Here is a 56135-nt window from a genome sequence, read left to right on the forward strand (position 1 = left end):
CCGCCGCCCCGTCAGGGCGAACGTCGACTCAGCGGTCGAGCCAGGCGTCCCTGAAGCCGTCGTTGACCCCCACACCGGAGGTGACCAGGTTCTGGACGTCGCAGCGGTAGATGGTCGGGAAGCCGAGCTCCAGCAGCCAGCCTACCGGTACGTCCTCGTGGATGATCTCCTGGGCTTCGCGATAGAGGGCTTCGCGCTCCTCGTCGGGGAAGGCCGTGGCCGCCTCGTCGAACAGCTCGTCGACCCGCTCGTTCTCGTAGCCGCCGACGTTGTTCCACGGGGAACCGCGCTCGATGTTGTCGGAGAGGTAGGAGCGGGTGATGCCCAGTGCCGGATCGCCGTACTGGAAGAGGAAGGTGAAGGCGAGGTCGTAGTCCCACTCTGAGAGGCGCTGGTTCCAGCCACCCACGTCGGTGGACTGGGTGCGCACGTTGATGCCCACTTCGCGCAGGTTCTGCTGCACGGCCTCGGCCCAGCGGGTCCAGGTTTCGCCGTAGGGCAGCGGCAACAGGCGTACCTCCTCGTTGTCGTAGCCCATCTCCTCGAGCAGCTCGCGGGCGCGATCCGGATCGTGGTCGTAGGGATCGAGGCCGTCGTGGCGGAAGCGCGCATTGGAGCCGAAGGAGGAGAGCGGCACCTCGCCGAGGCCGTTCCACAGCACGTCGCGGGCGAACTCACGGTCCATGGCATACATCACCGCCTGGCGGAAACGCTTGTCTGCCGTGGGCCCTTCGCGGTTGTTCATCCACAGCATGGCGAAGGGGCTGAAGTACTCATGGCCCTCCTCCGTCACGCAGGTGTTGTCCATGGCGGTCAGGCGCGGGATGTCGAAGTTCTCCACGGTGCCGTTGGGCAGCACGTCGACGGTGCCGTTCTCGTAGGCCACGGAGCGGGAGGCGCCATCCGGGATGACATGCCAGTTGATGCCGTCCAGGTAGGGCAGGTCTTCCTCGTAGTAGTCGTCGAAGCGTACCAGCTCGATGACGGTGCCGCGGTCCCAGTTCTCGAACTTGAACGGGCCGGTGCCGATGGGATGGCTATTGTGCTCATTGTCGCGGAAGTCAGTGCCCTCGTAGAGATGCTTGGGCACCATGGTGAAGGTGCCGGCCTCGAAGGAGAGCAGGAAGGGGCCGAAGGGCTCGGAGAGAGTGAAGACCACGGTGTGATCGTCCTCCGCCTCGATGCTTTCCACGTGCTGCAGCACGGCGCGGGCGCTGGGGTTCAGCTCGCGGTGGAATTCATCGGCGGAGAACACCACGTCGGCGGCGGTGAAGGGCTCGCCGTCATGCCACAGCACGCCCTCGCGCAGGTGGAAGGTGTAGACCAGACCGTCGTCGCTCACTTCCCAGGATTCGGCCAGCTGAGGTTGCGGTTCCAGGTCGGTGGTGTAGCGCAGCAACCCTTCATAGATGTTGCCGGCGACCTTGCGGGTGGGGTCGTTCTGGATCATGCCGAGCACCAAGCCGGGTGGCTCGGGCTGGATGATGGTGTTGATGGTGCCCCCGGAGCGGGGTTCATCGGCAAAGGCAGAAGTGAAGGCCAGGGCGGCAACGGCCGCGGCCAGAGGGGTCAGTCTCATCATCGAATTCCTTCTTGTTGTCTCGGGTGTTTGTTGTGCTTCTTCCCTCTGATGATAGGTAGTGACTATCAGCCCTTTTGACCATAGCAGTGACATTTGAAACTGTCGACAGTCGTCAATCGACGGTCGACAGGTCGTGTCAATCGTCTTACTGTAGCTACAAAAGCGACAAGAGCCAGGTGCATGACCCCTTCGAGTGCTTTCGGTAGCGGTGCGATCATCCAGCAGCGCAATCTGGTGGAGCAGGTCGCCGACTACCTGACCCAGGCCATCATCAGTCAGCGTTATGCGCCCGGTGAGCGGCTTTCGGAAGTTCAGTTGGCTCGCGACCTCGGGGTGAGCCGAGCCCCCGTGCGTGAAGCGGCGCGGCTGCTGGAGAGCCGCGGGCTGCTGGTCTCCCAGCCTCGCCGTGGGTTCTTCGTGCGGGCGCTGGATGCCAGTGAGCTGATCGATGTCTTCGATCTTCGCCTCTGCCTCGAGCGGCATGCGATGGCGCGCCTGGTCGAAAGCTACGATGCACAGAAGGAACAGGCGCTGCGCCGTCAGGTCGAGCTGATGTGCGAGGTGGCGTTGCAGGACAGCGATAGCCGCAAGATCGAGGAGGACCTTGTCTTCCATCGCATGCTGATCGACTTCTCGGGCAATCGACGGCTGCTCAAGGCTTTCGACGACATCACTCACGAGCTGCGTCTCTGCATTGCCCTGATCGGCAAGACCCATGCCGAACCCGACACCATCGCCACCTGCCACTGGGAATTGCTGGATGCGCTGGCCAGCGGCGATCCGCGGCGTTGCCACGAGGCTATCGACTACCACATTGGCGTGGCGCGGGATTACGTGGTGAAGGGCATCGGCGAGTCTGCCTGAGTCACTCGCGCAGTATGGTGAACGGCGACCACTGCTGACACAGCGGCGTGACTTCCAGCCGGGTGATGTTCACGTGGGGTGGCAGTTCCGCGATGTGCAGCGCCTGAGCGGCCACGTCGGCGGGTTGCAGGGCGTGGGTGCCGGCGTAATAGCGGTCGGCGGCATCGCGATCGCCTTTCATGCGCACTTCGGTGAATTCGCTCATGGTCATGCCCGGTGCCAGATCGGTGACGCGCACGCCGGCGGCACTGACGTCGCAGCGCAGGTTGTAGCTGAACTGCTCGACGAAGGCCTTGGATGCACCGTAGACATGGCCGCCGGGGTAAGGGGTGTGAGCGGCAATGGAGCCGATGTTGATGACGCTCGCTCCTGCACCGTGAGCCACCAGTCGTGGCAGCAACAGCCGTGTGACCGTGACCAAGCCCTTGATGTTGGTCTCGATCATGGCGTGCCAGTCGTTGAGATCGGCTTCCTGGGACGGCCCCTTGCCCAGTGCCAGGCCGGCGTTGTTGAGCAGCACTCTGGGACGTTCGAAGGGCGGTGGAAGCGAGTCGACGACCTGCTGAACGGCATCGCGGTCGGTGACGTCCAGCACGGCGGTGTGAACCGGTACCTGGGCGAGACGCTGCTGCAGGGCGTCCAGGCGCTCCTGCCGGCGACCGGTGAGGACGAGCCCCCAGCCGGCATTGGCGAAGGCCTCGGCGCAGGCCCGGCCGATGCCCGAGGTGGCGCCGGTGATGAAAGCGATGGGCGTGGTTTCGTGCATGGTGAATGCTCCAGGAACGATACTTCCATTGAGATGCTGCCTGGCGCTGCATGATATTAGCCATTGGTCGCAGTTTATCCGCGGGGCAGCTGGAAAATGCCGCTGGGCGGGCGTTCCAGAGGCATCGCGATGCACGAAGCCTCCCTTCATCAAAGCCGATTTGAGCGCAGCCTGAGCATGTTTCAAGATCAGGACATCGTCATCACGATAACCAACATAACGATAACGATCAGGAGAGCACCTCATGCGCAAGTCCTTGCTTGCCACGCTGGCCACGCTCGGCATGCTGAGCGCCCCGCTCGCACTTGCCAGCACCATCGAAATCCAGGTCAACAACACCATGAGCGAGGGCGGCTCCGAAAGCGCCGCCGTGGAGCGTTTCGCCGAATATCTCGAAGAGCAGGCGCCGGGCCGTTTCAACGTTCGGCCTTTCCTCGCCGGCTCGCTGGGCAGTGAGGATGGGGTCCTCGAGCTGCTCAACCTGGGGCAGACCCAAATCTCCATCACCGGCGGCAACTGGCGCCAGCAGTATGCGCCGGAGTACGACGCCATCACCGTGCCGTTCCTCTTCTCCACCTGGGAGGAGGTCGACGCCTACATGGAGAGCCCCTCCGGCCAGCGCCTGGTGGAGATCGCCGAAGAGAAGGGCGGTCTCAAGTACTTCGGTACCCAGCATCGCGGCCCGCGTCACATGACCGCCAACAAGGCGATCCATACCCCCGAAGACCTGCAAGGGTTCCGTCTGCGTCTGCCGTCGCTGCCGGTCTGGCTGCAGGTCTGGGAGGGGATTGGTGCCCAGGTGGTCAACGTGCCGGCACCCGAGATCTATCTGGCCATGCAGACCCGCCAGGTGGACGGTCACGAGAACTCGCTGTCCTCCCCCTATACCCGCCGCCTGTGGGAAGTGCAGGATCACATCATCCTCACCAGCCACGTGCAGTTCCCATGGAACTGGGTGGCCAGTTCGCGCTGGTGGAACGGCCTCGATGAAGAGGATCAGGCGCTCATCACCGAGGCCATCCATGTCGCGCGGCAGCACGGCACCGAGGTGGAGCGGGAGCTGGACGAGTACTACCTCGAAGAACTCGAGAAGGCCGGCATGACCATCGTCGAGCCGGATATCGAAGCCTTTCGCGAGGCTGCCATGCCCTCCATCGAGCGCGTCATGGCCGACATGGCCGACGGCGTGCTGGAGGATGCCACGGGCGGGAACGGCAACGACTGATTGCCATGCACGCCAAGTGACCCTCAGCGGCGGCCTTCGGGGCGCCGCTGATGTTTTCCGTCTGGAGGATCGCTGTCTTGACGTTTTCATCAACGCCGCCACGGGGCGCCCTGGATCGGGTTGCCTTCTATCTGCTCAAAGGCGTCACGCTGATCTGTGATTTTCTCGGCGTACTGATGCTGGCCGGTGTGCTGCTGCTGATCGTGTCGGCTGTCATCGCCCGGGACTTCATCGGCCTGGGCATGCCCTGGACCGAAGAGGTCGCCTCGATACTGGCCATCTATGCGGTGGCCTTCGGCTCGCTGTCTGCCTGGGTGCGCTTCGAGCATCTGGTGGTGGATCTGTTCAGCCATCGTCTCGGTGATGTGGCGCGTGCGCTGCAGTACCGCCTGGTGGCGCTGCTGTCGTGTGGATTCTTCGTACTGGCGGCTTACGGGGCGCTGACGATGTCGGTAGCCAGTGCCAACAATCGCACCGTGTCGCTGGGGATCAGCTTCAGCTACCTCTATTACGGCATATTCATCGCCTTTGCCGGCATGGCCGTGCTGGCGCTGTGGCAGACGCTGCGGGGGCCGGTGGCCTGGCAGACCGAGCTGCAGGCCGAGCGGGAGACGAACTGATGCAGGAACTGATGGTTTTCGTCGGCGGTCTGCTGCTGCTCATGGCCATCGGCTTGCCGGTGGTGGTGGCCATCGGCATCACCTCCTTCATCGCCCTGGCGGTGACCGGCACCGGCGGCCTGCCGGTGGAGCTGATGTCGCTGCGCATGGTGCAGACGCTCAACAATTTCACCCTGCTGGCCATTCCGCTGTTCATTCTGGCTGCCAACATCATGAACACGGGCTCGACCACCACGCGGATCTTCGATTTCGCCACGGCGCTGGTGGGCTTCACCAAGGGCGGCCTGGGTCATGCCAACGTGGTGGCCAGCTCGATCTTCGCCACCATGTCCGGCACCGCGGTAGCCGACGCCGCCGGCCTCGGCAGCATCGAGATCAAGGCCATGAAGGAGCGCGGCTACGACCTCGGCTACTCGGCCGGTATCACTGCGGCTTCGAGTGTCATCGGGCCCATTCTGCCGCCGAGTATCGCGCTGGTAGTCTACGGCTGGCTGGCCAACGTCAGTATCGGCGCGCTGTTCATGGCTGGGCTGGTGCCCGGTATTCTCATGGCTCTGCTGTTCATGGGCATGACCGTGGTGCTGGGGGCGGGTAAGCGCGTGACCATGCCGCCGCCGGTGCCGTTCGATGGTAAGGAGGTGCTGCGCACCGGCAGACGCGCCGTGCTGCCGCTGTTCATGCCGGCCATCATCGTGGGCGGGATCTGGACCGGGCTGTTCACGCCTACCGAGGCGGGGGCGGTGGCCTCGGTCTATGCGCTCATTCTCGGCGGGCTGGTCTATCGCGATCTCTCCTTGCGCGATCTGTTCCAGGCTTTCCGCCGCACGCTGATGTTCAGCGCCGCGATCCTGCTGATCATCGCCGTATCGAGCTTCTACGGCTGGATCCTGGTGCGCATCGGCATTCCTCAGGCGCTGGCCGGTCAGGTCGCCGCCATCGACATGCCGACGATCCTGCTGCTGCTGGCCTTCGCGCTGTTCTTCCTGTTGATCGGCTGCTTCATGTCGGTGATCGAGAGCATCCTGATCTTCACACCGATCGTGGTGCCGGCTGCCCTGGCCGCTGGGCTCGATCCGATTCACTTCGGCATCGTCATGGTCATCACCCTGTCGGTGGGGGTCATCACTCCGCCATTCGGCACGGTGCTGTTTCTGATGGTGGGTATCACCCGGCTGCGCTATGCGCAGATCGTCATCTCGATCCTGCCGTTCCTGATCCCGATCCTGCTGACGATTCTCATCCTGATCGCGCTGCCGACGCTGACGACCTGGCTGCCGCGCACGATGGGCTATTGAAGGCGGCGGCAGCCTCGAACGGAACGCCCGAGGCTGCCGCCGGTCTGAAGCGATACCATCGCAGGGGATCCGCCATGCTCGACACCATTCAGCGCTTCTTCCAGCAAACCCTGGCCGAGCCCGAGCGCTCGGACGACCCCGCTCCGACCCTGGAGCGTGCCACCGCCGCGCTGCTGTGCGAGGTGATGCGCGCCGATTATCACACCGACGAGACCCAGCTCGCGGCGCTGCGTGAGCTGCTCATATCGCATTTTCAGCTTTCCGGTGCGGCGGTCGAGGAATTGATGGAGATGGCTCGCGACGAAGTGGAGAACTCCGTGGACCACTATCAGTTCGTCAGCCTGATCAAGCAGCACTACGACTACGACCAGCGTCGCGAGCTGGTGCGCATGATGTGGGTGCTGGCCAATGCCGACGCCAATCACAACGCTCTCGAGGAGCACCGTATCCGGCGTCTGGCCGATCTGCTTCACGTCAGCCATTCCGACTTCATCCGCACCAAATTGCAGGTTCAAGGCAAGGCGCAATAGCGACTTTCTTGATCCAGGCCGACAAGCGAGAGGTTGGCCCGCCATGCTCCGAGACGTACTGGTAGACTGGTGCGCTCGTTCCGGCAGGGGGCCGGTCGCGTCAGCGCATCGTGGAGGAGAGGCATGTCTCGTGAAACCGTCGTCCTGGGAGCCGGCATGGTCGGTGTTTCCATTGCCTGGCACCTGGCCCGTCGTGGGCGTTCGGTGCTGCTGGTGGATCGTCTCCCGCCCGGTCGCGAGACCTCCTATGGCAACGGCGGCCTGATCCAGCGCGAGGCGGTTCGCCCCTACACCTTTCCCCGCGAGCTGAGCAAGCTGCTGAGCTCGCTGCCCAACCGGCGGGTCGACATTCGCTATCGCTGGAGCGGGGTGCTGCAGTTCGCCGGGCCGCTGTTCGACTACTGGCGCTACTCGTCGCCTCGTCACTATGCACGCATCATCCCCGAGTACGCGTCGTTGATCGCGCTGTCGACCCAGGAGCATGCGCCGATGATCGAAGCCGCCGGCGCGAGGGAGCTGATCGGCAAGGAGGGCTGGCTCGAGGTGCACCGCAGCCAGACGGAGCTCGAGCGTCGGGCGCTCGAGGCCGAGGACTCTGCCCGGCGTTTCGGTGTGACTCACGATTTGCTCGATGGCCAGGGTCTGGCGCTGAAGGAGCCGGGCCTCGGCGGCGGGCTGGCCGGGGCGATTCACTGGACCAACTCCTGGAGCGTGGCCGATCCGGGTGAGCTGGTGGCCGCCTATGCCCGCAGCTTCGAGCAGTCGGGAGGAGAGTTTCTGCAGGCGGAAGTGAGGGGTGTGCGTCAGGCGGAGTCCGGCTGGCGCCTCGATACCGACCAGGGCGGTATCGATGCCCGTGATGTCGTGGTAGCCCTGGGCCCCTGGGCAGGCTCCTGGCTGAGAGATCTCGGCTACCACCTGCCGACCTTCGTCAAGCGCGGCTACCACATGCACTACGGTACGGCGGAAGGGCAGCGCATCGATCATTGGCTGGCCGATGCCGACATCGGCTACATCCTGGCGCCCATGCGGGCCGGTATCAGGCTGACCACCGGGGCCGAGCTGGCGCCGCTGGATGCGCCATCTTCCCACGATCAGCTGGCCGCGGCCGAGTGTAAGGCGCGGGAGCTCTTCCCCGGCTTGGGTGAGCGGCTGGAGGCACAGCCGTGGAAGGGTGCGCGCCCTTGTCTGCCGGACATGAAGCCGGTGATCGGGCCGGCACCGCGCCATGCGGGGCTGTGGTTCGCCTTCGGCCACGGGCACCAGGGCTTCACCATGGGACCGGCCACGGGGCGTGTACTGAGCGAAATGATGGAAGGTGAGCCGACGGCGGTGGATATGGCGCCGTTTCGCGCCGAGCGCTTTTGAGTGTCCTGGGCCAGGCGCCTACGGCTTGGCCCGATTGCGGCGACGGCGGAACAGATGGTGCACGAACTTGATCACCAGGGTCATGACGTAGACCACCCAGCCGGCGGTGGCGAGTACGTTGAACAGCAGCATCTTCTGTTCGCCGCTCATGGGCGCGAGCATGTTCTCGATGAAAACGCCGAAAAGCAATGCCAGGGCCATGGGCAAGGCCAGGATGTGCATCCACATCTCGGTGCGGCGCTTGCGCACGTGGTAGCGGCTCAGGTGGATCCGAAACGGTCGATGCACGGAGCTGACCAGAATCATGGCGCCGAGGGCGAGCAGGGCGGCAAGCGTCGGTTCGACACTCCCAATCTGCGCCGAGATACTGATCGACCAGAAGAACACGATCCACATCAGACCGGCCAGAATGGCGACGATATCGGCGTAGTGGCGAACCCGAGGCATTGGCGGCGACTCTCACGGCGAAAAACGGCGTCGATGATACGGCAAAACGGCGTCTGTTGCTGCCGCGAAAGCGATTTTCTCGATAGCTCCAGCGGGCGGGTGGTACGCGAGCGGTACGCCATTTTGGTCGGGCCTTCCGGTATACTCTGGCATCGACACTCATGTTGAACGACAGGACGCCCCGTGACCGCTATTACCCTGACCCGACCCGATGACTGGCATCTCCACCTGCGCGACGGCGAGGCGCTAGCAGCCGTGGTGCCCGCCACTGCGCGTCAGATGGGGCGGGCGATCATCATGCCCAATCTCAAGCCGCCGGTCACCACCACCGAGCAGGCGCAAGGCTATCGCGAGAGAATTCTGGCGGCTCGCCCCACGGGTTCCACCTTCGAGCCGCTAATGACGCTCTACCTCACCGACAATACCCCGGCGGAAGAGATCGAGCGGGCCGTGGCAAGCGGTCTGGTGCATGCAGTGAAGCTCTATCCCGCCGGAGCGACGACCAACTCCGACTCGGGCGTCACCGATCTGGCGCACTGCGATGCCGCCATCGGCGCCATGGCACGCCTCGGCTTGCCGCTGCTGGTGCATGGCGAAGTCACCGATGCCGAGATCGACATCTTCGACCGCGAAGCGGTGTTCATCGAGCGGGTGATGAAGCCGCTGCTCGAGCGTCATCCGGATCTCAATGTGGTATTCGAGCACATCACCACCGCCGATGCCGCCGAGTTCGTCGCTCAGGCTCCGGCCAACGTGGGTGCGACCATCACCGCTCACCACCTGCTGTTCAACCGCAACCACATGCTCGTGGGCGGCATTCGCCCGCACTACTACTGCTTGCCGATCCTCAAGCGCGAGCGCCATCGCGAGGCGTTGCTGGCGGCCGCCACCTCGGGCAGCGGCAAGTTCTTCCTCGGCACCGACAGCGCGCCCCACGCTCAGGGCGACAAGGAGTCGGCCTGCGGATGTGCCGGCGCCTATACCGCACCGGCGGCCATCGAGCTCTACGCAGCTGCCTTCGAGCAGGCCGGTGCTCTGGACCGGCTGGAGGGCTTCGCCAGCCACTTCGGGCCGGACTTCTACGGCCTGCCGCGCAACGCCGACACTATTACCCTGGTACGGGAGGAGTGGACGCTGCCCGACTCGCTGCCCTATGCCAACGGTCAGCGCATCGTGCCGCTCAAGGCGGGGGAAACGCTGATGTGGAAGCTGCGCGACTGACCGCTCGAGCGGAAGCGAGACGGCCGCCTTCGGGCGGCCGTTCTGCATTTGGTGATGGGTATCATGTTCGATGACATTCCTGCGGCGAAGCCGTGACGGCTAGTCTATCGTGTGAGTTGAGTACAGGGAGTACTCTCTCATCGCTACTTACGTTCCATCTGAGTGCCTGAGGCTTGGCCGCAGGGTGCCCGTAGGTATGCGTCGAGAACGATCCAGGATGACAAGGTCGACTCATAAGCAGGTTCGCAAGGGGCTTCGCAGCCTGCTCGAGTTTGCGTTGCTGCTGACCTTCGCCAGGGAGAGGATTCCGGTCGTATATTTCGACAAACGGCTGAACGTCGGAGATGCGATCACGCCTTACCTGGTACGGCGGCTCACCGGTAAGGATGCCTACCGCGTTCACTCGAACGTGGGCGCGCATCTGTTGGGTGTGGGAAGCATCCTTCACCAGGCGAAAAGTCGGAGTCTGGTGTGGGGTAGCGGTGTCATCGACCCGCGGTGGCTACCAGGACGAGAGGCTCTCGAGCATGCCCGCTTCCTGGCGCTCAGGGGTCGGCTTACCCAACAGCTGTTGGCTGCCAATGGCGCGGATGTCTCAAGAGCGATACTGGGCGATCCTGCTCTCCTCATGCCTCTGTTCTACCAGCCTGTGCGTTGCGATCGGCACTACCGTGTCGGGCTGGTGCCTCACTATATCGATCTGGATAACCCCGTGGTCCGCTATATGGCGGGTCTGCCCGACGTCAAGTTGATCGACGTGGGGCAGCAGCCTGAGCCGTTCATTGATGCCCTCGCCGAATGCGATGCGATCGTTTCTTCCTCGCTGCATGGGTTGATTCTTGCCGATTGCTACCGAATTCCCAATCGTTGGGTGCGGTTCTCCGATGCTCTGATCGGTGGCGAGTTCAAGTTTCGCGACTATTACAGTACGACGGACGCTCCCGATACCGGCGTCTTGACGCTAAGGGGGCGGGCTGAGGCCGACGATTGCATGGCGGCGTTGCCTGCACGGGGTGGGGTGGCGAAGTATCTGAATGAACCGGAGCGGTTGGTCGCCAGTTTTCCCTTCGACGAATTCAAGTGACGGTCATGGACATGCGCGAGCCGACCATCAGCATCATCGTCCCGGCCTACAACGTGGCCTCCTATATAGAGGCCGCGCTTGAGAGCCTGGCCAGCCAGACGTTACCGCCCCACGAGGTCATCATCGTTGACGATGGCAGCGAGGATGACACCTGGGAGCGTCTACGTGCATTTCCTCATCCCTATCGCGTCGAGCTGATAGCGACGGTCAACCAGGGGCAGGGTAGGGCCCGAAACCTTGGGATTGCCAGTGCGTCGGGCGATTACGTCTACTTCTTCGATGCCGATGACCTGCTGGAATCCGATTTCATCGAGCAGATGCATGCCCTCATCACATCCACCCACTACCCGGACATCATCTTCTTTTCGGGAGCTGCGTTCTTCGACGAAGGGGCGAAAGGGCTGGGTTTGGTGCGCTCCTACCGCCGCGGGTTCGAAGGCGAGTACACCAGTGCGGCTGACCTCCTGGCGGCGTTCGAACGGCATGGCGGCGGCTCCTGCAGCCCTTGTCTCTATCTGAGCAAGCGCATGCTGTGGGGGGATCGATTGGGCTTCAAGGCTTACTATCACGAGGATGAACAGGTCTTCTATCCCCTGATCTTTTCAGCCAGACGTCATGTGGTGACCGATCGTGTATTGTTCCGGCGCAGAATCCGTCATAACTCCACCATGACGATGGCCAAGTGCATGAAGCACGTGAAGGGCCTGCATGGCCTGCTCGGGTCGCTGTTGGAGCTTTATCGCGACCCCGCCTATCGCAGTTGCCGGCGTCATATCCGCAAGCGTGCTCTGCAGTATACCGGTCAGTACATGGGCGTATGCCGCAAGGTGCGGGCACCCTATGATCTCTCGCTTCTGCTGGCGCTGATGCTAGGATTCAGAAACCGCAGCATGTGCTTGAAAATCGTCTTTCATGCGCTCAGCGATTCGCTGCGTATCGCGATCAAGCGTCTGATGGGCCGGGGCAAGGTGTGTAGCCACTGAGGCAGGACGGCTTTGCTGGGGGCGCTGGGGAGCGGTGCGTTGGCAGGCAGGGAGCGGTCATGGTCTCGGCCATTGCCGCTCCCCTGTTTTTTCAGGCGAAGCCTGATGCCTAGCTGGCGGCGAGTTCGATGTCGGGTTGCGGCTCGGTCTTGCCCAGACGCAGGACCATGCGCTCCACCATGCGTGCCGAGTGCGCGGCGGCTTGCTCCAGGAACTGCTCGAACGAGAGGTGATTGTCGCCGCCGCCGGGGATGTCGGACAGCGCGCGGATGACCACGAACGGACAACCGTAGAGGTGGCAGGTCTGAGCGATGGCGGCGGCTTCCATCTCGGCCGCCAGCATGGTGGGGAAGCGTGTGCGGGTCTTGGTGACCAGCTCCGGGCAGGCCATGAAGACGTCGCCGGTAGCGATCAGGCCTTCCACCACCTTGACCTCGCCCAGCTCCTCGATGCACTCCCGGGCGAGCGTGACCAGACGGGCATCGGGCAGGTAGGCGGCGGGCATCTGCGGCACCTGGCCATGCTCGTAGCCGAACGCCACGGCATCCACATCGTGATGTCGCACCTCGCTGGATACCACGATGTCGCCGATCTCCAGCCCTTCACCGAAGCCGCCGGCCGAACCGGTGTTGATGATCGCTTCGGGCTGGTAGACGTCGAGCAGCAGGGTAGTACCGATGGCGGCATTGACCTTGCCGATGCCCGACTGCAGGATGACCACATCGACACCGTGCAGCTTGCCGTGATGGAAGGTGCAGCCCACATGGGTGCGGGTACGGCGGCCTTCCAGTTGCGAAGCCAGGTAGTCGACCTCCTGGGCCATGGCGCCGATGATACCGATGCGTTTCATCTCGAGTCGCTTGCTCCGCTAAGGCGGCCGGGCCGCCGTGTCGTGAGTAGGTATGTTCTGAGGAGGGGCGTATTCTAGCGGAGCGACGCTAGGTTGTCAGGTTCAGGCTGCCAAGTTCTATCAGAGCGTGGCGGATTCCTGTTCCATGGCATCGTGGCGCTCCGCGGCGTAGAGGGTGTTCTCCAGCAGCGAAGCGACGGTCATCGGGCCCACGCCACCCGGTACCGGCGTGATCCAGGCAGCGCGCTCGGCGGCCGAGGTGAATTCCACGTCGCCGACCAGTCTGCCGTCCTCCTCGCGGTTGATGCCCACATCGATGACGATGGCGCCGTCGCGTACCCACTCTCCCTTGACCAGGCCCGGCTTGCCGACCGCTACCACCAGCAGCTCAGCGCGACGCACATGCTCTTCGAGGTTGCGGGTGAAGCGGTGGCACACGGTAGTGGTGCAGCCGGCCAGCATGAGTTCCAGTGCCATGGGGCGGCCGACGATGTTGGAGGCACCGACCACGGTGGCGTCCATGCCGCGCACCTTGAGGCCGCTGGCCTGCAGCAAGGTCATGATGCCCTTGGGGGTGCAGGGGCGGAGTACCGGCAAACGCTGCGCCAGACGTCCCAGGTTGTAGGGGTGGAACCCATCGACGTCCTTGTGCGGCAGGATACGCTCGAGGATCGGGCGCGCGTCGAGGTGGGCCGGCAGAGGCAGCTGCAGCAGGATGCCGTCGATGCGCGGGTCGGCGTTGAGCTCGTCGATCAGCCGCTCGAGCCTCTGCTGGCTGGTATCGCTGGGCAGAGTGTGCCGAAAGGAGAGAATGCCGGCCTGCTCGCAGGCGCGGTGCTTGTTGCTGACGTAGACGTGGGAAGCCGGGTCTTCGCCCACCAGAACCACGGCGAGGCCCGGTATGCGCTTGCCCTCGGTGCGGCGCGTTTCGACCTGGCGTGCAACTTGCTCGCGGACCTGAGCGGCTATGGCCTTGCCGTCGATGAGTTGGGCGGTCATCGTTTCTCCCCTGTGGTGAATGAGTGAGCGGCGCTGCCAATGCCGACCGTAAGTTCTCGAAGGGGGCCGATTTTCGCATGCCGCGCCGTCCAGGCAAAGCGCAAAAGCCTCGCTGCTTCAGATAGCTATTGACCGCGAAGGATTCTCGCGTAGAATACGCAGCGCTCGACGAGGCCTGGTTGTTGGCTGTCGAGGGCCGTGCGAAGGCCGGCGGGGTGTAGCGCAGTCTGGTAGCGCGCCTGCTTTGGGAGCAGGATGTCGGGGGTTCGAATCCCTCCACCCCGACCACAACCTTTTGTTTACGCTGAGGAAATGGCGAATCAGGGTTGCGGTCAGACGCCATGGATCGTAGAATGCGCCCATAGCTCAACCGGATAGAGCAACGGCCTTCTAAGCCGTAGGTTGCAGGTTCGAGTCCTGCTGGGCGTGCCAATGCTGTTGCCCGCGGCGGGTCTCCGGTTCGAGTGGTGTAGTAGCGAGTGATGTAGTAGGTAGTAGTGTCGATATGGTGGATGTAGCTCAGTGGTAGAGCCCCGGATTGTGGCTCCGGTGGTCGTGGGTTCGATCCCCATCATCCACCCCAATCGACTCTTGTGACGCCTCATCTCTGCAATGGTGGATGTAGCTCAGTGGTAGAGCCCCGGATTGTGGCTCCGGTGGTCGTGGGTTCGATCCCCATCATCCACCCCATTGCACCTCTGTTATACTTTTCTGTACCTTTCCTTTCCTCTATCTTTTTTCGTTGCCGCGAGTCTTTCATTGCCGCTGGTGGCGCTGTCATCATGTTCGCTCTCTTGAGTGGATGCTCGCCGGGCACTGGTTGTCAAAGACCTGGTTGTCGAAGACCTGGTTGTCAAAGACAGGGTGGTCATGGCTTGCCGAGGCCGGGTTACAATGCCCGCATAATGAAGTGCCGGACGAAATGCCTTGCAAAACGCCCTTGTAAAGCGCCCGTCGCGCCCCAACCAATGGGTGTAATGCTTGCCAGCGTAGGGCGGGATTCTTAGAATCTCTCTTTTACATTCATGCTTCCCAAGAACGCCCCTAGTGGTAGAGGACCATTCATGCAAGTTTCCGTCGAAACGACCTCCCAGATCGAGCGCCGTGTCACGTTCCAGGTGCCGGCCGCCGAGGTCGACGAGGCCGTCGAGGCCCGCCTCAAGGACACGGCGAAGAACATTCGTCTCAATGGCTTCCGCAAGGGCCGGGTGCCCATGGCCGTGGTGCGTCAGCGTTACGGTCGCGGCGTGCGCGACGAGGTCGTGGGCGAGCTGATGCGTGAGCGCTATGTGCGTGCGATCACCGAGCAGAACCTCAACCCGGCGGGCTTCCCGAGCATCGAGCCCAAGGTCGACGAGACCGGCAAGGACCTGGAGTTCGTGGCCTCCCTCGAGGTCTACCCCGAAATCGAGCTGGCCTCGATCGAAGGTACCGAGGTCGAGCGTCCGCAGGTCGAAGTCAGCGATGCCGATCTCGAGGAGATGGTCGAGACTCTGCGCAAGCAGAATGCATCCTGGGAAGAGGTCGAGCGTGCCGCCGAGCAGGGCGATCAGGTCAAGATCGACTTCAAGGGCTTCCTGGGCGACGAGCCGTTCGAAGGCGGCAGCGCTGAAGGTCACGACCTGGTGCTGGGCTCCGGCAACTTCATTCCCGGCTTCGAGGACCAGCTCGTCGGCGCCAAGGCAGGTGAAGAGAAGGAGATCAAGGTCACCTTCCCCGAGGACTACCAGGCCGAGCATCTGGCCGGTCAGGAAGCCACCTTCAAGGTCAAGGTGCACGCGGTGAAGGGCCAGGCCCTGCCGGAAGTCGACGAAGAGTTCATCAAGCGCTTCGGCGTCGAGGATGGCAACGTCGAGAAGTTCCGTGAAGAGGTCAAGAAGAACATGGCGCGCGAGGCCAAGCAGGCCGTCGACAATCGCGTCAAGCAGCAGGTGCTCGGGGCGCTGAAGAAGGCCAACGACATTCCGGTGCCGCAGTCCCTGGTCCAGCAGGAAACTGATGCGCTCAAGCGCCAGGCGGCCCAGCAGTTCGGCCTGGGCGAAGACTTCGACGTGTCCCAGCTGCCCAACGAGCTGTTCTCCGAGCAGGCCAAGAGCCGCGTTCAGATCGGCCTGCTGCTGGCCGAGGTGATCAAGGCCAACGAGCTCGACGCCAGCGACGACGAAATTCGCGCCAAGGTCGAGGAGCTCGCTGAGCAGTACCAGGATCCGCAGCAGGTCGTTGACTACTACATGGGCAACGATCAACTCAAGACCCAGGTCAAGTCGGCTATCCTTGAGGAGAAAGCCGTCGACAAGCTGCTGGAGCAAGCGACCGTCAAGGACGTTGAGATGAGCTACCAGCAGGCTCTCGCAGCCGCTCAGCAGGGCGAGCAGGCCGAAGAGGGCGCAGATGAGGAAGGCGAGGAAGAGGCCAAGAGCTGATTCGGCGTCACGCCCCTCGACCTGCCGGCCGCGAGAGTGCGGCCGGCAGGTGCAGTCGCTTCCATTCATCGGATGCAAGGACATCACACTGATGAGCAACGAGTTCGAGACCCGGAACGCCGGCGGCCTGGTGCCGATGGTGGTTGAGCAGAGCGCACGCGGCGAGCGGGCCTACGACATCTACTCCAGGCTGTTGAAGGAGCGGGTGATCTTTCTGGTGGGGCCGGTGGAAGACCACATGGCCAACCTGATCGTGGCGCAGCTGCTGTTCCTCGAGTCCGAGAATCCGGACAAGGACATCCATCTCTACATCAACTCGCCGGGCGGCGCCGTGACGGCCGGGATGGCGATCTACGACACCATGCAGTTCATCAAGCCCGATGTCTCCACGGTCTGCATCGGTCAGGCAGCCAGTATGGGGGCGCTGCTGTTGGCTGGCGGCGCCTCAGGCAAGCGTTATTCACTGCCCCACTCGCGCATGATGATCCACCAGCCGCTGGGCGGTTATCAGGGGCAGGCGGCCGATATCGAGATCCATACCCGCGAGATCCTGGGCATCCGTGACAAGCTCAACCGTATCCTGGCGCATCACACCGGGCAGGATATCGAGACGATTGCCCGCGACACCGATCGTGACAACTTCATGAGCGGCACTCAGGCAACGGAGTACGGTCTCATAGATGCCGTACTGGATAAGCGGCCCACATCCTGATAGCGTGAATTCAGACACGCTTCATATACGTGATTAGCGGCGGCCGGTCGGGCCGCCGAAGTGACAGAGGTACGCGAATGGCCGACGGCAAAGGCAAGGACGAAGGCGGCAAGCTGCTTTACTGCTCGTTCTGTGGCAAGAATCAGAACGAGGTGCGCAAGCTGATTGCAGGCCCGTCCGTCTATATCTGCGACGAGTGTGTCGACCTGTGCAACGACATCATTCGCGAGGAAGTTCTCGATGCCGATGCCGAGAGCGATGAGGAGCGCCTGCCCGTTCCCCGCGAGATTCGTCGCACCCTGGACGAATACGTCATCGGTCAGGACCGCGCCAAGACGGTGCTGTCCGTGGCCGTGTACAACCACTACAAGCGTCTGCGCGCCGGCATCAAGGGCGACGACGTCGAGCTCGGCAAGTCCAATATCCTGCTGATCGGTCCTACCGGCAGCGGCAAGACGCTGCTGGCCGAGACCATGGCACGTCTGCTCAACGTGCCCTTCACCATCGCCGATGCCACCACCCTCACCGAGGCGGGCTATGTCGGCGAGGATGTCGAGAACATCATCCAGAAGCTGCTGCAGAAGTGCGACTACGATGTGGAGAAGGCCCAGCGCGGCATCGTCTACATCGACGAGATCGACAAGATCTCGCGCAAGTCGGACAACCCCTCGATCACCCGCGACGTGTCGGGCGAGGGCGTGCAGCAGGCGCTGCTGAAGCTGATCGAGGGTACCACGGCTTCCGTGCCGCCGCAGGGCGGGCGCAAGCATCCACAGCAGGAGTTCCTGCAGGTGGACACCGGCAACATACTGTTCATCGTGGGGGGCGCCTTTGCCGGCCTCGACAAGGTCATTCGAGACCGCGCCGAGAAGGGCGGCATCGGCTTCAGCGCGGTGGTGAAGAGCAAGGACGAGACCAAGGGCGTGGGCGACCTGCTCGCCGACGTCGAACCGGAGGATCTGGTCAAGTTCGGCCTGATCCCCGAGTTCGTCGGTCGTCTGCCGGTGATCGCCACGCTCACCGAGCTCAACGAAGACGCGCTGATTCAGATCCTGACCGAGCCCAAGAACTCCCTGGTCAAGCAGTACGCCCGCCTGTTCGACATGGAGGGCGTGGAGCTGGAGTTCCGCGAGGACGCGCTGCGTGCGGTGGCGGCCAAGGCCATGGCGCGCAAGACCGGGGCGCGTGGCTTGCGCTCCATCCTCGAGTCGGTTCTGCTCGACACCATGTACGAGATTCCCTCCATGGAGGGGGTGACCAAGGTGGTCATCGATGCTTCGGTCATCGCCGGGGACAGCGAGCCGCTGCTGATCTATTCTCAGCAGGACCAGCGGGTGGACGGCACCGACGGCTGAGGCCGTCCGGAAGTTGCCGTCACGCCCGTGACGAAAAGGGGTCGCTCGGGCGGCCCCTTTTTCATGCAGGTCGCCCGCGCCCCCTTGCAAAGGGGGTGTGCTGCCCCCACACCCCCTGTATTCACCGATTTCTGTTTGAGGAACGTCTGCGATGCAGCAGAACGCCGATCAGACTCTCAGTCTGCCCCTTTTGCCACTGCGCGACGTGGTCGTCTATCCGCAGATGGTCATCCCTCTGTTCGTCGGCCGAGAGAAGTCGATCCAGGCGCTCGACGCCGCCATGGCTGCCGACAAGCGCGTACTGCTGGTAGCCCAGCGCGAAGCCGGCCAGGACGACCCCGGCACCGACGACCTCTTCACCATCGGCACCATTGCCGAGATCATGCAGCTGCTCAAGCTGCCGGATGGCACCGTCAAGGTATTGATCGAGGGTGTCTCGCGGGCCGACCTGCGCGAAGTCCACCATGCCGACGGCGGACACAGCATGGCGGATGCGGTGTTGCGCGACAGCGAGCCCTTGACGGAGCGTGAGCAGGAGGCGCTGGTGCGCGTGCTGCTCAATCAGTTCGAGCAGTACGTCAAGCTGTCCAAGAAGGTGCCCAACGAGGTTCTCAACTCGCTCTCGGGCATCGAGGACCCGAGCCGTCTGGTCGATACCATCTGCGCTCATCTCTCGCTCAAGATCCACGACAAGCAGCAGCTGCTGGAAATGGATCGCGTGCGTGACCGTATCGAGCATCTGATGGCGCTGATCGAGTCGGAAATCGACCTGCTCCAGGTGGAGAAACGCATCCGCTCGCGGGTCAAGGATCAGATGGAGAAGTCCCAGCGCGAGTACTATCTCAACGAGCAGATGAAGGCCATCCAGAAGGAGATGGGCGAGCTCGAGAACGTGCCCAACGAGGCCGAGAAGTACGAGGCTGCCATCGAAGAGTCAGGCATGCCCAAGGAGGCGCGGGAGAAGGCCCTGCAAGAGCTGGGCAAGCTCAAGATGATGTCGCCGAGCTCCGCGGAAGCCACGGTGGTACGCTCCTACCTCGACTGGATGGTGGGCGTGCCGTGGAAGAAGCGCACCCGGGTCAAGCATGACCTGCCGCACGCCCACAAGGTACTCGACGAGGATCACTACGGCCTCGACGAGGTCAAGGAGCGCATCCTCGAGTACCTGGCAGTGCAGAAGCGCGTCAAGAAGCTCAAGGGGCCCGTGCTGTGCCTGGTGGGGCCGCCCGGGGTGGGCAAGACCTCGCTCGGCCAGTCGATCGCACGAGCCACCAACCGCAAGTACGTGCGGCTGGCGCTCGGCGGCGTGCGTGACGAATCCGAGATTCGCGGCCATCGCCGCACCTACATCGGTTCGCTGCCCGGCAAGCTGATCCAACGCATGAGCAAGGCCGGGGTCAAGAACCCGCTGTTCCTGCTGGACGAGGTCGACAAGCTCGGCATGGATCACCGCGGCGACCCCGCCTCGGCGCTGCTGGAAGTCCTCGATCCGGAGCAGAACGACAAGTTCAACGATCACTACCTGGAGCTCGATTACGATCTCTCGGAAGTGATGTTCATCTGTACCGCCAACTCGATGAACATTCCCGGCCCGCTGCTCGACCGCATGGAAGTGATTCGCCTGCCGGGCTACACCGAGGACGAGAAGCTCGCCATTGCCCGGCGCTACCTAGTGCCGAAGCAGCTCCGGGCCACCGGCTTCAAGGAGGACGAACTCGCCTTCTCCGATGAGTCGCTGCTGGAGCTGATTCGTTACTACACTCGCGAAGCGGGCGTGCGCGAGCTTGAGCGCCAGATCGCCAAGGTGTGCCGCAAGGTGCTTCGCGAACGGCTCGAATACGAAGGCAAGGGGGCCCAGGCGCCGGTGTTACTCGCCGCAGCCGACATAGAGAAATATGCCGGGGTGCGTCGTTACAGCTACGGTCTGGCCGACAAGGAGGATCAGGTGGGTCGCGTGACCGGCTTGGCCTGGACGTCGGTTGGCGGGGAGCTGCTGAACATCGAGTCGGTGGTCACGCCCGGCAAGGGGCGCATCAACAAGACCGGCTCGCTGGGCGACGTGATGAAGGAGTCCGTTAGCGCGGCGCATACCGTGGTGCGTGCTCGCGCCGAGTCGCTGGGCATCGAGCCCGAGCGTTTCGAGAAGGAAGACCTGCACATTCATGTGCCGGAAGGTGCTACACCCAAGGACGGCCCCAGTGCCGGCATCGCCATGGTGACTGCCATGGTCTCTGCCTATACCGGGCGCCCCATTCGCTGCGACCTGGCCATGACCGGCGAGGTGAATCTGCGTGGTGAGGTGATGCCGATCGGCGGGGTGAAGGAGAAATTGCTGGCGGCACGGCGCGGTGGTATAAAGATCGTGCTAATTCCGGAAGAGAACCGCCGTGACCTCAAGGAGGTTCCGGATAACATCAAGGACGCGCTGGATATCCGGCCAGTCCGTTGGATCGATGAGGTGCTGGCGTCGGCGTTGGTTGCAAGTCCCGATACCAACGGGGAAGAATCCCGAACGGATGATTCGGCTTCTTCTTCAACGATGATCAGTACACATTAACGATAATTGCCGTGCCATTTCGGGAAGAAAAGCTCGCAATGGCGCGGTTTGGCGCCGCAGTTGCTTGACACCTCTTTTACAGCATTGCTATAAACTGCCAGCCGTGCTGTGATCGTGTTGCCGGGCGAAAGGCACGCCGATTAGAGCCATTTACTGAAACCGTCAAGGGGTGAAGTGTGAACAAATCCGAGCTGATCGAAGCCATCGCCGCGTCTGCCGATATTCCCAAGGCCGCTGCGTCTCGTGCACTGGATGCCATGGTCGATACCGTTACCGAGAGCCTCAAGAAAGGGGATAGCGTTTCACTCGTCGGGTTTGGTACTTTCTCGGTGAAGGAGCGTGCCGCCCGTACCGGCCGCAACCCGCAGACCGGCCAGCCGATCGAGATCAGTGCAGCCAAGGTGCCGTCCTTCAAGGCTGGCAAGGCACTGAAAGACTCCGTCAACTGAGACAACGGATTGTTTGCTCCGCCAGTCCGGTAGCGGGCTATTCAGCGTCGGAAGCAAACCATCAGGCGCACCGCTTCGGCGGTGCGCCTTATTTTTTGGCGGATACGTCTTATTTGGCGTCGTTGTCGGAAGCGGCTTCCACATCGATGACGAGCCGGGCGGTGCAGCCATGGTCCGCGAGGCCTGGTCGCCGTATAATATGGCCCCACTGCCAGCCAACAATCAGTTACCGAGGCCTGCATGCTGCAAAGTATTCGTGACCGCTCCAGAAGTTGGGGTGCCAAGATCATCGTGGGTGCCGTGGTCGTTACCATGGCGCTGTTCGGTGTCGAGTCCCTGGTGGGGCTGTTCGGTGGTGGCGGCGATGAAGTCGCCAAGGTCAATGGCCAGTCCATTACCCGCCAGGAGCTGGAGCAGGAGGTGCAGCGTGCCATTCGCTCAGGTCAGGTGCCGCCTGAGCAGGAGCGCGCCCTGCGTGGCCAGGTGCTCGACGAGATGATTGGCGAGCGCCTGCTGCTGGCTTTTGCTGAGGAGGGTGGCCTTCATCTCTCCGATGAGCAGCTCGATCAGGTCATCGTGACCTTGCCCGAGTTCCAAGACCAGAACGGCCGCTTCGATACCGACCTGTTCCGCAATCGACTGGCCAGTGCCGGCTTCACGCCGTCCTCCTTTCGTGCCGCATTGCGCGTCGACCTCAAGCGTCAGCAATTGCAGCAGGGTCTGGCGGTAAGCGACTTCGTGCTCGACAGCGAGCGTGAGACTCTGGCGGCGCTGCAGGCTCAGGTGCGCAGCTTTCGCTACCATGCGCTGGGTGCCGAAGCGCTCGACGAGCCGGTGGAGGTCAGCGAGGAGGAGCTGCTCGCCTATTACGAGGAGCATCGCGAGAACTACCAGCGGCCGGAACAGGTGCGTCTGGAGTACGTGATCGTCGATCGTCAGGAGATGGCCGGCGAGGTCGAGGTGGACGAGGAGGCGCTGCGTCAGGAGTGGCAGAATCGCGGTCGCGACGCCGATCGGAGAGTTTCCCACATCATGGCCACGCACGATGGCGAACGCACCCGTGAAGAAGCCGTGGAGCGACTGGAAGCCGTTCGTGAGCGGCTGGCCGAGGGCGATGACTTCGAGGCCCTGGCGCTCGAGTACTCCGACGATCCTGCCTCCGCCGAGCAGGGTGGCGATCTCGGCGTGATCAGTCGCGGCTTCTTCGGCGATGACTTCGACGACGCCGCCTTCTCGCTCGCTCCCGGGCAGGTCTCCGGCATCGTGGAGACCAGCAGCGGCCTGCATCTGATCAAGGTCACGGGGCTGGATCAACCGTCCTTCGAGGAGATGCGCGACGATATTGCCCGTGAAATGGCCCTCGGCCAGGTAACCAGCGACTTCAACCGCCGTGTTCAGTCCTTGATCGATGAGAGCTTCGCCGCCGATGACCTGGCCAGCGTGGCCGATGGGCTGGGGCTCGAACTGCACGAGAGCGACTGGGTGTCGCGTGAAGGCGGCGAGGGCATACTCTCCGAGCCGGGCGTGATGAGCGAAGCGTTCAGCGAGGATGTGCTGGTCGAGGGCTTCAACAGCGAAGTCATCGAGCTCGACAACGATCGCCGCATGGTGCTGCGGGTCGCCGAGCATCGTGAGGCCACCGTGCTGCCCCTCGAGGAGGTGCGCGAGCGCGTGGCGGCATCCGTGACCCGCATCAAGCAGCGTGAGATGCTGCTCGACGTGGCGCGTCAGCAGGTAGAGCGGCTGCGTGCCGGAGAGGAGCTGGATATTGACTGGCAGCAGGTCGAAGGGGCCACACGCCAGCGGGACAATGTGCCGCGCTCCGTGCTCCAGGCTGCCTTCCGGTTGCCGCATCCCGAGGCGGGCGAGGCCGTGTTCGGCCACACCAGCGATGGGGAGAGGGTGGTCCTGATCGCGCTTGACGAGGTGGCCACCGGTGAGCCGGACGAGCAGGTCGATGCCTTCGTGGCGCGAATGGCCGAGCAGCTGCGCGCTCAAGCGGCCGTGCAGGGCCTGCGCAGTCATCTGCGGGAGACATCCGAGATCACTCGTCGCTAAATGCGACAGCCTGCCATGCAATACCGATAAGGGGGCACCGCCCCCTTATTTTCCATTCAGGTTTATACCGTTATCTTCTCTTCAGTTAGGCTTGCTGCTATGGCCGGCCTGTGTGTTACTCTATAACAATTGGTTTTGCAGGAGCGCTCATGGCTGCGACGCCGCTAAGATCGATACCCGTACATCTCTTCACCGGCTTTCTGGGCAGCGGCAAGAGCACGCTGATACGGCGTCTGATCGAGCAGAAGCCGGCAAACGAGCGCTGGGCGGTACTGATCAACGAGTTCGGCCAGGTCGGCATCGATCAGACGATGTTCGAGTCGCGGGACGATGTGATCGTGAAGGGGCTTCCCGGCGGCTGCATGTGCTGCCAGCTGGCTTTCGTGCTGCAGGCCACGCTGGTCAACCTGCTGCACCGTCATCGACCCGATCGACTGCTCATCGAGCCCTCGGGGCTCGGGCATCCCGCCGGTCTGCTCGACACGCTGCGCAGCGATGCCTTTGCCGAGGTGTTGGTGGTACAGGACATCGTGGCGCTGCTCGATCCGGCCCGGCTCGAGGATCCCCGCGCGCGCGAGCACGACACCTTCAACGACCAGTTGGCCATGGCCGACGCCGTTGCCTTGACCATGACCGACCGCGCCGGGTCGCAGGCGGTTGCTGCTGCCGAGGCCTTCGTGGAGCAGCTCTGGCCGCCCAAGAAGTGGGTGGCGCACGCTGCCCATGGCGAGCTGGATGTGAACGTGCTGATGGAAAGCGGCCGCCACACACCGGCGGCTGGGGGCGTGAGCAATCGACATGCGGCGCTGCGCGATCCTGGCGCTCGGATGCTGGTACTGGACGAGTTCGTTACGCAGGCGCCTCAGCCGGGCCGGCCGGTGGCGGCGCGCGGCCAGGCCTTGGGCTACCACACGCAGGGGTGGCGCTGGAGTCCCACCGAGGTGTTCGATCTCGACCGTCTGACCCTGGTGCTGGATCGCTTGCCGTCCGGGCTGCGCGTGAAGGGAGTGCTGCATACCGATGCGGGGTGGCGGCTCTACAACCGGGGCGAGGGGGCGGCGAGCCTGACTGTCAGTGCCTGGCGTCAGGACTCGCGCCTGGAGCTTATCGGCGAGGCGGCAGTGATGCCGCCGGCAGATGACCTTCTCGCCGCTATTCACGCCTGTCGTGTCAGGGGCGAAAAGGTCGATGCGCTGCCTTGAGCTGGCTTCAGAGGGCGATTTCCCGCAGGGTGGGGTCGCCATCGGGGCCGATTTCGATTTCCCAGCCTTTGCCGGGCTGCCAGTCGCCCAGCACGATGCGGCGGGCCGGGAGGTCGCCCACCTCGAGTTCGTGCACGGCGGGGCGGTGGGTGTGGCCGTGGATCAGGGTCGTCACGCCGTAATCGCGCATGGTGCGCACGACTTCCTCCGGGGTGACGTCCATGATGTCCTCGGCCTTGTTCGAGGTCGCTTCGCCGGACTGCTGACGCAGAGCGGCGGCCAGCTGCAGGCGGTCGGCCAGCGGCATGGCCAGCACCTGCTCCTGCCAGGCCTGGTTGCGGGCCTGTTCGCGAAAGGTCATGTAGGCCTCGTCGCGAGTGCACAGGCTGTCGCCGTGCATCAGCAATACCGGCTCGTCGGCGAAGCGCAGCACGGCCGGATCGGTGACCAGCTTGGCACCGCAGGCGGAAGCGAAGCGGTGGCCGAGCAGGAAGTCGCGGTTGCCGTGCATCAGGTAGATCTGGGTGCCTTCGTCGTTCAGGCGGCGCAGGGCGGCGGCCACACGCAGGGCCAGCTTGCCGGTGCCGCTGGGATCCTGGTCGGCGTGATCGAGCAGATCGTCGCCGATCCAGGCCTCGAAGAAGTCACCCAGGATGTAGAGTGCATCGACGCCCCGGGCTCTGCGCTCGAGCCAGCCGAGGAACCCCTCGGTGACGTCGGGCGCACCGGGGTGCAGGTGCAGGTCGGAGATCAGCAGGGTGGAACTCATGAGCTATCCCGTGGTTGGCTGCGGCTCAGCTGTCGTCTGCTTCGTCCTTGACGTAGGCGCGCTCGATGGTCACGTCTTCGGCGGGCACGTCGGCATGCATGCCGCGGCGGGTGGTGTTCACGGCGGTGATGCGCTCGACCACGTCCATGCCGTCCACAACTTCGCCGAATACGCAGTAGCCCCAGCCCTGCAGCGATTTGCCGCTGTGGTTGAGGAAGTCGTTGTCGGCCACGTTGATGAAGAACTGGGCGGTGGCGGAGTGGGGGTCCTGGGTGCGGGCCATGGCCAGGGTGCCGGTCAGGTTCTTCAGCCCGTTGTCGGCTTCGTTTTCGATCGGGTCGCGGGTCGGCTTCTGATTGAAGTCCTGATCGAAGCCGCCACCCTGAATCATGAAGCCGGGGATGACGCGATGAAACAAGGTGCCGTCGTAGTGGCCGTCGCGCACGTACTGCTCGAAATTGGCTGCGGTCTTGGGCGCCTGTTCGTGATTCAGGGTGATGGCGATGTCGCCGAAGCTGGTCTCGAGAATGATCATCGAAGTTTCCTGTACGATGGGAGCGCGCCTTGGCGCCGTGCATGGGCGTGGCGTTATAATAGCCGTTTTGCATCGATGCGCGAAGCGTGTCGGGTTCATCGACATTCGGGGCCCCACCCAGACTCGCGATCCAACCAGAGGTTTGCCGCAACAACATGACCACCGAAAACGCCAGTGCGCCGAATTTCATCCGCAACCAGATCCGCGACGAGATCGAGGCAGGTCGTGCCGACAAGGTCGTCACCCGCTTCCCGCCGGAGCCCAACGGTTTCCTGCACGTGGGGCACGCCAAGTCCATCTGTCTCAACTTCGGCCTGGCCGAGCAGTTCGGTGGGGACTGTCATCTGCGCTTCGACGACACCAACCCGGCCAAGGAAGAGCAAGCCTACATCGACGCCATCAAGGAGGACGTCAGCTGGCTCGGTTTCGAGTGGGCGGGTGCGGTGCGCTACGCCTCCGATTGCTTCGATCAGCTCTACGCCTGGGCGCAGCATCTGATTCGCGAGGACAAGGCCTACGTGGACGACCTCTCGCCCGACGAGATCCGCGAATACCGCGGCACGCTGACCGCGCCGGGCCGTCCGAGCCCCTGGCGCGAGCGCAGCGTCGAGGAGAACCTCGACCTGCTCGAGCGCATGCGGGCCGGCGAGTTCAACGAGGGCGAGAAGGTGCTGCGGGCCAAGATCGACATGGCCTCGCCCAACATCAACCTGCGCGACCCGATTCTCTACCGCATTCGTCACGCCCACCACCACCAGACCGGCGATACCTGGAAGATCTACCCCTCCTACGATTTCGCCCATGGTCAGACGGATGCCATCGAGGGGGTGACGCATTCCATCTGCACCCTCGAGTTCGAAGACCACCGCCCGCTCTACGAGTGGTTCCTCGACAACCTGCCGGTGCCGTGCAAGCCGCGCCAGATCGAGTTCGCGCGGCTCAACATGAACTACACCCTCACCTCCAAGCGCAAGCTCAAGCTGCTGGTGGACGAGGGCATCGTCGACGGCTGGGACGACCCGCGCATGCCGACCATCTCCGGTATGCGTCGGCGCGGCTACACCCCGGCGTCGATCCGCAAGTTCTGCGAGATGATCGGCGTGACCCGCGCCGACGGCGGCCTGGTCGACATTGCCATGCTCTACCATGCCATCCGCTCGGATCTCGAGGACAACGCCCCGCGTGCCATGTGCGTGCTGAACCCGCTCAAGGTGGTGTTGACCAACGTGCCGGAGTCCCACGAGGAGGTCTACGAGGTGCCGGGCCATCCGGCCCGTGAGGACATGGCGCTGCGCCGTGTGCCTTTCACCCGCGAGCTCTACATCGACCGGGACGACTTCATGGAGGAGCCGCCGAAGAAGTTCTTCCGTCTGGCGCCGGGCCAGGAGGTGCGTCTACGCAACTCCTACGTGATCCGCTGCGACGAGGTGGTGAAGGACGCCAGCGACGAGATCGTGGAACTGCGCTGCTCGGTGGATTTCGACACCCTGGGCAAGAACCCCGAAGGGCGCAAGGTCAAGGGCGTGATCCACTGGGTCAGCGCCAGCCATGCGGTACCGATGGAGGTGCGTCTCTACGACAACCTGTTCCTGGTCGAGCAGCCGGACAAGGACAAGGACGCCGACTTCCTCGAGCATCTCAACCCCGAGTCGTTGCAGGTCTGTCAGGCCATGGGCGAGCCGAGCCTGGCCGATGCCGCTCCCGAGTCGCGTTATCAGTTCGAGCGGGTGGGTTATTTCTGTGCCGACCGTCATGCCTGTCGCGACGGCAAGCTGGTGTTCAACCGCACCGTCGGGCTGAAGGACAGTTGGGCAAAGATACAGAAGAAGGGCTGACATGCAGATCTACAACACGCTGACCCGCCGCAAGGAGCCATTCACCCCGATCGAGCCGGGCAAGGTGCGCATGTACGTCTGCGGCATGACCGTGTACGACTACTGCCACCTGGGCCACGCCCGGGTGATGGTGGCGTTCGACGTGGTCACACGCTATCTGCGATGGCGTGACTTCGACGTCACCTACGTGCGCAACATCACCGACATCGACGACAAGATCCTCAAGCGGGCCGACGAGAACGGCGAGACCATCGCCTCGCTCACTGAGCGCATGATCGCCGCCATGCACGAGGACGAGGCGCGCCTCGGCGTGCTGCGACCCGACCGCGAGCCGCGGGCCACCGGCCACGTGAGCGAGATCATCGCCATGGTCGAGACCCTCATCGACAAGGGCTACGCCTATCCGGCCGCCAACGGCGATGTCTACTACCGGGTACGCAAGTTCGAGGGCTACGGCAAGCTCAACAACCGCAATCTCGACGAGATGCGCGCCGGCGCCCGGGTCGAGGTCGACGAGCACAAGGAGGACCCCCTCGACTTCGTGCTGTGGAAGGCCGCCAAGCCGGGCGAGGCGAGCTGGCCTTCGCCCTGGGGCGAGGGGCGGCCCGGTTGGCACATCGAGTGCTCGGCGATGTCCACCTGCTGCCTGGGGGATACCTTCGACATCCACGGTGGCGGCCCGGACCTGACCTTTCCGCATCACGAGAACGAGATCGCCCAGAGCGAGGCCGCCACCGGCAAGCCTTACGTGAACACCTGGATGCACGCCGGGGCGGTGCGGGTGAATCAGGAGAAGATGTCCAAGTCGCTGGGCAATTTCTTCACCATCCGCGAGGTGCTCGAGGTCCACGACCCGGAAGTGGTGCGCTACCTGCTGGTGGCCAGCCACTACCGCAGCCCGATCAACTACGCCCCTGAGTCGCTGGGTGAGGCGCGCAAGTCGCTGGAGCGCTTCTACACCGCGCTCGAGGGGATGGAGGCTCTCGGCGGCGCCGATGCGTATGGCGTGAGCGACGGCCGCTTCGCCGAGCGTTTCACCGCCGCCATGGACGACGACTTCAACACCCCGGAAGCGCTGTCGGTGCTGTTCGAACTGGTGCGCGAGCTGAACCGTGCCAAGAAGGAAGCGCCCGGAGAGGCGCCGGCACTGGCCGCCGAGCTGCGTCGCCTGGGTGGCGTGCTGGGGCTGTTCGAACAGTCGCCGCAGGCCTTCCTCAAGGGTAACCAGGCGGAGCTGCCGCTGACCGAGGCGGAGATCGAGGCGCGTATCGCCCAGCGGGCCGCGGCCAAGCAGGCCAGAGACTTCGCTGCGGCCGATGCCATTCGTGACGAGCTCGCCACACTCGGTATCGTGCTCAAGGATTCCCGCGAGGGAACGAGCTGGGTCTTCGAACGGCCCGACGAGTAGCGGGCCTCTCACCTGCGGTACCTAGCGCCCGGCCCTTGGCCGGGCGTTGTCGTTTCAGAGGGTGGTGCGAGGGTAGGGCGGCAACGGTATCTGCAGCGGCCAGCTGTCGTCGACGACGAAGAGCCTGCGGTGATTCAGCGCCGGATGCGCCGGTTCCATCAGCGCAATCTGCATCGGCGAGGCGGGCCGTGAGAAGTGCTGCGCCAAGCGCGCCTCGACGTCACGCAACGGCAGAAAGGCTTCATCCCGCGGCAGAGCCAGCCAGTGTGGTTTGACCAGCCAGGCGGCGCGGGTGTCTCGCCTCAGGCCGTCGCGCAGCCGCGGCCAGTCGCGCCAGTGGAGCCATTCGCCACGCAGGTGTTCGGTCGTTGCCTCGTGCGGAGCCGGCAACGACAGGTGCCAAGGGTAGAACAGCACCCCGGGCATCGCCAGTTGGCGTCTGATCGTCTCTGCCTGCGCGGGGCCGACGTCGCGAGGCTGGGTATGCTGCTGGATGGCCAGGCGGGCTTCGGCGTGCTCGGTCAGGCGCAATTGATGGCGGTCCAGATGCTCGCGCTTGGTGGCCAGGCTGTCGGCGCCGCCGGGGCCGATCCAGCGCGCCTGATCGTCGCTCGGCCCGGGCCCTTGCGGCAGGCCCAGGTAGAACTTGATGGCCACTTCGAGGTGGATGAAAGTGGGGTCGTGGCGGCGGCGATAGAGCAGGTCGAGCTCGCCCAGGGTGCGTTTGCCCTGGTGAATCCTAAGGTTGCTGGCGAGCAGGCGAGTGCCCGGTGCGGTGTCGAGCAGGAATTGCCACAGGCGCTCGTGATAGTGCCCCATGCGGCCGTCGACGGTACTGCCTGCCCGGCGCTCCAGCCCCTCGGGGTTGGCCTCCAGCTCGTCGAGGTAGGCCCACAGACGCTCATCCTGTTCGAGGCCGAAGTCGGCGCGGGTTGGACGTCCGGGCCAGGGCATGGCGATCAGGTCCGGCGCCAGGACGATCCAGGCCAGATCGCGTACCAGGGGGTGATGGCAACGGGCGAGTAGGGCGGTACCGTCGGCATCCATAGGGAGCTCCGCGTTGAGAACGGGTCTGACAGTCAAACTGTACACGCCTTATACTCTACCGACATACCCATAGGATGGTGATGATCATGAAACGCTACTTGTCTGTGGCGGCCGTGACGGCCGGCTCCCTGCTCTTCGCCGCTGGCGTACATGCCGGTGATCCAGTCACGGTATCTTCCAAGATCGATACCGAAGGCTCGGTGCTGGGGCAGCTGATCATTCAGCGCCTGGAGCAGGGCGGCGTCCCCACTGAGGACAGGCTGCAGCTCGGGGCCACCAGCATCGTCCGCCAGGCGTTGTTGAACGGTGAGATCGACCTCTACCCCGAGTACACCGGCAACGGGGCCTTCTTCTTCGACATGACCGACAGCGATGTCTGGCACGATGCCGGGAGCGCCTTCGAGACGGTGCGCGATCGAGACGCCGAGAACGGCCTGGTGTGGCTGACGCCGGCCCAGGCGAACAATACCTGGGCCATGAGCGTACGTGGCGATCTGGCTCGGGAGCACGGCCTCGAGACGCTCGAGGATCTGGCCGAGTATCTCGATGGCGGCGGTGAGTTCAAGTTCGCCGCCAGCGCCGAATTCGTCGAGTCCGAACAGGCGTTGCCGGCGTTTCAGCAGGCCTATGGCTTCGAGCTGAGCGGCGATCAGCTACTGGTGCTCTCCGGCGGCAATACAGCTGCCACCATGCGTGCCGCCGCCCAGCAGACCAGCGGGGTGAATGCCGCCATGACCTACGGTACCGACGGCGGGCTCAACGCGCTCGACCTGGTGGTACTGGAGGATACGTTCGGCGTTCAGCCGGTGTATCAGCCGGCGCCGGTGGTGCGGGAGGAAGTGCTCGATGCCTATCCGCAGATCGCCGAGCTGCTCGAGCCACTGTTCGAGTCACTCGATCTGGAAACTCTGCAGGAGCTCAATGCCAAGGTGGCGGTGGAGGGGCTCGACCCGCGCCAGGTCGCCGAGGAGTATCTGGCCGAGCTGCAGGACTGAGGCGTGGACGAGGCCAGGCAATCTCCCAACTGGGTTCTGGCGAGCCTGATGCTGGCCGCGACAGTGGCCTGGCTGACGCTGGATGCCGTCAGCGTCGCGCCCAACCGGATCGTGCCGGGCACTCCCTACGCCGCGCTGGAGGTCATGGGGGGCTGGCCGGCGCTGCTGATGGCCGTGCCCATGCTCGCCGTGGTGGTATTGGCCTGGAGGCCTCACCGCAAGGGGCTGACGCTCTCTCTGGGCGTGGTGATGGCCCTGTTGGCGCTCCTGCCGCTGTGGCTCTCGGCGGCAACGGCGGTGCTGGTGGACCCGGAGATGCCCCAGGCGCGCGTGGGCATCGGCAGTGCGCTGTGGCTGTTGATCTTTCTTTTGCTGCTGGTGCTGATCGAGCTGCGCACCCGGCTCGGCATGTCGCGGGCGCTGGGCTGGATGCTGCTGGTACCGATGCTGCTCGGCTGGTGGCTGGCGCTCTCGCTGTGGCTGGAACCGCTGGCACTGCTGCGTGAATACCACGCCCGCAGCGACCAGTTTGCCAGCGCCGTTCGAATCCACCTCGTGCTGGTCGGGGCGGCGGTGGGGGCCAGCCTGGTGATGGCGTCTCTATTGGTGCTGGCCATGCGCCGTCACACCGGCGTGCGCCGTGTCGGCTTCGGCGTGCTCAATTTTCTCCAGACCATTCCCAGCCTGGCTCTGTTCGGCCTGCTGCTGGCCCCGCTTGCCTGGCTCGGCTCGCGTGTCGATTGGCTGGGTGGGCTGGGGGTCAGCGGAATCGGCTGGGCGCCGGCCTTCCTGGCGCTGCTGGGCTATAGCCTGCTGCCGATGGTGCGCAACATCTTCGTCGCCCTCGAAGAGGTGGACCCGGCGGTGATCGAGTCCGCCCGTGGCATGGGCATGGCCCGACGTCAGGTGTTCCTGCAGGTGCGCCTGCCGTTGGCGCTGCCGGTGGTGCTGGAGGGCATACGTATCACCACCGTCCAGGCCATCGGCCTGACGGCGGTGGCGGCGCTGATCGGTGCCGGCGGGCTCGGCACCTTCATTTTCCAGGGGCTGGGGCAGGCGGCCATGGACATGGTATTGCTCGGCGCCTTGCCCATCATCGGCCTGGCCCTGATCGCCGATGCCTTGCTCGGCGCCTTGAGTGAACGTCTTCGCCCGGGAGGGGCTGCATGATCGAGTTGTTCGACGTAACCAAGCGCTTCGGCGACGAGACCGCCGTGGATGCCATCTCGCTGCGTGTCGAGAGGGGTGAACTGTGTGCGCTGGTGGGTACCTCGGGTTGCGGCAAGTCGACCACCCTGCGCATGATCAACCGTCTGATCGAGCACGACGGCGGCGAAATTCATCTGGATGGCCAGCCGGTCCGCGCTTTCGACGAGGTCGTTCTGCGCCGTCGCATCGGCTATGTCATCCAGAGTACCGGGCTGTTTCCCCACTGGACGGTGGCGCGCAACATCGGTCTGGTGCCGCGCCTGCTGAAGTGGCCCAAGAGCAAGGTGCGCGACAGGGTGGAAGAGCTGATGCAGCTGCTGGGCCTGCCCGTGGCGGAGTTCGCCGACAAGTACCCCCGTCAGCTCTCCGGCGGCCAGGCGCAGCGTGTCGGCGTGGCCCGTGCCCTGGCCGCCGATCCGGACATCCTGCTGATGGACGAGCCCTTCGGCGCCCTGGACCCCATCACCCGGGCCACTCTGCAGGGCGAGATGCGCGAGCTGCAGGCGCGCCTGCACAAGACGGTGGTCTTCGTCACCCACGACATGGACGAGGCGCTGGCGCTGGCCGACAGGCTGGTGGTGATGCACCAGGGACGGATAGTGCAGCAGGGCTCACCCGTCGATCTGCTGCGCGAGCCGGCCAATCCCTTCGTCGAGTCGCTGCTGGGCGGCATGGACCGCGGCCTGAAGGAGGCGGCGCTGATCCAGGTCAGCGAACACATGTTGCCGCTGGGGCCGCGGCTGCTGGCCAGCGAGCGGATTCCCTACGGCGCTTCATTGAGCCAGGCGCTGTCGGTCATGCTTTGGCACCGGGTCGATCGGCTGACGGTGGTCGATGAAGAGGACATTCCCATCGGTGAGCTGTCGCTGCGCCGCCTGCTCGGAGCCAAGGTGCCATGAGGTCGGCTACGTCGATGGCGACGCAGGTCCCGGCTCTGCAGCGGTGGTTGTCGCCCATCGTGTGGCTGACCGTGCTGTTGGTGCTGACCCTGGGCATGGGGCAGCTCGAGTGGCTGTTTCGTCTGATCGAGCCCGACCTGCGTCAGGTGATCTATCGCCGCGCCGATTTTCTCACCCTGCTGGGACAGCACGTGCTGGTGGTGGGCATCGCCTCGTTGCTGGCGGTGATCGTTGGGGTCGCCGCCGCCGTGGCAGTCACCCGCGAGTTCGGCAGGGACTTCCTGCCGCTGGTGTCACAGCTTGCCTCCATCGGCCAGACCTTTCCCCCCGTGGCCGTCCTGGCGCTCGCGGTGCCTGCGCTGGGTTTCGGCACGCTACCCATCATCGTTGCGCTGCTGCTGTATGGGTTGCTACCCATCGTGCGCAACACCCTGGCCGGAATCGACAGCGTCGACCCGCAGGTGCATGAAGCGGCCCGCGCCATGGGCATGACTCCGTGGCAGGTGCTGCGCCAGGTGGAGCTACCGTTGGCCGCGCCCTTCATACTTGCCGGTATCCGCACTTCGGTGACCATCAATATCGCCACCGCGGCGCTGGGAACCACCGTCGGGGCGAGCAATCTGGGCGACCCGATCATCTCCGGCATCGTCAACGGCAATACCGCTTACATCGTCCAGGGGGCGGTGCTGATCGGTCTGTTGGCGCTGGCCGTGGACAGTCTGTTCGAGCGTTTGCAGCGGCGTGCCTAGAGAGCAGCTGATACACGTTAGGCACGGGCCTCTGCGCTCAGGCCGATATCTTGGCCGCCGGCGTACTCACGGAGTGTTCGGCTATGACGGGCTATTGCGATAGTGCATTCGTCGTAGAGAGGCGGCTTGTATAGCAAAATAGGTGCGTTTAGATTCATCTTACGTTAACGTCAACTTTTCCAGCGTTGGCGATCTGCTGGAGAGACCCTCTGGCAGACGGCTACATTAGAGTCAACACTGCCCTCACGAGGGGCGGCACTCCTCCTGCCATTACCCAAGGACCAGGAAGATGACAACAACATACGATGTCCACACGCCGAGCTTCATGACCGGCGACGAATTCCACATCCCCACCTTTCGACTGCTGCAGCAGGACGGCTCCCTGTGCGAAGGCGCCGAGGCGCCGCAGCTGGAGCGAGAAAAGGCGCTCAAGATCTATCGCGCCATGCTCGTCACCCGCGTGCTCGACGAGCGCATGATGGCGGCGCAGCGCCAGGGCCGGCTCTCCTTCTACATGCAGTGCACCGGGGAGGAGGCGGCGGTGATCGGCGCCACCGCAGCGCTCGACGATGCCGACATGATCATGGCCCAGTACCGCGAGCAGGGCGCACTGGTCTATCGCGGTTTCAGCTACGACGAGTTCATGAACCAGCTGTTCGGCAACGAGCTCGACTACGGCAAGGGCCGGCAGATGCCGATCCACTACGGCTCACGCAAGCTGCACTACATGACGATCTCGTCGCCGCTGGCCACCCAGATTCCTCAGGCCACCGGCTACGCCTACGGTCAGAAGCTGGCCGGCGAGGGCCACTGCACGATCACTTTCTTTGGCGAAGGAGCGGCCTCGGAGGGGGATTTCCACGCCGCGCTGAACATGGCTTCGGTGCACAAGGTGCCCGTGATCTTCTTCTGCCGTAACAACGGCTACGCCATCTCGACGCCGGCCAGCGAGCAGTTTGCCGCCGACGGTATCGCGCCGCGGGCCTTCGGTTACCGCATGCACGTGATTCGTGTCGACGGCAACGACGTGCTGGCGGTGTACCGCGCCACCCAGGAGGCGCGCAAGATCGCCGTGGAGCAGAATCAGCCGGTGCTGATCGAGGCCATGACCTACCGTCTGGCGGCTCATTCCTCATCCGACGACCCTTCGGGCTATCGTTCACGCAAGGAGGAGGAGGCCTGGCGCGAGAAGGATCCCATCCTGCGCATGCAGCGCTGGTTGATCGACTGCGGCTGGTGGAGCGAAGAGGAGGAAAAGGAGCATCAGGAGAGCCTGCGTCGCGAGGTGCTCGAAACCATGAAGCGTGCCGAGAAGCGTCCGCCGCCGCCGCTTGAAAGTCTGGTGACCGACGTCTACGCCGACGTCACGCCGGCGCTGCAGCGTCAGCTCGATGCCCTCAAGACGCACATCCGCAAGCACCCCGAGGCCTACCCCAAGGGCGCCCGCTCGCTCGACCCCGACGTCAGGCCGGGTGGCGACCACAAAACCGGCGACGAGCAGGGAGGAGCCTGAGATGCCCAGAATGAACATGCTTCAGGCGATCAACAACGCGCTGGACATCGCCATGGCCGAAGACGAGAAGGTGCTCTGCTTCGGCGAGGACGTGGGCGTATTCGGCGGGGTCTTTCGCGCTACCAGCAACCTGCAGGAGAAATACGGCCGCGCCCGCTGCTTCAACACGCCGCTGGTAGAGCAGGGCATCATCGGCTTCGCCAACGGCCTGGCGGCCCAGGGTTCGGTGCCGGTGGCCGAGATCCAGTTCGCCGACTACATCTTTCCGGCCTTCGACCAGATCGTCAACGAGACTGCCAAGTTTCGCTTCCGCTCGGGCGATCTGTTCAACGTCGGCGGCCTGACCATCCGCACGCCATACGGCGGTGGCATTTCCGGCGGTCTCTACCATTCGCAGTCGCCGGAAGCCTATTTCGCCCATACTCCCGGCCTCAAGGTCGTGGTGCCGCGCAATCCCTATCAGGCCAAGGGGCTGCTGCTCTCGGCCATTCGCGACCCGGACCCGGTGATCTTCTTCGAACCCAAGCGTCTCTACCGTGCCGCGGTGGGCGAGGTGCCAGAGGAGGATTACCAACTGCCCATCGGCGAGGCCGAAGTGACCAAGGAGGGCAGCGACATCACCGTGCTTGGCTGGGGCGCGCAGATGGAGGTGATCGACCGCGCCGTGGAGCTGGCCGAGAAGGAGGGCATCTCCTGCGAGGTGATCGACCTGCGCAGCATCCTGCCCTGGGACGAGGACACCGTGGTGGAGTCGGTGCTCAAGACCGGCCGGCTGGTGATTACCCACGAGGCACCGCGCACCGGTGGCTTTGCCGGCGAGATCGCCGCCACCATCCAGGAGCGCTGCTTCCTGTACCTGGAGTCGCCCATCGAACGGGTGACGGGCCTGGACACGCCTTTCCCGCTGACGCTGGAGAAGGAGTACCTGCCCGATCACCTCAAGATCTTCGAAGCGATCAAGGCATCCGTGGCGTTCTGACGCCCGATATCAGGACAGGAGAGAACGATGAGCGATTTCATGCTGCCCGATATCGGCGAAGGTATCGTGGAGTGCGAAGTGGTCGAATGGCGGGTGAACGAGGGCGACGAGATCGCCGAGGACCAGCCGGTGGTCGAGGTAATGACCGACAAGGCGCTGGTCGAGATCACCGCTCCCGAGGCGGGTCGCGTGACCCGGCTGTACGTGGCCAAGGGCGACATCGCCAAGGTGCACGCTCCGCTGTTCGCCTATGAGGCCACGGGGGAAGTGGAGTTCGAGACACCGCCGCGACCTGCCGCACGGGAAGAGGACGAAGTGGCAAGCCCGGCGGCGGAAGCGCCACCGCCTGCACTTTCCACCGCACCTTCCGCTGCACATGCCGGCGCTGCCAGTGTCGCCGCCAAGGATTTCATTCTGCCCGACATCGGCGAGGGCATCGTCGAGTGCGAAGTGGTGGAGTGGCGGGTGAGCGAGGGCGAGGAGATCGCCGAGGATCAACCGTTGGTCGACGTGATGACCGACAAGGCGCTGGTGGAGATCACCGCTCCCGAAGCCGGCACGGTGACCAAGCTCCACGTGACCAAGGGCGACATCGCCAAGGTGCATGCGCCGTTGTACGCCTACGTACCGGCGCATGCCGAGCCGGGCGAAGCGAGGCCCGACGTCAGCCAGTCGTCGCCCACCGCGCCCCAGGAGGCGCAGAATAGGGTGTCGCAGAACAGGGTCGCGCCGGTGGCAAGCGGCGGTCGCGGCCCCTACGGGCGCATTCCGGCGAGCCCCGCGGTGCGACGTCTGGTACGCGAACACGGCCTGGATCTCGAAGCCGTTGCCGGTTCGGGCAAGGACGGCCGCGTGCTGAAGGAAGACGTGCTGCGCTTTCTCGAACAGGGCTCTCAGCAGCAGGGCTCTCGGCAGCAGGGAGAGGACCCTGCCGCTGGAGCGGCCAGCCCCGCGCCGCAGGCCGAAACGGCGTCTAGCGCCCAACCGTCACGGCGTGACGCCGGCGAGGTTCGCGTCGAGCCGATTCGCGGCGTGCGCGCGGTGATGGCGCGGCGTATGGTCGAGTCGGCCAGCACCGTTCCGCATTTCCACTACGGCGAGGAGATCGACGTCACCGAACTGCTGGCCCTGCGCGAGCGGCTCAAGCCCGTGGCCGAGGCGCAGCAGGTGCGCCTGACGCTGATGCCTTTCTTCATGAAGGCGTTGGCGCTGGCGGTACGTGAGGAGCCGATCCTCAATGCGCGGCTCAACCCCGAGGTCAGCGAGATCCACTACCTGCCGGAGGTGAACGTGGGCATGGCGGTGGACAGCAAGGCGGGGCTGATCGTACCCAACGTCAAGCGGGTGGAGCAGCGCAGCGTGCTCGAAGTGGCGCAAGAGATCCAGCGGCTGACCGCAGCGGCCCGGGAAGGGCGCGTGGCCCAGGAGGATCTCAAGGGCGGCACCATCAGCATCTCCAATATCGGCGCCTTCGGTGGCACCTACGCGGCACCGATCATCAACGTGCCGGAGCTGGCCATCGTCGCCATCGGCAAGAGCCAGTGGCTGCCGCGTTTCGATGAGCGCGGCGAGGTGGTGAAACGGGCGATCATGACCGTCACCTGGGCGGGGGATCACCGGGTGATCGACGGCGGCACCATCGCGCGCTTCTGCAATGCCTGGAGAGGCTACCTCGAAAGCCCGGAAACCATGCTGCTGCATCTCGGCTAGCCGGACGCGAGCCGTCTCGGAATGGATCATCCGGTGACGGCTCCCAGCACAGGCGGACACCCATGTCTCAGGCAGCGCTGCAGCAGTTCTACATCCCGGAAGAGCAGTCGATCTATCTGCTCAGCCACGACGATGCGCGCAAGCTCAAGGCGTGGGTGGCGCTGTGTCAGGCCCAGCTCGAACAGCTGGGCTACCGTGACATCGCGCTGATCGGCAAGGGCGCCTACGGCTTCGTCTTCGCCGGTATCACGGCCCACGGCGAGGAGTACGTGTTCAAGTTCACCCGGGTCAACCTGCCCCAGCAGGTGCAGGATCGCCTCGAGGAAGAGGCGTTCATGCTGGAGCAGGTCGATCATCCCCGGGTGCCTCGGCTGATCGCCTTTCAGCGCGTGCGCAACCAGTCGATCCTGGTGATGCAGCGCGCTCCCGGGCTCAACCTGGAGGAGGTGTCGCTGCGTCAGGGGCGTCTTTCGCCGCGCCTGGTGGTGCGCATTGCCGATCAGCTCGCCGACATCCTGCGCAGCCTGCGGCGTGAAACCGGCCCGGCGGGGCGCCCCCTGGTGCACGGCGACATCAAGCCCTCCAACCTGGTCTTCGATGCCCGCCGTGAGGAGGTCGCGCTGATCGATTGGGGCTCGTCGGTGTTCGCCCAGCTCGATGCCAACCAGCAGTTCGTGGCGGCCAACGTCATGGAGCTGATGTCGGACAACCTGCAGCAGACCAACGCGCGGCTGGGCGACGTCTACTTCATCGGCGAAGAGCAGCTCAACGGCGCGCTGTCGTCGCCGCGCTTCGACGAGCAGGGCACGGCCGGCACCCTCTATGCGCTGGCCTCGGCGCAGTCGTGTCGCTTCGGCCATCGCGCCATTCCCGCGACCTCGCTGGGGCTGCCCATGGAGTTCGCTCGCATGCTCGATGGCATGCTCGATCCGGATCCACGGGTCCGTCTGCGCGCGGGCGATCACTTCATCCGCGAAATGCCGCGCCTGGCCCGGGTGGTGATGATCGACCTGCCCGGGGCGCCCGAAGCCCCGCTGGTGCCGACCTGGGTGCGACCCATGACGCGGGAGATCGACACCGTGGTCTACAGCTCGCGCAAGGCGTTCCTGCGCGAGGAGGGCGGGGCGGAAACGCTCAACGACGTCAACGACGTCCAGCTCGACCGTTACTACAAGAACTTCATGCAGGGCATGGGCGAGACCGAAAAGGCCTTTCTCGCCGCGGTGAGCCGGCTGGGCAAGTATCCGGTGGTGGGCGGGCTGGCCGTGCGCTGGGAAGCCGATGGCGTCTACATCGATACCTCGCTCAACCTGCACGACTCCTCGCTCAAGCCGGCCTTCGTGGCGGCGGTGAACAACATGGTCAATCTGGCTCGTGCCATCTACCGCCAGGGCATCTTCAAGAGCTGCCTGTTCAACGCCCGCGATACCCTGCACCTCGACCGCGCGAGCCCGTCGCATCCTTTCGTCATCGAGCCCGGCATGCAGCTGCGCTACGAGGTCAGCGCCGTGCCCGAGCTGGAAGACCGCAGCCGACTGCATAGCTACTTCGAGGATGGGCCCGATCCCGAGGAGTTTCTGGTGCTGCCGGAGCCAATCATCACCTCGCTGGAAGCGCTCAACGACATCCACCACACCGGCATGATCATCTTCGAAGCGCTGCCGCAGCATCTCAAGATCCACAGCTACTACCGCCTGCTCGATCCATCCCGTGAGGAGGAGTTTCGCGAGCGCCTCGAAGACATTCTCGATGCGGTGGGGCTGATCGAGGGGCTGGGGGTGTCGGGTTTCATGAAGATGCCCTACAAGGACACGCGATTCTTCGCCCACGTGGAGCGTCAGCCGGAGCGCTACTATCCGCGCAATCCACGTGAGGAAGGCGCCCGGCACCCATAGGACCGGGCGCTTCTCCTAAATAGCGCCGGGCGCTCCTTAGCGGCTCATGCTCTGTGGCAGGTAGAGGGCGATTTCCGGGAACAGATGCATCAGGGCGATGGACAGCATCATCAGCAGGAAGAACGGCAGCGTAGCCTTGGTGATGGTGAGGATGTCCTTGCCCGTGAGGCCCTGGATCACGAACAGGTTGAAGCCCACCGGCGGTGTGATCTGCGACATCTCCACCACGATCACCAGGTAGATGCCGAACCAGATCAGATCGAAACCGGCGGCGCTCACCAGCGGCATGATGATGGCGGTCACCAGCAGGATCAGCGAGATGCCGTCGAGGAAGCAGCCCATCACCAGCAGCAGCAGCGTCAGAGCCACCAGCAGCATGGTCGGTGAAAGGCCCATTTCGCCGATGGTGCGCGCCAACTGCATCGGCACCTGGGTGAAGCCCATGGCCGAGGTCAGGAACGAGGCGCCGGCGATGATGAAGGCGATCATGCAGGCGGTGCGAATGGCGGCGAACAGCGAGTCGCTGAAGATCCTGACGTTGAAGCTGCCGTTCCAGCGCGCGATGACCATCGACAGCACTACGCCGACGGCCGCGGCCTCGGTGGGCGAGGCGAGTCCGCCGTAGATCGACACGATGATGCCACCGATCAGCAGCAGGATGGGCAGCAGCTCAAGGGTCTGACGCAGCTTCTGGCCCAGCGGCATGGACGACTCGTCGGCGCCGGTGAGCCCCTTGCGATTGCCGCTCACCAGTGACCATATGATCAGGTAGGTCATGAACAGGGCGAGGATCATCAGGCCCGGGCCGATACCGGCCATAAAAAGTCGCGAGATCGACTGCTCGGTGACCACGCCATAGACGATCAGCACGATGGAGGGAGGAATCAGCAGCCCCAGCGTCGAGGCGCTGGCCAGGGTGCCAATGGCCATGTTGCTGTCGTAGCCGCGGCGCTCCAGCTCCGGCAGGGTCATCTTGCCCACCGTGGCGCAGGTGGCCGCCGAGGAGCCGCAGACGGCGGCGAACATGCCGCTACCGATGATGTTGGTATGCAGCAGACGGCCGGGCATGCGGTTGAGCCAGGGGGAGAGGCCGCGGAACATGTTGTCGGCAAGGCCGGAGCGAAACAGTATCTCGCCCATCCAGATGAACATCGGCAGGGCGGTCAGGTCCCAGCCGTAGCTGGCGCCCCAGAAATCGGAGGCGAGAATTGGACCCGGTGCGAAGGGGCTGAAGAAGGCCAGCGCAACCCAGGCGGTGCCGATCAGGGCAAAGGCGATCCACACCCCGCTGCCGAGCAGGACGGCCAGCGTCATTATCGTAGCCAGGCTGAGTATCAGCACGTGACGTGTCTCCGTGTGGTTGAGTGCGGCTCAGTGAATTTCACTGTCGTCGGTGGCTGTCGCTTCGCGGAAGCGACTCGGCTCGCGAATGGCGATACGTAGGGTCGTCACCAACGCCTCTGCCAGGGCCAGGCAGAGCAGTGCCACGCCGGTGGCCAGCACCGTCTGGGGAATCCACAGCGGAATCGACAGGAAGCCGGAGGAGACGTCGTTGAACATTCGGCTCTCCCGGGCAAGCTCCACCAGGCCGTAGCCGAGCAGCAGGCTGATGGCCAGCGCGACCAGCAGACAGAAGACCTCGAACCAGGCCCTGATAGCCGATGGCAGCCGTGAAATCAGCAGCGTGACGCGGATATGAGCGTGATGCACGAAGGTGTAGGCGAGGCCCAGGAAGGTCGCCCCCACGAGCAGATAGGAGGCGATCTCCGAGACGCCGGTGATGCTGAGCCCCAGACGCCGCATGCCGATCAGCACGAGCAGGGCGTCGATCAGACGAAACGAGACCTGCAGCGCGATCAGGGCGCAGATGGTCACCATGCAGGCGGCCGCGCCCCAGGCGCCCAGACGGTAGAGGGCATTGAACTTGAAGGTCATGACGCTAACCTCGAGGCGAGCTTGAAGGGGGCGTGGCGGCAAGCCGCCACGCCTGGGGTCGGGCTCAATCCTGGCGCTGCTGCTGGTACTCCTCGAGTACCTGCTGGGCCTGCTCGCCGGCGCGATTCTCCCAGGCTGAGAAGAGCTGGTTGCCGGCCGCCTGCAGAGCTTCCGCTACCTCCTCGTTCGGCTCGGAGACGGTGATGCCGTTCTCCTGCAACGCCTCGAGGCTGGCCTGGTTGTCGTCACGGCTCATCTGCCAGCCGCGCTCCTCGGCCCGTGCCGCCGCTTCGAGCAGCGCTTCCTGAGTGGCTTCATCCAGGCGGTCGAAGGCGCGCTGATTGATGAACACGATGTTCTTCGGCAGCCACAGGTTGGCGTCGGTGTAGTGGGAGACGTAATCCCAGGCGGTCATCGAGTTGCCGGTGGAGCTCGAAGTGATCATGGCGTCCACCCGGCCGGTGCTGAAGGCCGTGGGAATGTCCGACTCCTCGGTTTCGGTGGGGTTGCCGCCCAGGTAGTCGACGAAGCGCTGGGTGTTGATGTTGGGGGCACGGACCCGCAGACCCTCGAACTGCTCGGCATCGTTGAGTTCGAAGTCGGTATAGATGCCCTGGGCCGGCCAGGATACGGCGTAGAGCGGCATCATGCCCTGATTGGCGAACAGTTCGGTGATCAGCGGCTTGGTGGCCTGCCACAGTTCGTAGGCTTCCTCGTAGCTTCCGGCCACCCCCGGCAGGGTATCGACCTCGAAGATGGGATCCTCATTGGAGAGGGTGGAGAGAAAGATCTCCCCGGCCTCGATGGTGCCGCGGCGTACCGAAGGCTTGATCTCACCGTGGGCCACCAGCGAGCCGCCGCTGTGGACGTTGATGGTCAGTTCGCCACCGGTGGCTTCCGCCACGTCCTCGGCGAACTGCTTCACGTTCTTGGTATGGAAGCTGGCATCGCCGTAGGGAGTGGCCATGGTCCATTGCGCGGCGTTAGCCGCGGTGGAGAGGCCGCAGGCAGCGGCAATCAGCACGGAGCGGGACAGGATCTTGTTCATTTTGGTCTCTCTAGTTGGAGTTGTGTGGGTGGCGTCAGAGCGCCTATGGGTGAGTTGCGGGTCGTATCGGCCTCACCCAGCGGCCGGAGAAATCGCTCGTTGTCATGTCGGTGTCGCGTGACTCCGCATAGCGCTTGGCACATTGCTGTGCCAGCAGCCCCACGCTGCGGCAGAACCGGGGATGGCTGCCCATCCGCCAGATCACGTCGTAATGCATGTCCGGCAGGGCCTGCGGCAGCTCGACCCGATAGAGCTGACCCTGGCGCCATTCGTCGAGCACGGTGGCGACGGGGAGCGCGCCGATGCCGAGCCCTTCCGTGGTCATGCGCACGATGGTCATCAGCGTGCTCACGCTGTGGATACGGGGCTCCGCCACGCCCTGGCGGTCCAGGTACTCCACCAGCTCCTCATAGGGTCTAGCTCGTTTGCCGAAGGAGATGAAGGGCAGGCAGCCAAGCCACTCGCTACCGTGTGCCGCGATCGTCTCGACATGGTCGGGTGAGACGAACATGCCCATCTCGTAAGGGCTCAGCGGCACCTGGTCGATGCGCTCCGGCTCCAGGTAGCCGTTCATCGCCAGCAGGATGTCCAGGTCGTTCTTGGCCAGCCGGCGGTTGAGCGCCGGCGAGTAATCGACGCTCAGCTCGATGGTCAGCTGCGGGTAGCGCTGTGTCAGGCAGCGCATGAAGTCCGGCAGCCAGCTGTGCGCGATGGTCTCGATGGCGCCGAGGCGCAGAGGGGCGGAATAGTTCTCCTCGTCCTCGAACAGCTTCATCGCCTCGTCACGCTGCTGCAGAAGACGCTCGGCGTGAACGAAGAACTCGCGCCCGCGCATGGTGGGCTGGATCGGTCTGGCCGAACGTTCCAGCAGCACCTCGCCCACGCTGCTTTCCAGACGCGAGATACGCTCGGAAATCGACGGCTGGGTCAGATGCAGGCGCATTGCCGCCTTGCGGAAGGAGCCTAGCCTCACCGCCCAGACGAACGCCTCCAGCTCCTTGAAATCGAGCATCGTCGAATCCGGCTCAGGACTTCTTGAACAGCTGTTCTTCGCGATTCTTGAACGCCTTGAACTCCAAGGCATTGCCGGAAGGGTCGTAGAAGAACATGGTGGCCTGTTCCCCCGGCTCGCCCTTGAAGCGGATGTAGGGTTCGATCTCGAATGCCACGCCATGCTCGCGCAGCTTCTGCGCCAGGGCTTCCCAGGCATCCATCTCCAGTACCACGCCGAAGTGGGGAACCGGCACCCCATGCCCGTCTACCGGATTCTTGTGGCTGGAGACCGGGTTCTCCTTCAGGGCCGGGTTGAGATGACAGACGAACTGGTGACCATAGAGGTCGAAATCGACCCAGCTCTCTGACGAGCGGCCCTCAGGGCAGCCGAGGAAGTCGCCGTAGAAGCGTCGAGCCTCTTCGATGTCATGTACCTGTATGGCCAGATGGAAGGGGTCTTTTACTGACATCGGATTACTCCTTAAGGAAACACTGTACAAATGCCTGCGCGAGCGAATCGCTGCGTTGCGCGGTGCTCGGAATCCTCACCTATACCCCATAGGCTCCGGTTCCTGTGCTCCGTGCGCCTTGCGTTTCATCCCGCTCGTCGATTTGTTCAGCGCTCCCTTTATTGGCGTTATATTGGCTTGCTTCATTTTATTGATAATCGCGAAGCGACATGGCGTCAACCATTTTTCCACAGAATAACAATATGATAGGAGACGCCGATATTGAGTATCGTGAAAAACGATTGGCATTGAAAAAGTGCGCTTCATATAGTGTCGATCATCACAAGAACAGTTCAATACAGCGCAAAACAGGAGTCGCCAATGGCCGTGCCACTGCTCAATTGCGATATGGGAGAGAGCTTCGGTAACTACACGCTGGGGCTGGACGGCGAGGTCATGCCCTATGTGGACTGCGCCAATATCGCCTGCGGCTTCCATGCCTCCGATCCTCATGTGATGCGCCATACGGTACGGCTGGCGGTGGAGCATGGCGTCAAGGTCGGCGCTCATCCGGCCTATCCCGACCTGATGGGGTTCGGTCGTCGCTCCATGGCCTGTTCTCCCGCCGAAGTCGAGGATCTGGTGCTGTATCAGATCGGCGCGCTGGCCGGTATCTGTCAGGCGGAGGGGATGGCCATTCGCTACGTCAAGCCGCACGGTGCGCTGTACAACGATATGGCACGGGATCCCGAACTGCTGAGGGCCGTGATGCGCGCCGTGACCAGCTACGACCCGAGCCTGCCGCTGATGCTGATGGCGACCGCCGACCCGGAGCCCAGTCGGCGGTTGGCCGCAGAGATGGGTATCACCATCTGGTTCGAGACCTTTGCCGATCGCGCCTACGACGCCAGCGGGCATCTCGTCTCACGCCGTTTGCCGGGCGCGGTGCATCACGATCAGGCGACCATCGTTGCCCAGGCCGTGCGCCTGGCTCGCGGCGAGCCGTTGGCGGCCATCGACGGCACGCCTCTGCAGCTGCCTTGCGATACGCTCTGCGTGCATGGCGACAATCCTGAGTCGGTAGCCGCCGTTCGGGCCATACGCGAGGCCTTCCACGAGCTGGAACGAGCGTGACGATGTCCGCACAGATCGAGCTGACGGCCATGGACGTGCTCATGGTGCGCCTGTTCGACGCCATTGATGAGGCCAACATGGGCTGGATCGTGGCTGCCGATCGCGCTCTGCGCGACGCCTTCGGTGCCGAACTCATCGACCTGGTGCCCTCCTATACCACGCTCATGCTGCACTACGATGCACTGCGCGTATCCCATGACGAGGCCATCGGGCGAATCCGGCGCGTGCTCGAACGCCTGGAGCCGGCCGACACCGAGCTGGGCCAATGTCATGAGGTGCCGGTCTGGTACGACCTCAGCGTCGGACCGGAGCTCACTCGGGTGGCCGAGCGAGCCGGCATCGCGGTGGACGAGGTGGTGCGTCGCCACTGTGGTCGTGACTACTACGTCTTTGCCCTGGGCTTCGCCCCTGGCTACAGCTTCATGGGGCTGGTGGAAGAGGGGCTGGCCACCCCGCGGCTGAAAACGCCCAGACGCCGAGTGGCCGCTGGCAGTGTGGGCGTCGCCGACCGCCAGACCGCGATCTACCCACTGACCTCGCCCGGCGGATGGAACATCCTCGGGCGTACCGCTTTCCCGCTTTTCGAACACGCCCGCCGCGGCGAGCCCCTGCTGAGGCCGGGTGACCGGGTCCGCTTCAAGTCCATCAGTCGCGAGGAGTTCGTACAGCAGGGTGGCGATACGACAGCGCTGGAGAGCGCGTCATGAGTTCCGTCCAAGGTGCGTTACGTGTCGTGCAGGCCGGTCCGCTGGCACTGGTGGTGGACGACGGTCGCTTCGGGGTACGCCATCTGGGGGTCACCCAGGGCGGGGCTGCCGATTGGTTCTCGTTTCGCTGGGCCAACTGGCTGTTGGGCAATGCGCTGGATGCCGCAGCGCTGGAAATTGCCATCGGTGGCGGTCTCGAGCTGGAAGCGGAGGCGGACTCGACGCTGGCGCTGATGGGCGCCGATCTCGGTGCCCACCTCGACGACCGTGCCCTGAAGCCTGGCGCCACGTTCACCATACGGGCCGGTCAGCGCCTGGTCTTCCGCCAGCCGCGCAATGGCTTGCGAGCTTACCTGGCCGTGCCCGGCGGACTCGCAGCCCCTCTGGTATTGGGAAGTCGCAGCGCCACGCCCCGGGAGCAACTGGGCGGGCTGCACGGCGACGGGCGTACGCTTCAGGTCGGCGACACGCTGACGTGGCAGGGACGTGCTGCCACGACTGGCCGCCGTCTGCCGTTCGATCCGGCAATCAGCATGACACTTTCGGGAAACTGGCTGGCGCTGGTTCCCGGCGCCCAGATCGGCCATTTCAGCGGTGCCAGCCTCTCTCAGGCCTTCAATCTACCCTGGCGGGTCGACGACCGTGCCGATCGTATGGGAGTCAGGTTGCTGGGGCCGCAACTGCACTGCGAGCTGGGCGGCATGATCTCCGAGGGCATACCGCTGGGCGCGGTACAGGTCCCGCCCGACGGCCAGCCGATCGTGCTGCTCAACGATCGTCAGACCATTGGTGGATATCCGCGTCTCGGTGCGCTGACGCCGCTTGCTGCGGCGCGGCTGGCCCAGTGCCTGCCGGGACAAGAAGTCAGGCTGGTGGCCACCGCTCGTGAGCACGCGCTGCGCACACACCGTCGCTGCTTGGCGGCCTTCCTCTGAGGGAGAAGGGCCTACGAAAATCAGGCGCCCAGGCCGCTTTCACGCAGCAGCTGATCGAGGGTGGGTTTGACGGCAACGGAAGGAGCGCTGACGGCTTCTTCAGCAGCAGTTGGGATTCCAGGTCATGCATGCCTACGGCCAGGCAGCGTTCTATCAGTTCACTCTTGCTCTGGCCGGTACTCTGGGAGAGTCGCTCCAGACGAAGTTCGATGTCACGTGAAAACCGCAGCAGATGTGGCATTGGCGCCCCCCATCGGGCCTTGGCAGCCGAGGCTGTGTTCGGCCGCGCTTGGATGGTATGTCTTTAACATAAGCCGCCGGCGGCAGCCTGTCATCTGCGATTCTCGCGCAAAGACATGACAGGGCAATGACTGGTCTAGGCAAGGGCGTGTCAGGCCAGGCCTCGTCGGGTCATGACCTGGGTGATGATGGGCACCGGGGTCATCAGGTGTTCGCGCATCATCTCGGCGGCGCGCGTGGCCTCGCGGGCCAGGATCACCTCGACCAGGGCGGCATGCTCCTGACGCTTGCGCTCCAGCGCCTGCTCCGAAAAGACGGTTTCGCGCAGCCACAGATGGCGGTAGCGCTCCACCTGGTCGAACAGGCTCTCACGCACCTGCAGCAGATGCGGCGACCGGCAGCCGCTGGCGATGGCCGTGTGGAATGCCTTGTGTCGTGCATCCCATACGTCCAACATTTCGTCGGGGCTGTTAACTTCCATGACCTTGGCCAGCGTGTGCGCCTTAGCCAGGATGTCCGCCTCCCAGGCGTCGTCGCCGCGCTCGATGGCCAGAGTCAGAATCAACCCTTCCAACTGGGCACGAGCGTCGTAGATGTCGGCGAGCTCGGCCAGCGACATGGGCGCGACCCGGTAGCCGCGTTGGCTGATTGCGACCACCAAGCGCTCGGCGACCAGCTGCGACAGCGCTTCGCGCAGGGGACCGATACCCAACTGATAGCGCTCCTTGAGCCGGCTCATCAGCAGCTTTTCGCCGGGCTGGAAGACGCCTCGTGTGATGTCGCGTTTGAGCCAGCTGTAGGCGCTGATCCCGAGGTTCTGGCGTGGCGAGCTATCCATCGTCATTGTCGCTGTTTCCTTGCTTTTTCGCCCATGATAACCAAAGGCCACCGTTGGCGGTAACCACGCGACATTCATACCAAGTGTCTACATTTCATGCGACGGCTTTCTTCATGCGGGTCAGCGCTCACGCATTTGAATCACGCTCCAGTCGACGAGCTCCTGAGCCAAGCGGTCCGCGGCCGTGCCGAAGGCATCGACAACATGGTCGATGGATTCGCTGTCGGCCCGCTGGTAATGGAGAAAGCGCTGGCTGGCCAGCAGGTGTTGCGTGCGGGCATCGATCAACCTTACGTCGAGGCGAATGACCGCTTCGGGATGACCGCTGCGGTACTCGCTGTGAAAGCTGCGCAAGTCGCTGTGCAGCTCTACGTCGGCGGTGGCGCCGCTGTCCTCGTGCACCACACCGGGCAGGCGGCCATCGTCATGAAAGGCGTCGAGCAGCCGATCGCGCAGCAATAGCGGCATGGTATCGGCCCAGCGTGCGCCGGCATACACCTGAGGGCGGTTGGGCTGCGGCACGACGAGGATCCGTGTGCCATCGAGCAGCCCGGTGGCGCGCGGCGTGGCCAGGCGCAGGGTGGCGTCCACCGGGGCGGCCGAGGAAGGCGAGTTTGTCAGTGGCTGGGCCGGCAGATCGTAGAAGGCGACCGGCGTGCGTTCCGGCACGAATTGGCAGCCGCCGAGCGCCAGAGCCGCTGCCAACCAGACGAGCCAGGACAAACGCGGGCGATACCTCATGGGCTGAACTCCTCGACGCGGTCGCGTCCCAGCAGGAAGTTACGAGGATTCTCCTCCAGGCGGCGTACGATGCGGTTGAGAGAGGAGAGGGTGTTGCGTAGCTCGATGGTGGCCGGCCCCAAGCCCTGCACGCCGCGTATGCCGCTTTCGAGCGCCCCCTGGTTGTCGGCTAACAGCTCCTCGAGACTCTGGGCCGTGCGGGACAGGCTGGCCGTGAGTTGGCGGGTATCGATCAGGATGCCTTCGGCCTGACCCTGCATCATGCCGCCGGTGCGGCTGGCCAGGGAGCGGAATTCGGCCAGGGCGCGGGCGGCTTCCCGAGAGACCTCCTCCATGCTCTCGGCGAGCCGAACCGGGGCGTCGCCGATGGCGGCAAGCTGGGAGGTGGTACGCTCGAGGTTGGCCAGGATTCTCTCCACGCTTTCCACATTGTCTTCTGACAGCACCGCCTCCAGCCGTGACAGCACGCGATTGACGTTGCCCAGCAGCTCTTCGCTGTCGCTGAGCAGGGCGCCCAGCGGCGATTGATCGGCAACGATACGCGCCGGCCTTTCGCCGCGGGCGATCAGCAGCGGGCTCTCGGGCGTGCCGCCGTGCAGTTGGATCGACATGCTGCCGGTAATGTTGGCCAGCGCCAGGCGCGCCCGTGTGTCCTGGCGAATCGGCACCTGGCTCTCGACGCGAATGAGGGCCATGACGTTGCGCGGGTCAGCCGGGTCGAGGCGCAGTTCCACGACGTCACCGACCCTGACGCCGCTGTATTCCACGGCGTTGCCCTCCGACAGGCCGCTGACACCATGGTTGAACAGCACTTCGTAATGGGTAAAAGCCTGGGCGCGAGTACTCTGGTTGAGCCACAGGGCGAACAGCACGCCGCCGACGATTGTCAGCACGACGAACAGGCCGATCACGACATGGTGCGCGCGGGTTTCCATCAGCGTCGTTCCCCCTCTGGTAATGTGGATTGCTGCGCCGCCTTGTTTGCCGCGCGGCCTCGCGGACCGTGAAAATAATCGCGTATCCAGGGATCGTCGGTGGCTTCCACCACCGACAGTGTATCGGCCACCAGCACGCGCTTTTGGGCGATGACGGCGACCCGGTCGCAGCTCGAGTACAGCGTATCGAGATCGTGGGTGACCAGAAAGACGCTGAAGCCCAGGGCATCGCGCAGGGTCACCAGCAGGCGGTCGAAGGCGGCGGCGCCGATAGGGTCGAGGCCGGCGGTGGGCTCGTCGAGGAACAGCACTTCCGGATCGAGGGCCAGAGCGCGAGCCAGTGCGGCGCGCTTGATCATGCCGCCGGAGAGCGCCGCGGGGTCGAGTCGGGCAGCATCGGCAGGCAGCCCTGCCAGGGCCAGCTTGACCCGCGCCAGGCGTTCGGCATCAACGCGCGACAGGCCGGCATGCTCGATCAGCGGCAGGGCGACGTTCTCCTGAAGGTTGAGCGAGGAGAACAGGGCGCCGCGCTGGAACAGCACACCAAAGCGACGTTCGATGCTGGCACGGCGGCTGGAAGGCAGACGCTGCAGCTCCTCGCCGAAGACACGGATGGAGCCGCCATCGGGTCGCTTGAGGCCGACGATGCTGCGCAGCAGTACCGACTTGCCGGTGCCGGAGCCACCCACCACGCCAAGTATCTCGCCGCGCCGTATGTCCAGATCGAGGCCGTCGTGCACTACATGCCGGCCGAAGCGGTTGACCAGGCCGCGAATCTCGACGATGGGTTCCGAACCGCGCATCACCAGCCCATCTCCATGAAGAACAGCGCGGCCAGGGCATCGAGCAGGATCACCATGAAGATCGATTGCACCACGCTCGAGGTGGTGTGCTCGCCCACCGACTGGGCGCTGGCCTCGGCCTTGAACCCTTCCAGACAGCCGATCACGGCGATCACGAAGGCGAACAGCGGTGCCTTGGCGATTCCCACTAGGAAGTGACCCAGGGGAATGTCGCGCTGCACGATGGCGAGGAATTGGGCAAAGGAGATGTCGAGCGCCATGGCACACACCAGCGCGCCGCCGAACATGCCACAGAGCATGCCGATCAGGGTCAGGATCGGCAGGCTGATGGTCATGGCGAGTACCCGAGGCAGCACCAGCAACTCCATGGGGTCGAGCCCCTGGGCGCGCAGAGCGTCGAGCTCTTCGTTGGCCTTCATCGAACCGATCTGGGCGGTGAAGGCGCTGGCGGTACGGCCGGCCAGCAGGATGGCGGCGAGCAGCACGCCGAATTCTCGCAGAAAGGCATAAGCGACCAGGTTCACCGTGTAGATGGTGGCACCGAAGTCGCGCAGTACCGTGGCGCCCAGAAAAGCCACCACTGCGCCCACCAGAAAGGTGAGCAGGGCGACGATGGGGATGGCGTTGAGTCCGGTTTGCTGTACGTGCGCCACCAGCGAGGTGGGACGCCAGCGCCAGGGGGTGAGTAGCGTGGTCAGCAGCGTGCTCAGGGTCAGGCCGATGAAAGCGATCAACTGAAGCTGCTGGCGGGCGAGCTGCTCGACTATCTGCCCCAGGCTGGCCAAGGCCGCCAATGGGGCAGGCCGGGGCGCAGGCGGTGGCACCGGGCTGGTGCGGGAGGCTTCGGCCACTGCCTCGAGCAGTGCCTGGCGCTCCGGGGGCAGGCCGGGTGCCCACTGAGCGACCTCCAGCACGGCGTCGGGGCCCAGCAGGTCGACCAGCAGCGAAGCGCCTGAGGTATCCAGCTCGCCGAGCTTGGTCAGGTCGACCGAGTCGGCCTCATGAACCCGCGCCACGGCGTCCCTGAGCCTGGCATAGTGCGGCAGGGTCCAGTCGCCCACGGCGCTGAGGCGGTGGGCCTGCTGTTCCAGCATGCCGGGACGGGAAGCGGTGTCGGGCATGGTGAGTGGTGCTTCTCTCCCTGAAATGGTGGCTTAGAAACACTGCATAAATGCCTGCGCGAGCGTATCGCTGCGTTGCGCGGAATCCTCACCTATACCCCATAGGCTCCGTTTCCTGTGCTCCGTGCGCTACATCTCGCTCGCCAATTTCTTCAGCGCTTTCATAGATAATTTCACCATCACTATATCGTCATACGCCGTTGGGCGACAGCGGCCCGGGCTTGCCTGGCGCGAGTTCGCGCTGGGTCAGCCGGTGCCGTGCTCGAGCTCGCCGAGAATGCGGCGTGCCACTTCCTTCAGCCGCGGCCCCAGGTTGTCGATCATGATCGAATGACTCAGCCGATGGGCGGCTCCGCCGCAGTTGATTGCCATCACCTCGGCACCATCCTCGAGCACCAGAGGAGTGGCAACGGCACTGATCTGCGACTGCCAGTCGCCTTCGGAGAGACAGAAGCCGTAGCGGGCGTAGTCCTCCTGGCTGCGCCTGATGCCCTTTTCCAGCGCTGGCCAGTCGGCGCCGTGGGCCCTGGCCAGGTCTGCCATGACCGCTTCACGACGGGACTCGGAAAGACCGCAGAGCCAGGCGCGCCCGATGGCGGTGGTCGCCATCGGCAAGCGCGAACCGACGTCGAGCCGCACGATCAGCGGGCCGCTGCCGTGGCAGCTCTCGATATACACCATCTCGGTCTTGTCGGCCGCTCCCAGGCTGACGTTGCAGTCGGTGGCCTCGGCGAACTGCTGCATGAAGGGGCGGGCGATCTCGCGGATGCCCTGACTGGCCAGGAAGCGGTAGCCCAGGGCCAGGATGCCGGGCCCCAGGCGGTATTTCTCCAGCCGCGTGTTGTGGCGTAGATAACCGAGCTGGGTCAGCGTATAGGTCAGCCGCGACACCGTGGGCCGGGGAATTCCGGTACGACTGGAAAGTTCGGCATTGCCGAGATATTCCTCACCGGGGGCAAAGGCGCGCAGCAGTTCGAGACCGCGGGCCAGGGCAGTGACGAAGTTGCGGTCCTTGGTCGATGGGGCGTCGTCTTCCAGCGGGGCGGGCTTGTTCATGGCGGTTCCCTGTCGCGAAATCGTTTGGCGGAGTATCGCATAATGCTCCGGGCGGGTGCGTTGGAGGCGCCGGCCCGGGGCGGTGTGACGATCAGCCGTTCATTCTTTCGATGATGCAGGCGATGCCTTGCCCGACGCCGATGCACATGGTGACCAGCGCGTAGCGGCCACCGCCGTCTTCGAGCTGACGCAGGGCGGTGAGGACCAGGCGAGCCCCGGAAGCTCCCAGCGGGTGACCGATGGCAATGGCCCCGCCGTTGGCATTGAGCCGGCTGTCGTCGGGGTCGAGTCCGAGCTGCTGGGCGCATCCCAGCACCTGCACGGCGAAGGCCTCGTTGATCTCTATCACGTCCATCTGCGCGAGGGTCAGGCCGGCACGTTCCAGCGCCTTGCGGCTGGCCGGTACCGGCCCCAGCCCCATCACCCGAGGAGGTACCCCGGCCACGGCGCTGGCCACGATACGTGCCCGCGGAGCCATGCCCGGCCGCTCGCCGGCGGTCAGACTGCCGACGATCAGCGCCGCGGCGCCGTCGTTGAGACCGGAGGCGTTGCCGGCAGTGACCGCGCCGCCTTCGAACAGTGAGCCGAGCCGGGCCAGCTTGTCGACGTTGGTACCCGGGCGTGGGTGCTCGTCGCGGTTCACTGTCAGTGGCGGCTGCTTGCGCCCCTGGGGCACCTCGACGGCCAGCAACTCGTCGTCATAGAAGCCGCGGGCCAGGGCTTCGGCGTAGCGCGCCTGGGAGCGGGCGGCGAAGAGATCGCTCGCCTCGCGGCCGATGCCCAGGTCGTGAGCCACGTTGTCGGCGGTCTCGGGCATGCTGTGGCTGCCGTACTCGCGGGCCAGCCAGGGGTTGGGGAAGCGTGAACCGATCACGGTGTCGTACAGCGGCTGGTTGCGGGCGAAGGGCGACTCCGCCTTGCCCAGCACGTAAGGCGCCCGCGACATCGACTCCACGCCACCGGCCAGGAACAGCTCGCCCTCGCCGAGTCGGGTCGCCCGGGCGGCATCGATCACCGCAGCCAGGCCGCTGCCGCACAGGCGATTGAGCGTCTGGGCCGCCACCTCGACCGGCAGGCCGGCCAGTAGCCCCGCGTGACGGGCCACGTTGCGCGAGTCCTCGCCGGCCTGGTTGGTGCAGCCTGCCAGCACTTCTTCGTAGGCGCCGGCTGCAAAGCCGTTGCGCTCGACCAGCGCCTTCAGCACATGCCCCAGCAGGTCGTCGGGACGCACCGCAGCCAGGCTACCGCCGTGGCGGCCGAAAGGTGTACGCAGCCCGTCATAGATATAAGCGTCTTGCATGGTGGCTCCTTGGGGCATTAGGCGGCTGTCAGCGGCATGTCGAGGGTCGCACGGCGGCGCAGCCAGGGGCTGGCGCGATAGCGGGGATCGCCGGTGGCGGCCAGCATGTTGTCGAGAATGGTGAGGATCCGACGGCTGCCGTAGTGGTCGCCCATGGCTAGCGGCCCGTGGGGATAGCCCAGCCCCAGCTCCACGGCGCGGTCGATGGTGTTCGGCGCGGCCACGCCCTGCTGGGCGATCTCGCAGCCGACGTTGACGATGCAGGCCACCACCCGCTGCAGCACGAAGCCATGGCTGTCGTCGAGCACGCTGACCGGCGTGCCGTCGTGGCCCAGCAGGGCCATCGCGGCATCGCGATAGTCCGCCTGGGTGGCCGGCGTGGTCATCAGGCTGCGGCGTCGTTCGAGGCCGGCCAGCAGGTCCACGGCCACGCAGCGCCCAGCGGGCAGCCCCAATCGCAGGGCACAGGCGGTGGCATCCTCACCCAGCGGCGCGACCAGGCAGAGCGCCTCGGCCGAGGGCGCCTCACCGCTCTCTACTGACCAACCCGCAACGCGTACCAGTTCGGTGAGCTGGCGGCGGGCCCCGTCATCCTCTGCGCCGATCCAGACCGGGCGCGGTTCGGCCGGGGGCGGCGGCGTCTCGTCGGGCACCTGGGTCTTGCCTTCCACATAGCGGTAGAAGCCTTCGCCCGTCTTGCGTCCGAGCAGGCCAGCCGTGAGGCGCTGACGAGTGAGCGGTGAGGGGCGAAAGCGCGGCTCCTCGTAGTACTGCTGGTAGATCGACTCCATTACCGCATGGGAAACGTCGAGCCCGGTGAGATCGAGCAGGGCGAAGGGCCCCATGCGGAAGCCGCCCTGATCGACCAGGATGCGGTCGATGGTGACATGATCGGCGACACGCTCGCCGAGAATACGCAGCGCTTCGGTGCCGAAAGCACGCCCGGCGTGGTTGACCAGGAAGCCCGGGGTGTCGGTAGTACGCGCAGTGAAGTGACCCATGGCCTGGCCCAGTGCTTCGACCCGGTCGGTGACGTCGCTTGCGGTGCGCAGCCCCGGAATCACCTCGACGATCTTCATCAACGGTACCGGGTTGAAGAAGTGAAAGCCGATCACGCGCTGCGGACGACGACAGGTGGAGGCAATCGCCGTCACTGAAAGCGACGAGGTATTGGTGGCGAGTACCGCCTGGTCGTCGAGAATCTCCTCGAGCTGCTCGAACATCGCCTGTTTGGCTTCGAGCTTCTCGACGATGGCTTCGATGACCATATCGCACCCGGCAAGATCGCCGAGGGTGGCGGCTTCCTTCAGGCTGGCGCGACAGCGCTCGGCCTCGGCCTCGCTCAGGCGCTGCTTCTCTACGGCGCGCTGCCACATGCCGCCAACGAACTCCTGCGCCTCGGTTACGGCACCTTCGCGCAGGTCGTGAAGCATCACGGTCAATCCGGCCTGGGCGGCGATCTGAGCGATACCGCGGCCCATGGCACCGGTCCCGACGATACCCAGCGTCTTGAAGGGCGGGGTCGCTGTTGAGTTCGACATGGAGAGCTCCTCTGGGTATTTCTGTTCCGCTTTGCGGAACGCAATTTCGTTATATTGACTGCCATCCTAGGCTATGCCACATTACCTGACAATCAAATGCGGTCTTTTATTCTGCCTAGCGGAATCTTCTTAGAGAAATAAGGACAGATACGCTCACTAGTTTCAAGAGTGTCTCGTCCCGATCAGCCGCCTTTTCCTGCGTGAGGACACGTCATGATTCGCGACC

51 protein-coding genes and 4 tRNA genes (1 of these 55 only partly in view) are annotated in these 56135 nt (G+C 64.4%); 34 read left to right on the forward strand and 21 right to left on the reverse strand.

The features are described from left to right. Positions 1-28: 28 nt before the first annotated feature. Positions 29-1579, reverse strand: a complete 1551-nt coding sequence (locus HOP59_RS10730; RefSeq protein ID WP_234253967.1) for an ABC transporter substrate-binding protein — start codon at positions 1577-1579, stop codon at positions 29-31. Between the two features lie 183 nt (positions 1580-1762). Between HOP59_RS10730 and HOP59_RS10735 the strand changes: the two genes are divergently transcribed. Then, entirely contained in the window at positions 1763-2446 is a 684-nt protein-coding gene (locus tag HOP59_RS10735; protein ID WP_010628464.1) for a GntR family transcriptional regulator, read from the forward strand. Position 2447: 1 nt separating this feature from the next. Here HOP59_RS10735 and HOP59_RS10740 read toward each other — a convergent pair whose 3' ends face one another. After that, positions 2448-3212 carry an SDR family NAD(P)-dependent oxidoreductase gene (locus HOP59_RS10740; RefSeq protein WP_010628465.1) on the reverse strand — a complete coding sequence of 255 codons (765 nt, stop codon included), beginning with the start codon at positions 3210-3212 and terminating at the stop codon, positions 2448-2450. Between the two features lie 244 nt (positions 3213-3456). On the opposite strand from HOP59_RS10740, the gene HOP59_RS10745 reads away from it, so the two are divergent. The 5 genes from HOP59_RS10745 to HOP59_RS10765 all read left to right on the forward strand — a co-directional run bounded on the left by HOP59_RS10745 (position 3457) and on the right by HOP59_RS10765 (position 8250). Further along, on the forward strand, positions 3457-4437 hold the full coding sequence (locus tag HOP59_RS10745) for a TRAP transporter substrate-binding protein (RefSeq protein ID WP_010628466.1): 981 nt from the start codon (positions 3457-3459) through the stop codon (positions 4435-4437). A gap of 77 nt (positions 4438-4514) precedes the next feature. Next, a complete protein-coding gene (locus HOP59_RS10750) occupies positions 4515-5057 on the forward strand; it encodes a TRAP transporter small permease (RefSeq protein WP_010628467.1) in 543 nt (180 codons plus the stop codon). Beyond that, positions 5057-6352, forward strand: coding sequence for a TRAP transporter large permease (locus tag HOP59_RS10755; RefSeq protein ID WP_010628468.1), 1296 nt, complete (start codon positions 5057-5059; stop codon positions 6350-6352). The genes HOP59_RS10750 and HOP59_RS10755 overlap by 1 nt, the downstream gene beginning before the upstream one ends. A gap of 74 nt (positions 6353-6426) precedes the next feature. Beyond that, entirely contained in the window at positions 6427-6882 is a 456-nt protein-coding gene (locus tag HOP59_RS10760; RefSeq protein ID WP_010628469.1) for a tellurite resistance TerB family protein, read from the forward strand. 123 nt (positions 6883-7005) lie between these two features. After that, positions 7006-8250, forward strand: a complete 1245-nt coding sequence (locus tag HOP59_RS10765; protein WP_010628470.1) for an NAD(P)/FAD-dependent oxidoreductase — start codon at positions 7006-7008, stop codon at positions 8248-8250. A gap of 18 nt (positions 8251-8268) precedes the next feature. On the opposite strand, the gene HOP59_RS10770 is transcribed toward HOP59_RS10765, so the two are convergent. Next, positions 8269-8697: a hypothetical protein gene (locus HOP59_RS10770; protein WP_010628471.1), complete on the reverse strand. Its 429-nt coding sequence runs from the start codon at positions 8695-8697 to the stop codon at positions 8269-8271. Between the two features lie 183 nt (positions 8698-8880). On the opposite strand from HOP59_RS10770, the gene pyrC reads away from it, so the two are divergent. The 3 genes from pyrC (at position 8881) to HOP59_RS10785 (ending at position 11985) form a co-directional block, all read left to right on the forward strand. Then, positions 8881-9918 (forward strand): dihydroorotase, encoded by a 1038-nt coding sequence (pyrC, locus tag HOP59_RS10775; protein WP_010628472.1) that lies wholly within the window; start codon positions 8881-8883, stop codon positions 9916-9918. 217 nt (positions 9919-10135) lie between these two features. Beyond that, the gene (locus HOP59_RS10780) at positions 10136-11002 is read left to right on the forward strand and encodes a polysaccharide pyruvyl transferase family protein (protein ID WP_234253968.1); all 867 of its coding nucleotides are present in this window, start codon (positions 10136-10138) and stop codon (positions 11000-11002) included. Positions 11003-11007: 5 nt separating this feature from the next. Beyond that, positions 11008-11985 carry a glycosyltransferase family 2 protein gene (locus HOP59_RS10785; RefSeq protein WP_010628474.1) on the forward strand — a complete coding sequence of 326 codons (978 nt, stop codon included), beginning with the start codon at positions 11008-11010 and terminating at the stop codon, positions 11983-11985. 109 nt (positions 11986-12094) lie between these two features. Here HOP59_RS10785 and mtnN read toward each other — a convergent pair whose 3' ends face one another. Continuing rightward, the gene (mtnN, locus tag HOP59_RS10790) at positions 12095-12835 is read right to left on the reverse strand and encodes a 5'-methylthioadenosine/S-adenosylhomocysteine nucleosidase (RefSeq protein ID WP_010628475.1); all 741 of its coding nucleotides are present in this window, start codon (positions 12833-12835) and stop codon (positions 12095-12097) included. Positions 12836-12955: 120 nt separating this feature from the next. Continuing rightward, positions 12956-13834 (reverse strand): bifunctional methylenetetrahydrofolate dehydrogenase/methenyltetrahydrofolate cyclohydrolase FolD, encoded by an 879-nt coding sequence (gene folD, locus HOP59_RS10795; RefSeq protein ID WP_010628476.1) that lies wholly within the window; start codon positions 13832-13834, stop codon positions 12956-12958. 211 nt (positions 13835-14045) lie between these two features. Between folD and HOP59_RS10800 the strand changes: the two genes are divergently transcribed. The 11 genes from HOP59_RS10800 (at position 14046) to HOP59_RS10850 (ending at position 24590) form a co-directional block, all read left to right on the forward strand. After that, a tRNA-Pro gene (locus HOP59_RS10800) sits at positions 14046-14122 on the forward strand. A gap of 67 nt (positions 14123-14189) precedes the next feature. Next, a tRNA-Arg gene (locus HOP59_RS10805) sits at positions 14190-14266 on the forward strand. Between the two features lie 76 nt (positions 14267-14342). Continuing rightward, positions 14343-14417: transfer RNA gene (locus HOP59_RS10810), tRNA-His, on the forward strand. 32 nt (positions 14418-14449) lie between these two features. Then, a tRNA-His gene (locus tag HOP59_RS10815) sits at positions 14450-14524 on the forward strand. A 374-nt stretch (positions 14525-14898) separates the two neighbouring features. Continuing rightward, on the forward strand, positions 14899-16257 hold the full coding sequence (gene tig, locus HOP59_RS10820) for a trigger factor (RefSeq protein ID WP_010628477.1): 1359 nt from the start codon (positions 14899-14901) through the stop codon (positions 16255-16257). A gap of 91 nt (positions 16258-16348) precedes the next feature. Beyond that, entirely contained in the window at positions 16349-16969 is a 621-nt protein-coding gene (clpP, locus tag HOP59_RS10825) for an ATP-dependent Clp endopeptidase proteolytic subunit ClpP (RefSeq protein WP_010628478.1), read from the forward strand. A 77-nt stretch (positions 16970-17046) separates the two neighbouring features. Next, a complete protein-coding gene (clpX, locus tag HOP59_RS10830; protein ID WP_010628479.1) occupies positions 17047-18324 on the forward strand; it encodes an ATP-dependent Clp protease ATP-binding subunit ClpX in 1278 nt (425 codons plus the stop codon). A 151-nt stretch (positions 18325-18475) separates the two neighbouring features. Beyond that, entirely contained in the window at positions 18476-20881 is a 2406-nt protein-coding gene (gene lon / locus HOP59_RS10835) for an endopeptidase La (protein WP_234253969.1), read from the forward strand. Between the two features lie 176 nt (positions 20882-21057). Continuing rightward, on the forward strand, positions 21058-21330 hold the full coding sequence (gene hupB / locus HOP59_RS10840; RefSeq protein ID WP_010628481.1) for a nucleoid-associated protein HU-beta: 273 nt from the start codon (positions 21058-21060) through the stop codon (positions 21328-21330). 240 nt (positions 21331-21570) lie between these two features. Next, complete coding sequence (locus HOP59_RS10845; protein WP_234253970.1) at positions 21571-23388, forward strand: SurA N-terminal domain-containing protein; 1818 nt, start codon at positions 21571-21573, stop codon at positions 23386-23388. A gap of 149 nt (positions 23389-23537) precedes the next feature. Next, complete coding sequence (locus HOP59_RS10850; RefSeq protein ID WP_234253971.1) at positions 23538-24590, forward strand: CobW family GTP-binding protein; 1053 nt, start codon at positions 23538-23540, stop codon at positions 24588-24590. A 7-nt stretch (positions 24591-24597) separates the two neighbouring features. Here the strand turns inward: HOP59_RS10850 and HOP59_RS10855 are convergent, their stop codons facing one another. Beyond that, positions 24598-25359 (reverse strand): UDP-2,3-diacylglucosamine diphosphatase, encoded by a 762-nt coding sequence (locus HOP59_RS10855; RefSeq protein ID WP_234253972.1) that lies wholly within the window; start codon positions 25357-25359, stop codon positions 24598-24600. A gap of 25 nt (positions 25360-25384) precedes the next feature. Further along, on the reverse strand, positions 25385-25894 hold the full coding sequence (locus HOP59_RS10860) for a peptidylprolyl isomerase (protein ID WP_234253973.1): 510 nt from the start codon (positions 25892-25894) through the stop codon (positions 25385-25387). A gap of 155 nt (positions 25895-26049) precedes the next feature. On the opposite strand from HOP59_RS10860, the gene HOP59_RS10865 reads away from it, so the two are divergent. Both HOP59_RS10865 and cysS read left to right on the forward strand, forming a co-directional pair. Next, positions 26050-27729, forward strand: coding sequence for a glutamine--tRNA ligase/YqeY domain fusion protein (locus HOP59_RS10865; RefSeq protein WP_234253974.1), 1680 nt, complete (start codon positions 26050-26052; stop codon positions 27727-27729). 1 nt (position 27730) lies between these two features. Then, positions 27731-29137: a cysteine--tRNA ligase gene (cysS, locus tag HOP59_RS10870; protein ID WP_234253975.1), complete on the forward strand. Its 1407-nt coding sequence runs from the start codon at positions 27731-27733 to the stop codon at positions 29135-29137. Positions 29138-29191: 54 nt separating this feature from the next. Here the strand turns inward: cysS and HOP59_RS10875 are convergent, their stop codons facing one another. Continuing rightward, a complete protein-coding gene (locus HOP59_RS10875) occupies positions 29192-30184 on the reverse strand; it encodes a DUF1853 family protein (RefSeq protein WP_234253976.1) in 993 nt (330 codons plus the stop codon). 80 nt (positions 30185-30264) lie between these two features. Here HOP59_RS10875 and osmF point away from each other — a divergent pair, with 80 nt between their 5' ends. The 8 genes from osmF to HOP59_RS10915 all read left to right on the forward strand — a co-directional run bounded on the left by osmF (position 30265) and on the right by HOP59_RS10915 (position 40133). After that, positions 30265-31179: a glycine betaine ABC transporter substrate-binding protein OsmF gene (gene osmF, locus HOP59_RS10880; RefSeq protein ID WP_234253977.1), complete on the forward strand. Its 915-nt coding sequence runs from the start codon at positions 30265-30267 to the stop codon at positions 31177-31179. Between the two features lie 48 nt (positions 31180-31227). After that, complete coding sequence (locus HOP59_RS10885; RefSeq protein ID WP_234253978.1) at positions 31228-32349, forward strand: ABC transporter permease; 1122 nt, start codon at positions 31228-31230, stop codon at positions 32347-32349. Then, positions 32346-33287, forward strand: coding sequence for an ABC transporter ATP-binding protein (locus HOP59_RS10890; RefSeq protein ID WP_234253979.1), 942 nt, complete (start codon positions 32346-32348; stop codon positions 33285-33287). The genes HOP59_RS10885 and HOP59_RS10890 overlap by 4 nt, the downstream gene beginning before the upstream one ends. Positions 33288-33301: 14 nt before the next feature. Further along, positions 33302-34036, forward strand: a complete 735-nt coding sequence (locus HOP59_RS10895) for an ABC transporter permease (RefSeq protein WP_010628492.1) — start codon at positions 33302-33304, stop codon at positions 34034-34036. 289 nt (positions 34037-34325) lie between these two features. Beyond that, complete coding sequence (locus tag HOP59_RS10900) at positions 34326-35549, forward strand: thiamine pyrophosphate-dependent dehydrogenase E1 component subunit alpha (protein ID WP_234253980.1); 1224 nt, start codon at positions 34326-34328, stop codon at positions 35547-35549. 1 nt (position 35550) lies between these two features. Then, a complete protein-coding gene (locus tag HOP59_RS10905; protein ID WP_234253981.1) occupies positions 35551-36528 on the forward strand; it encodes an alpha-ketoacid dehydrogenase subunit beta in 978 nt (325 codons plus the stop codon). Between the two features lie 27 nt (positions 36529-36555). Beyond that, the gene (locus HOP59_RS10910) at positions 36556-38238 is read left to right on the forward strand and encodes a dihydrolipoyllysine-residue acetyltransferase (RefSeq protein ID WP_234253982.1); all 1683 of its coding nucleotides are present in this window, start codon (positions 36556-36558) and stop codon (positions 38236-38238) included. A gap of 62 nt (positions 38239-38300) precedes the next feature. Continuing rightward, a complete protein-coding gene (locus tag HOP59_RS10915) occupies positions 38301-40133 on the forward strand; it encodes a protein kinase domain-containing protein (RefSeq protein ID WP_234253983.1) in 1833 nt (610 codons plus the stop codon). Between the two features lie 36 nt (positions 40134-40169). Here HOP59_RS10915 and HOP59_RS10920 read toward each other — a convergent pair whose 3' ends face one another. The 5 genes from HOP59_RS10920 to HOP59_RS10940 all read right to left on the reverse strand — a co-directional run bounded on the left by HOP59_RS10920 (position 40170) and on the right by HOP59_RS10940 (position 44579). Further along, positions 40170-41474, reverse strand: coding sequence for a TRAP transporter large permease (locus tag HOP59_RS10920; protein ID WP_234253984.1), 1305 nt, complete (start codon positions 41472-41474; stop codon positions 40170-40172). Between the two features lie 30 nt (positions 41475-41504). Then, the gene (locus tag HOP59_RS10925) at positions 41505-42068 is read right to left on the reverse strand and encodes a TRAP transporter small permease (protein WP_234253985.1); all 564 of its coding nucleotides are present in this window, start codon (positions 42066-42068) and stop codon (positions 41505-41507) included. 64 nt (positions 42069-42132) lie between these two features. Beyond that, a complete protein-coding gene (locus HOP59_RS10930; protein WP_234253986.1) occupies positions 42133-43116 on the reverse strand; it encodes a TRAP transporter substrate-binding protein in 984 nt (327 codons plus the stop codon). 43 nt (positions 43117-43159) lie between these two features. After that, a complete protein-coding gene (locus HOP59_RS10935) occupies positions 43160-44128 on the reverse strand; it encodes a LysR family transcriptional regulator (protein WP_234253987.1) in 969 nt (322 codons plus the stop codon). 13 nt (positions 44129-44141) lie between these two features. Beyond that, a complete protein-coding gene (locus HOP59_RS10940) occupies positions 44142-44579 on the reverse strand; it encodes a VOC family protein (protein WP_234253988.1) in 438 nt (145 codons plus the stop codon). 360 nt (positions 44580-44939) lie between these two features. On the opposite strand from HOP59_RS10940, the gene HOP59_RS10945 reads away from it, so the two are divergent. From HOP59_RS10945 to HOP59_RS10955, 3 genes are read left to right on the forward strand one after another with little or no spacing between them, the layout of a single operon-like run. After that, positions 44940-45692 (forward strand): 5-oxoprolinase subunit PxpA, encoded by a 753-nt coding sequence (locus HOP59_RS10945; RefSeq protein ID WP_234253989.1) that lies wholly within the window; start codon positions 44940-44942, stop codon positions 45690-45692. A gap of 2 nt (positions 45693-45694) precedes the next feature. Beyond that, positions 45695-46399: a 5-oxoprolinase subunit PxpB gene (gene pxpB / locus HOP59_RS10950; RefSeq protein ID WP_234253990.1), complete on the forward strand. Its 705-nt coding sequence runs from the start codon at positions 45695-45697 to the stop codon at positions 46397-46399. Continuing rightward, a complete protein-coding gene (locus HOP59_RS10955) occupies positions 46396-47334 on the forward strand; it encodes a 5-oxoprolinase subunit C family protein (RefSeq protein WP_234253991.1) in 939 nt (312 codons plus the stop codon). The genes pxpB and HOP59_RS10955 overlap by 4 nt, the downstream gene beginning before the upstream one ends. Before the next feature lie 391 nt (positions 47335-47725). Here the strand turns inward: HOP59_RS10955 and csiR are convergent, their stop codons facing one another. The 8 genes from csiR to HOP59_RS10995 form a co-directional block, all read right to left on the reverse strand. Continuing rightward, on the reverse strand, positions 47726-48412 hold the full coding sequence (gene csiR, locus HOP59_RS10960) for a DNA-binding transcriptional regulator CsiR (RefSeq protein ID WP_422676409.1): 687 nt from the start codon (positions 48410-48412) through the stop codon (positions 47726-47728). A 120-nt stretch (positions 48413-48532) separates the two neighbouring features. Next, the gene (locus HOP59_RS10965) at positions 48533-49153 is read right to left on the reverse strand and encodes an ABC-type transport auxiliary lipoprotein family protein (RefSeq protein WP_234253993.1); all 621 of its coding nucleotides are present in this window, start codon (positions 49151-49153) and stop codon (positions 48533-48535) included. Further along, complete coding sequence (locus HOP59_RS10970) at positions 49150-50088, reverse strand: MlaD family protein (RefSeq protein WP_010628515.1); 939 nt, start codon at positions 50086-50088, stop codon at positions 49150-49152. The genes HOP59_RS10965 and HOP59_RS10970 overlap by 4 nt, the downstream gene beginning before the upstream one ends. After that, positions 50088-50891, reverse strand: a complete 804-nt coding sequence (locus HOP59_RS10975) for an ABC transporter ATP-binding protein (RefSeq protein WP_010628516.1) — start codon at positions 50889-50891, stop codon at positions 50088-50090. Before HOP59_RS10975 ends, HOP59_RS10970 begins: the two co-directional genes overlap by 1 nt. After that, positions 50891-52012 (reverse strand): MlaE family ABC transporter permease, encoded by a 1122-nt coding sequence (locus HOP59_RS10980; RefSeq protein ID WP_422676333.1) that lies wholly within the window; start codon positions 52010-52012, stop codon positions 50891-50893. Before HOP59_RS10980 ends, HOP59_RS10975 begins: the two co-directional genes overlap by 1 nt. Before the next feature lie 246 nt (positions 52013-52258). Then, positions 52259-53068, reverse strand: coding sequence for an IclR family transcriptional regulator (locus tag HOP59_RS10985; RefSeq protein ID WP_010628518.1), 810 nt, complete (start codon positions 53066-53068; stop codon positions 52259-52261). Between the two features lie 91 nt (positions 53069-53159). After that, on the reverse strand, positions 53160-54368 hold the full coding sequence (locus HOP59_RS10990; protein ID WP_234253994.1) for a 3-oxoadipyl-CoA thiolase: 1209 nt from the start codon (positions 54366-54368) through the stop codon (positions 53160-53162). A gap of 17 nt (positions 54369-54385) precedes the next feature. Continuing rightward, positions 54386-55909 carry a 3-hydroxyacyl-CoA dehydrogenase gene (locus HOP59_RS10995; protein WP_234253995.1) on the reverse strand — a complete coding sequence of 508 codons (1524 nt, stop codon included), beginning with the start codon at positions 55907-55909 and terminating at the stop codon, positions 54386-54388. A 213-nt stretch (positions 55910-56122) separates the two neighbouring features. On the opposite strand from HOP59_RS10995, the gene HOP59_RS11000 reads away from it, so the two are divergent. After that, on the forward strand, positions 56123-56135 hold the beginning of the coding sequence (locus HOP59_RS11000) for an acyl-CoA dehydrogenase family protein (RefSeq protein WP_010628521.1). Its footprint extends 1139 nt past the window's final position; 13 of the gene's 1152 nt are visible here — the first part of the coding sequence; it begins with the start codon at positions 56123-56125; its stop codon lies off the right edge, out of view.

The sequence above is a fragment of the Billgrantia aerodenitrificans genome (assembly GCF_021404405.1).
GTDB lineage: Bacteria > Pseudomonadota > Gammaproteobacteria > Pseudomonadales > Halomonadaceae > Halomonas > Halomonas aerodenitrificans.

What these genes read in the sequence shown, in the direction of transcription:
- HOP59_RS10995 (WP_234253995.1), bottom strand. Translation starts at nt 55,909, where the DNA reads ATGTCGAACTCAACAGCGACCCCGCCCTTCAAGACGCTGGGTATCGTC.
- HOP59_RS10955 (WP_234253991.1), top strand. Translation starts at nt 46,396, where the DNA reads ATGAGTTCCGTCCAAGGTGCGTTACGTGTCGTGCAGGCCGGTCCGCTG.
- HOP59_RS10735 (WP_010628464.1), top strand. Translation starts at nt 1,763, where the DNA reads ATGACCCCTTCGAGTGCTTTCGGTAGCGGTGCGATCATCCAGCAGCGC.
- HOP59_RS10770 (WP_010628471.1), bottom strand. Translation starts at nt 8,697, where the DNA reads ATGCCTCGGGTTCGCCACTACGCCGATATCGTCGCCATTCTGGCCGGT.
- HOP59_RS10845 (WP_234253970.1), top strand. Translation starts at nt 21,571, where the DNA reads ATGCTGCAAAGTATTCGTGACCGCTCCAGAAGTTGGGGTGCCAAGATC.
- HOP59_RS10940 (WP_234253988.1), bottom strand. Translation starts at nt 44,579, where the DNA reads ATGTCAGTAAAAGACCCCTTCCATCTGGCCATACAGGTACATGACATC.
- lon (WP_234253969.1), top strand. Translation starts at nt 18,476, where the DNA reads ATGCAGCAGAACGCCGATCAGACTCTCAGTCTGCCCCTTTTGCCACTG.
- HOP59_RS10745 (WP_010628466.1), top strand. Translation starts at nt 3,457, where the DNA reads ATGCGCAAGTCCTTGCTTGCCACGCTGGCCACGCTCGGCATGCTGAGC.
- HOP59_RS10900 (WP_234253980.1), top strand. Translation starts at nt 34,326, where the DNA reads ATGACAACAACATACGATGTCCACACGCCGAGCTTCATGACCGGCGAC.
- HOP59_RS10925 (WP_234253985.1), bottom strand. Translation starts at nt 42,068, where the DNA reads ATGACCTTCAAGTTCAATGCCCTCTACCGTCTGGGCGCCTGGGGCGCG.
- HOP59_RS10990 (WP_234253994.1), bottom strand. Translation starts at nt 54,368, where the DNA reads ATGCAAGACGCTTATATCTATGACGGGCTGCGTACACCTTTCGGCCGC.
- osmF (WP_234253977.1), top strand. Translation starts at nt 30,265, where the DNA reads ATGATCATGAAACGCTACTTGTCTGTGGCGGCCGTGACGGCCGGCTCC.
- HOP59_RS10910 (WP_234253982.1), top strand. Translation starts at nt 36,556, where the DNA reads ATGAGCGATTTCATGCTGCCCGATATCGGCGAAGGTATCGTGGAGTGC.
- HOP59_RS10865 (WP_234253974.1), top strand. Translation starts at nt 26,050, where the DNA reads ATGACCACCGAAAACGCCAGTGCGCCGAATTTCATCCGCAACCAGATC.
- tig (WP_010628477.1), top strand. Translation starts at nt 14,899, where the DNA reads ATGCAAGTTTCCGTCGAAACGACCTCCCAGATCGAGCGCCGTGTCACG.
- HOP59_RS10760 (WP_010628469.1), top strand. Translation starts at nt 6,427, where the DNA reads ATGCTCGACACCATTCAGCGCTTCTTCCAGCAAACCCTGGCCGAGCCC.
- mtnN (WP_010628475.1), bottom strand. Translation starts at nt 12,835, where the DNA reads ATGAAACGCATCGGTATCATCGGCGCCATGGCCCAGGAGGTCGACTAC.
- HOP59_RS10980 (WP_422676333.1), bottom strand. Translation starts at nt 52,012, where the DNA reads ATGCCCGACACCGCTTCCCGTCCCGGCATGCTGGAACAGCAGGCCCAC.
- HOP59_RS10765 (WP_010628470.1), top strand. Translation starts at nt 7,006, where the DNA reads ATGTCTCGTGAAACCGTCGTCCTGGGAGCCGGCATGGTCGGTGTTTCC.
- HOP59_RS10860 (WP_234253973.1), bottom strand. Translation starts at nt 25,894, where the DNA reads ATGATCATTCTCGAGACCAGCTTCGGCGACATCGCCATCACCCTGAAT.
- csiR (WP_422676409.1), bottom strand. Translation starts at nt 48,412, where the DNA reads ATGGATAGCTCGCCACGCCAGAACCTCGGGATCAGCGCCTACAGCTGG.
- HOP59_RS10930 (WP_234253986.1), bottom strand. Translation starts at nt 43,116, where the DNA reads ATGAACAAGATCCTGTCCCGCTCCGTGCTGATTGCCGCTGCCTGCGGC.
- HOP59_RS10740 (WP_010628465.1), bottom strand. Translation starts at nt 3,212, where the DNA reads ATGCACGAAACCACGCCCATCGCTTTCATCACCGGCGCCACCTCGGGC.
- HOP59_RS10855 (WP_234253972.1), bottom strand. Translation starts at nt 25,359, where the DNA reads ATGAGTTCCACCCTGCTGATCTCCGACCTGCACCTGCACCCCGGTGCG.
- HOP59_RS10890 (WP_234253979.1), top strand. Translation starts at nt 32,346, where the DNA reads ATGATCGAGTTGTTCGACGTAACCAAGCGCTTCGGCGACGAGACCGCC.
- pxpB (WP_234253990.1), top strand. Translation starts at nt 45,695, where the DNA reads ATGTCCGCACAGATCGAGCTGACGGCCATGGACGTGCTCATGGTGCGC.
- HOP59_RS10755 (WP_010628468.1), top strand. Translation starts at nt 5,057, where the DNA reads ATGCAGGAACTGATGGTTTTCGTCGGCGGTCTGCTGCTGCTCATGGCC.
- HOP59_RS10905 (WP_234253981.1), top strand. Translation starts at nt 35,551, where the DNA reads ATGCCCAGAATGAACATGCTTCAGGCGATCAACAACGCGCTGGACATC.
- HOP59_RS10785 (WP_010628474.1), top strand. Translation starts at nt 11,008, where the DNA reads ATGGACATGCGCGAGCCGACCATCAGCATCATCGTCCCGGCCTACAAC.
- HOP59_RS10730 (WP_234253967.1), bottom strand. Translation starts at nt 1,579, where the DNA reads ATGAGACTGACCCCTCTGGCCGCGGCCGTTGCCGCCCTGGCCTTCACT.
- HOP59_RS10975 (WP_010628516.1), bottom strand. Translation starts at nt 50,891, where the DNA reads ATGCGCGGTTCGGAACCCATCGTCGAGATTCGCGGCCTGGTCAACCGC.
- HOP59_RS10935 (WP_234253987.1), bottom strand. Translation starts at nt 44,128, where the DNA reads ATGCTCGATTTCAAGGAGCTGGAGGCGTTCGTCTGGGCGGTGAGGCTA.
- HOP59_RS10780 (WP_234253968.1), top strand. Translation starts at nt 10,136, where the DNA reads ATGACAAGGTCGACTCATAAGCAGGTTCGCAAGGGGCTTCGCAGCCTG.
- HOP59_RS10945 (WP_234253989.1), top strand. Translation starts at nt 44,940, where the DNA reads ATGGCCGTGCCACTGCTCAATTGCGATATGGGAGAGAGCTTCGGTAAC.
- clpX (WP_010628479.1), top strand. Translation starts at nt 17,047, where the DNA reads ATGGCCGACGGCAAAGGCAAGGACGAAGGCGGCAAGCTGCTTTACTGC.
- HOP59_RS10985 (WP_010628518.1), bottom strand. Translation starts at nt 53,068, where the DNA reads ATGAACAAGCCCGCCCCGCTGGAAGACGACGCCCCATCGACCAAGGAC.
- cysS (WP_234253975.1), top strand. Translation starts at nt 27,731, where the DNA reads ATGCAGATCTACAACACGCTGACCCGCCGCAAGGAGCCATTCACCCCG.
- HOP59_RS10850 (WP_234253971.1), top strand. Translation starts at nt 23,538, where the DNA reads ATGGCTGCGACGCCGCTAAGATCGATACCCGTACATCTCTTCACCGGC.
- HOP59_RS10970 (WP_010628515.1), bottom strand. Translation starts at nt 50,088, where the DNA reads ATGGAAACCCGCGCGCACCATGTCGTGATCGGCCTGTTCGTCGTGCTG.
- folD (WP_010628476.1), bottom strand. Translation starts at nt 13,834, where the DNA reads ATGACCGCCCAACTCATCGACGGCAAGGCCATAGCCGCTCAGGTCCGC.
- clpP (WP_010628478.1), top strand. Translation starts at nt 16,349, where the DNA reads ATGAGCAACGAGTTCGAGACCCGGAACGCCGGCGGCCTGGTGCCGATG.
- HOP59_RS10885 (WP_234253978.1), top strand. Translation starts at nt 31,228, where the DNA reads ATGCTGGCCGCGACAGTGGCCTGGCTGACGCTGGATGCCGTCAGCGTC.
- HOP59_RS10915 (WP_234253983.1), top strand. Translation starts at nt 38,301, where the DNA reads ATGTCTCAGGCAGCGCTGCAGCAGTTCTACATCCCGGAAGAGCAGTCG.
- HOP59_RS10965 (WP_234253993.1), bottom strand. Translation starts at nt 49,153, where the DNA reads ATGAGGTATCGCCCGCGTTTGTCCTGGCTCGTCTGGTTGGCAGCGGCT.
- HOP59_RS10895 (WP_010628492.1), top strand. Translation starts at nt 33,302, where the DNA reads ATGGCGACGCAGGTCCCGGCTCTGCAGCGGTGGTTGTCGCCCATCGTG.
- HOP59_RS10875 (WP_234253976.1), bottom strand. Translation starts at nt 30,184, where the DNA reads ATGGATGCCGACGGTACCGCCCTACTCGCCCGTTGCCATCACCCCCTG.